Source organism: Chelativorans sp. J32 (assembly GCF_000518985.1).
Lineage (GTDB): Bacteria > Pseudomonadota > Alphaproteobacteria > Rhizobiales > Rhizobiaceae > Chelativorans.
Map to the genome: position 1 here is coordinate 1 of NZ_JAEQ01000023.1, position 56,504 is coordinate 56,504.

The 56,504-nt window shown below is 61.7% G+C and carries 52 protein-coding genes and 1 pseudogene (1 of these 53 running past the window's edge); 25 read left to right on the forward strand and 28 right to left on the reverse strand.

Features of this window, described 5'->3' with window-relative positions; genetic code table 11:
• From CHEJ32_RS0121200 to glyA, 4 genes are all read right to left on the reverse strand, one after another.
• On the reverse strand, positions 1-965 hold a 965-nt coding region (locus CHEJ32_RS0121200; RefSeq protein WP_028035367.1), incomplete at its 3' end, for a D-amino acid dehydrogenase.
• Positions 966-1,121: 156 nt separating this feature from the next.
• Positions 1,122-2,018, reverse strand: a complete 897-nt coding sequence (gene purU, locus CHEJ32_RS0121205; protein WP_028035574.1) for a formyltetrahydrofolate deformylase — start codon at positions 2,016-2,018, stop codon at positions 1,122-1,124.
• A gap of 25 nt (positions 2,019-2,043) precedes the next feature.
• Entirely contained in the window at positions 2,044-2,937 is an 894-nt protein-coding gene (folD, locus tag CHEJ32_RS0121210; protein ID WP_028035575.1) for a bifunctional methylenetetrahydrofolate dehydrogenase/methenyltetrahydrofolate cyclohydrolase FolD, read from the reverse strand.
• A gap of 132 nt (positions 2,938-3,069) precedes the next feature.
• On the reverse strand, positions 3,070-4,347 hold the full coding sequence (glyA, locus tag CHEJ32_RS0121215) for a serine hydroxymethyltransferase (RefSeq protein WP_028035576.1): 1,278 nt from the start codon (positions 4,345-4,347) through the stop codon (positions 3,070-3,072).
• 142 nt (positions 4,348-4,489) lie between these two features.
• On the opposite strand from glyA, the gene CHEJ32_RS25645 reads away from it, so the two are divergent.
• The 5 genes from CHEJ32_RS25645 (at position 4,490) to CHEJ32_RS0121240 (ending at position 9,949) form a co-directional block, all read left to right on the forward strand.
• Complete coding sequence (locus CHEJ32_RS25645; RefSeq protein ID WP_051469829.1) at positions 4,490-5,434, forward strand: LysR family transcriptional regulator; 945 nt, start codon at positions 4,490-4,492, stop codon at positions 5,432-5,434.
• 290 nt (positions 5,435-5,724) lie between these two features.
• Positions 5,725-6,756, forward strand: a complete 1,032-nt coding sequence (locus CHEJ32_RS0121225; RefSeq protein ID WP_028035577.1) for a transporter substrate-binding domain-containing protein — start codon at positions 5,725-5,727, stop codon at positions 6,754-6,756.
• 67 nt (positions 6,757-6,823) lie between these two features.
• Positions 6,824-8,035 (forward strand): ABC transporter permease subunit, encoded by a 1,212-nt coding sequence (locus CHEJ32_RS0121230; protein ID WP_028035578.1) that lies wholly within the window; start codon positions 6,824-6,826, stop codon positions 8,033-8,035.
• Positions 8,032-9,162 carry an amino acid ABC transporter permease gene (locus tag CHEJ32_RS0121235; RefSeq protein WP_028035579.1) on the forward strand — a complete coding sequence of 377 codons (1,131 nt, stop codon included), beginning with the start codon at positions 8,032-8,034 and terminating at the stop codon, positions 9,160-9,162. The genes CHEJ32_RS0121230 and CHEJ32_RS0121235 overlap by 4 nt, the downstream gene beginning before the upstream one ends.
• A 28-nt stretch (positions 9,163-9,190) precedes the next feature.
• On the forward strand, positions 9,191-9,949 hold the full coding sequence (locus tag CHEJ32_RS0121240) for an amino acid ABC transporter ATP-binding protein (RefSeq protein ID WP_028035580.1): 759 nt from the start codon (positions 9,191-9,193) through the stop codon (positions 9,947-9,949).
• A gap of 141 nt (positions 9,950-10,090) precedes the next feature.
• Here the strand turns inward: CHEJ32_RS0121240 and CHEJ32_RS0121245 are convergent, their stop codons facing one another.
• The 3 genes from CHEJ32_RS0121245 to CHEJ32_RS0121255 form a co-directional block, all read right to left on the reverse strand.
• Positions 10,091-12,394, reverse strand: coding sequence for a molybdopterin cofactor-binding domain-containing protein (locus tag CHEJ32_RS0121245; protein ID WP_051469830.1), 2,304 nt, complete (start codon positions 12,392-12,394; stop codon positions 10,091-10,093).
• The gene (locus CHEJ32_RS0121250) at positions 12,391-12,861 is read right to left on the reverse strand and encodes a (2Fe-2S)-binding protein (protein WP_028035582.1); all 471 of its coding nucleotides are present in this window, start codon (positions 12,859-12,861) and stop codon (positions 12,391-12,393) included. The genes CHEJ32_RS0121245 and CHEJ32_RS0121250 overlap by 4 nt, the downstream gene beginning before the upstream one ends.
• Before the next feature lie 286 nt (positions 12,862-13,147).
• Positions 13,148-15,349 carry an esterase-like activity of phytase family protein gene (locus CHEJ32_RS0121255; RefSeq protein WP_028035583.1) on the reverse strand — a complete coding sequence of 734 codons (2,202 nt, stop codon included), beginning with the start codon at positions 15,347-15,349 and terminating at the stop codon, positions 13,148-13,150.
• Between the two features lie 221 nt (positions 15,350-15,570).
• Here CHEJ32_RS0121255 and CHEJ32_RS0121260 point away from each other — a divergent pair, with 221 nt between their 5' ends.
• Complete coding sequence (locus CHEJ32_RS0121260; RefSeq protein ID WP_028035584.1) at positions 15,571-16,263, forward strand: DUF1013 domain-containing protein; 693 nt, start codon at positions 15,571-15,573, stop codon at positions 16,261-16,263.
• Positions 16,264-16,269: 6 nt separating this feature from the next.
• On the opposite strand, the gene CHEJ32_RS0121265 is transcribed toward CHEJ32_RS0121260, so the two are convergent.
• Both CHEJ32_RS0121265 and CHEJ32_RS25650 read right to left on the reverse strand, forming a co-directional pair.
• Positions 16,270-16,710, reverse strand: a complete 441-nt coding sequence (locus CHEJ32_RS0121265) for a thermonuclease family protein (RefSeq protein WP_034658907.1) — start codon at positions 16,708-16,710, stop codon at positions 16,270-16,272.
• A 67-nt stretch (positions 16,711-16,777) separates the two neighbouring features.
• Positions 16,778-16,996, reverse strand: coding sequence for a DUF1674 domain-containing protein (locus tag CHEJ32_RS25650; RefSeq protein WP_034658908.1), 219 nt, complete (start codon positions 16,994-16,996; stop codon positions 16,778-16,780).
• Between the two features lie 113 nt (positions 16,997-17,109).
• On the opposite strand from CHEJ32_RS25650, the gene htpX reads away from it, so the two are divergent.
• From htpX to purH, 4 genes are all read left to right on the forward strand, one after another.
• Complete coding sequence (gene htpX, locus CHEJ32_RS0121275) at positions 17,110-18,051, forward strand: zinc metalloprotease HtpX (protein WP_028035586.1); 942 nt, start codon at positions 17,110-17,112, stop codon at positions 18,049-18,051.
• Positions 18,042-19,427 carry an RsmB/NOP family class I SAM-dependent RNA methyltransferase gene (locus CHEJ32_RS0121280; RefSeq protein WP_028035587.1) on the forward strand — a complete coding sequence of 462 codons (1,386 nt, stop codon included), beginning with the start codon at positions 18,042-18,044 and terminating at the stop codon, positions 19,425-19,427. Before htpX ends, CHEJ32_RS0121280 begins: the two co-directional genes overlap by 10 nt.
• Positions 19,428-19,530: 103 nt before the next feature.
• On the forward strand, positions 19,531-21,237 hold the full coding sequence (locus CHEJ32_RS0121285; RefSeq protein ID WP_156936768.1) for a heparinase II/III family protein: 1,707 nt from the start codon (positions 19,531-19,533) through the stop codon (positions 21,235-21,237).
• Between the two features lie 157 nt (positions 21,238-21,394).
• A complete protein-coding gene (purH, locus tag CHEJ32_RS0121290; RefSeq protein WP_028035589.1) occupies positions 21,395-23,011 on the forward strand; it encodes a bifunctional phosphoribosylaminoimidazolecarboxamide formyltransferase/IMP cyclohydrolase in 1,617 nt (538 codons plus the stop codon).
• Here the strand turns inward: purH and CHEJ32_RS25655 are convergent.
• The 3 genes from CHEJ32_RS25655 to CHEJ32_RS0121305 all read right to left on the reverse strand — a co-directional run bounded on the left by CHEJ32_RS25655 (position 23,001) and on the right by CHEJ32_RS0121305 (position 29,779).
• Complete coding sequence (locus CHEJ32_RS25655; protein ID WP_084032902.1) at positions 23,001-24,326, reverse strand: MFS transporter; 1,326 nt, start codon at positions 24,324-24,326, stop codon at positions 23,001-23,003. The genes purH and CHEJ32_RS25655 overlap by 11 nt on opposite strands.
• Before the next feature lie 59 nt (positions 24,327-24,385).
• Entirely contained in the window at positions 24,386-29,149 is a 4,764-nt protein-coding gene (locus CHEJ32_RS0121300; protein ID WP_028035590.1) for an NAD-glutamate dehydrogenase, read from the reverse strand.
• 144 nt (positions 29,150-29,293) lie between these two features.
• Positions 29,294-29,779, reverse strand: a complete 486-nt coding sequence (locus CHEJ32_RS0121305) for a L,D-transpeptidase (protein ID WP_245261242.1) — start codon at positions 29,777-29,779, stop codon at positions 29,294-29,296.
• 213 nt (positions 29,780-29,992) lie between these two features.
• On the opposite strand from CHEJ32_RS0121305, the gene CHEJ32_RS0121310 reads away from it, so the two are divergent.
• Complete coding sequence (locus CHEJ32_RS0121310) at positions 29,993-30,676, forward strand: response regulator transcription factor (RefSeq protein WP_028035592.1); 684 nt, start codon at positions 29,993-29,995, stop codon at positions 30,674-30,676.
• A 54-nt stretch (positions 30,677-30,730) separates the two neighbouring features.
• On the forward strand, positions 30,731-31,186 hold the full coding sequence (locus CHEJ32_RS0121315; protein ID WP_028035593.1) for a cyclic nucleotide-binding domain-containing protein: 456 nt from the start codon (positions 30,731-30,733) through the stop codon (positions 31,184-31,186).
• A 53-nt stretch (positions 31,187-31,239) separates the two neighbouring features.
• Here CHEJ32_RS0121315 and rpmF read toward each other — a convergent pair whose 3' ends face one another.
• From rpmF to mtgA, 3 genes are all read right to left on the reverse strand, one after another.
• The gene (gene rpmF, locus CHEJ32_RS0121320; protein ID WP_028035594.1) at positions 31,240-31,422 is read right to left on the reverse strand and encodes a 50S ribosomal protein L32; all 183 of its coding nucleotides are present in this window, start codon (positions 31,420-31,422) and stop codon (positions 31,240-31,242) included.
• Positions 31,423-31,577: 155 nt separating this feature from the next.
• Positions 31,578-31,979: a hypothetical protein gene (locus tag CHEJ32_RS0121325; protein ID WP_028035595.1), complete on the reverse strand. Its 402-nt coding sequence runs from the start codon at positions 31,977-31,979 to the stop codon at positions 31,578-31,580.
• A gap of 4 nt (positions 31,980-31,983) precedes the next feature.
• Positions 31,984-32,754 (reverse strand): monofunctional biosynthetic peptidoglycan transglycosylase, encoded by a 771-nt coding sequence (gene mtgA, locus CHEJ32_RS0121330; RefSeq protein ID WP_084032899.1) that lies wholly within the window; start codon positions 32,752-32,754, stop codon positions 31,984-31,986.
• A 78-nt stretch (positions 32,755-32,832) separates the two neighbouring features.
• Between mtgA and CHEJ32_RS0121335 the strand changes: the two genes are divergently transcribed.
• Positions 32,833-33,750 (forward strand): polyprenyl synthetase family protein, encoded by a 918-nt coding sequence (locus CHEJ32_RS0121335; protein ID WP_028035597.1) that lies wholly within the window; start codon positions 32,833-32,835, stop codon positions 33,748-33,750.
• 118 nt (positions 33,751-33,868) lie between these two features.
• Entirely contained in the window at positions 33,869-34,234 is a 366-nt protein-coding gene (locus CHEJ32_RS26430; protein ID WP_051469832.1) for a hypothetical protein, read from the forward strand.
• 81 nt (positions 34,235-34,315) lie between these two features.
• Here the strand turns inward: CHEJ32_RS26430 and CHEJ32_RS0121345 are convergent, their stop codons facing one another.
• Positions 34,316-34,588, reverse strand: a complete 273-nt coding sequence (locus tag CHEJ32_RS0121345; RefSeq protein WP_028035598.1) for an usg protein — start codon at positions 34,586-34,588, stop codon at positions 34,316-34,318.
• A gap of 266 nt (positions 34,589-34,854) precedes the next feature.
• Between CHEJ32_RS0121345 and acs the strand changes: the two genes are divergently transcribed.
• Entirely contained in the window at positions 34,855-36,819 is a 1,965-nt protein-coding gene (gene acs, locus CHEJ32_RS0121350; RefSeq protein WP_028035599.1) for an acetate--CoA ligase, read from the forward strand.
• Positions 36,820-36,895: 76 nt separating this feature from the next.
• Here the strand turns inward: acs and CHEJ32_RS0121355 are convergent, their stop codons facing one another.
• The 5 genes and pseudogenes from CHEJ32_RS0121355 to CHEJ32_RS0121375 form a co-directional block, all read right to left on the reverse strand.
• Positions 36,896-37,282: a YkvA family protein gene (locus CHEJ32_RS0121355; protein WP_034658923.1), complete on the reverse strand. Its 387-nt coding sequence runs from the start codon at positions 37,280-37,282 to the stop codon at positions 36,896-36,898.
• A 449-nt stretch (positions 37,283-37,731) separates the two neighbouring features.
• Positions 37,732-38,436 carry a YafY family protein gene (locus CHEJ32_RS0121360; RefSeq protein WP_028035601.1) on the reverse strand — a complete coding sequence of 235 codons (705 nt, stop codon included), beginning with the start codon at positions 38,434-38,436 and terminating at the stop codon, positions 37,732-37,734.
• Positions 38,437-38,663: 227 nt separating this feature from the next.
• Positions 38,664-38,828, reverse strand: a complete 165-nt coding sequence (locus CHEJ32_RS27240; RefSeq protein ID WP_156936765.1) for a hypothetical protein — start codon at positions 38,826-38,828, stop codon at positions 38,664-38,666.
• Between the two features lie 81 nt (positions 38,829-38,909).
• Positions 38,910-39,702: pseudogene (locus CHEJ32_RS25665) on the reverse strand (SDR family NAD(P)-dependent oxidoreductase).
• A gap of 52 nt (positions 39,703-39,754) precedes the next feature.
• Complete coding sequence (locus tag CHEJ32_RS0121375) at positions 39,755-41,650, reverse strand: propionyl-CoA synthetase (RefSeq protein ID WP_028035602.1); 1,896 nt, start codon at positions 41,648-41,650, stop codon at positions 39,755-39,757.
• A gap of 148 nt (positions 41,651-41,798) precedes the next feature.
• Between CHEJ32_RS0121375 and CHEJ32_RS27490 the strand changes: the two genes are divergently transcribed.
• Positions 41,799-41,963, forward strand: coding sequence for a hypothetical protein (locus tag CHEJ32_RS27490; protein ID WP_198023900.1), 165 nt, complete (start codon positions 41,799-41,801; stop codon positions 41,961-41,963).
• A 35-nt stretch (positions 41,964-41,998) separates the two neighbouring features.
• Here CHEJ32_RS27490 and CHEJ32_RS0121385 read toward each other — a convergent pair whose 3' ends face one another.
• The 5 genes from CHEJ32_RS0121385 to tkt form a co-directional block, all read right to left on the reverse strand.
• Complete coding sequence (locus CHEJ32_RS0121385) at positions 41,999-43,024, reverse strand: class I fructose-bisphosphate aldolase (RefSeq protein ID WP_028035603.1); 1,026 nt, start codon at positions 43,022-43,024, stop codon at positions 41,999-42,001.
• A gap of 114 nt (positions 43,025-43,138) precedes the next feature.
• Positions 43,139-44,335: a phosphoglycerate kinase gene (gene pgk, locus CHEJ32_RS0121390; RefSeq protein WP_028035604.1), complete on the reverse strand. Its 1,197-nt coding sequence runs from the start codon at positions 44,333-44,335 to the stop codon at positions 43,139-43,141.
• Positions 44,336-44,400: 65 nt separating this feature from the next.
• The gene (locus CHEJ32_RS0121395) at positions 44,401-46,251 is read right to left on the reverse strand and encodes a potassium/proton antiporter (RefSeq protein WP_028035605.1); all 1,851 of its coding nucleotides are present in this window, start codon (positions 46,249-46,251) and stop codon (positions 44,401-44,403) included.
• Positions 46,252-46,376: 125 nt separating this feature from the next.
• Positions 46,377-47,390, reverse strand: a complete 1,014-nt coding sequence (gene gap, locus CHEJ32_RS0121400) for a type I glyceraldehyde-3-phosphate dehydrogenase (RefSeq protein ID WP_028035606.1) — start codon at positions 47,388-47,390, stop codon at positions 46,377-46,379.
• Between the two features lie 112 nt (positions 47,391-47,502).
• The gene (tkt, locus tag CHEJ32_RS0121405; protein ID WP_028035607.1) at positions 47,503-49,491 is read right to left on the reverse strand and encodes a transketolase; all 1,989 of its coding nucleotides are present in this window, start codon (positions 49,489-49,491) and stop codon (positions 47,503-47,505) included.
• 285 nt (positions 49,492-49,776) lie between these two features.
• Here tkt and CHEJ32_RS0121410 point away from each other — a divergent pair, with 285 nt between their 5' ends.
• The 9 genes from CHEJ32_RS0121410 (at position 49,777) to leuC (ending at position 55,631) form a co-directional block, all read left to right on the forward strand.
• Positions 49,777-50,049 carry a DUF4164 domain-containing protein gene (locus CHEJ32_RS0121410; RefSeq protein WP_028035608.1) on the forward strand — a complete coding sequence of 91 codons (273 nt, stop codon included), beginning with the start codon at positions 49,777-49,779 and terminating at the stop codon, positions 50,047-50,049.
• 4 nt (positions 50,050-50,053) lie between these two features.
• The gene (locus tag CHEJ32_RS0121415) at positions 50,054-50,413 is read left to right on the forward strand and encodes a cell division protein ZapA (protein WP_028035609.1); all 360 of its coding nucleotides are present in this window, start codon (positions 50,054-50,056) and stop codon (positions 50,411-50,413) included.
• 48 nt (positions 50,414-50,461) lie between these two features.
• On the forward strand, positions 50,462-51,094 hold the full coding sequence (gene rimM, locus CHEJ32_RS0121420; RefSeq protein WP_028035610.1) for a ribosome maturation factor RimM: 633 nt from the start codon (positions 50,462-50,464) through the stop codon (positions 51,092-51,094).
• Complete coding sequence (gene trmD, locus CHEJ32_RS0121425) at positions 51,091-51,798, forward strand: tRNA (guanosine(37)-N1)-methyltransferase TrmD (protein ID WP_028035611.1); 708 nt, start codon at positions 51,091-51,093, stop codon at positions 51,796-51,798. The genes rimM and trmD overlap by 4 nt, the downstream gene beginning before the upstream one ends.
• Complete coding sequence (locus tag CHEJ32_RS25670) at positions 51,795-52,193, forward strand: DUF4260 family protein (protein WP_245261243.1); 399 nt, start codon at positions 51,795-51,797, stop codon at positions 52,191-52,193. The genes trmD and CHEJ32_RS25670 overlap by 4 nt, the downstream gene beginning before the upstream one ends.
• Before the next feature lie 79 nt (positions 52,194-52,272).
• The gene (locus tag CHEJ32_RS26915; protein ID WP_034658911.1) at positions 52,273-52,617 is read left to right on the forward strand and encodes an RcnB family protein; all 345 of its coding nucleotides are present in this window, start codon (positions 52,273-52,275) and stop codon (positions 52,615-52,617) included.
• A gap of 244 nt (positions 52,618-52,861) precedes the next feature.
• A complete protein-coding gene (gene rplS / locus CHEJ32_RS0121440; RefSeq protein WP_028035613.1) occupies positions 52,862-53,362 on the forward strand; it encodes a 50S ribosomal protein L19 in 501 nt (166 codons plus the stop codon).
• 136 nt (positions 53,363-53,498) lie between these two features.
• Complete coding sequence (locus tag CHEJ32_RS0121445) at positions 53,499-54,005, forward strand: MgtC/SapB family protein (RefSeq protein WP_028035614.1); 507 nt, start codon at positions 53,499-53,501, stop codon at positions 54,003-54,005.
• Positions 54,006-54,221: 216 nt separating this feature from the next.
• A complete protein-coding gene (leuC, locus tag CHEJ32_RS0121455; RefSeq protein WP_028035615.1) occupies positions 54,222-55,631 on the forward strand; it encodes a 3-isopropylmalate dehydratase large subunit in 1,410 nt (469 codons plus the stop codon).
• Positions 55,632-55,803: 172 nt separating this feature from the next.
• On the opposite strand, the gene CHEJ32_RS0121460 is transcribed toward leuC, so the two are convergent.
• Both CHEJ32_RS0121460 and CHEJ32_RS0121465 read right to left on the reverse strand, forming a co-directional pair.
• On the reverse strand, positions 55,804-56,319 hold the full coding sequence (locus tag CHEJ32_RS0121460; protein WP_156936767.1) for an RNA pyrophosphohydrolase: 516 nt from the start codon (positions 56,317-56,319) through the stop codon (positions 55,804-55,806).
• Positions 56,316-56,504, reverse strand: the final stretch of a protein-coding gene (locus tag CHEJ32_RS0121465; RefSeq protein ID WP_028035617.1) for a divergent polysaccharide deacetylase family protein. 999 nt of this gene lie beyond the right edge of the window; 189 of the gene's 1,188 nt are visible here — the last part of the coding sequence; its start codon lies off the right edge, out of view; the stop codon is at positions 56,316-56,318. Before CHEJ32_RS0121465 ends, CHEJ32_RS0121460 begins: the two co-directional genes overlap by 4 nt.

The window sequence follows — 56,504 nt, forward strand, 5'->3', positions numbered from 1 at the left end:
TTGGTGTAGCCGGAAATCTCCGCCATGCCGCCGACGCGGATGCGGTCGCCGAGCCGGGTGATCGCGATCTTGTAGGTTTCGTCCATGACGGTCGATTCCGGCGCGCGCGCGGCATCGGTGATCGGGATCGTCAGCGAATAGCCCTTGACCGGATAGACGGGCAGGCGGATNCCGAACGGCCTGAGCAGGAGCGGCGAATAGCTGCCGAGCGCGACGACAACCGCATCGGCGGCAAGCCGTCCCCGCTCGGTCACGACGGCGCGAACCCGGCCGCCTTCCACATCCAGGCCCTTGATCTTCGTGCCATAGGCGAAGCTCACGCCGAGCGCTGCGGCTTTTTCGGCGAGCGCATTGGCGAATTTGAAGCAGTCGCCGGTCTCGTCCTTCGGCGTCAGAAGGCCGCCGACGATCCTGTCGCGCACATGGGCGAGCGCCGGCTCGACGCGGATGCAACCGTCCCGGTCGAGCACTTCATAGGGGATGCCGTCGGCGGCCAGTGCCTTCACATCCTTGGCCGAGGCGTCGAGCTGCTGCTGGGTGCGGAACAGCTGCAGCGTGCCCTGCATGCGCTCGTCATAGGATATGGCCGTTTCGGCGCGCAGCTCCGCCAGCGAGATGCGGCTGTAGTCGGCCAGGCGCAGCATGCGGCTCTTGTTGATCGCATAGCGGCTGGACGTGCAGTTGGCGAGCATCTGGACCAGCCATGACAGCATGGCCGCATCGACCTTGGGCCGCAGGATCAGCGGCGCGTGCTGCATGAACAGCCACTTCACTGCCTTGACCGGAATGCCCGGTGCGGCCCATGGCGAGCAATAGCCGAAGGACACCTCGCCGGCATTTGCAAAGCTGGTCTCCAGAGCCGGGCCAGCCTGCCGGTCGACCACGATGACCTCATGGCCCGCCTTCGCCAGCTGATAGGCCGACGTCACGCCGATTATACCGGCACCCAAAACAATGACTTTCATGAGTTTCTCGATGATCGATATGACGGGGGTCAATGCCCGCTGACGAGGCTTATTCGGTTATTGATTTCAACCGCCGCGACCCACCGCGAGCCAGCGACCATTGCTGAGGCGAGCAATAGATTTAAGGGCCGTGCCGCCTGAATTCACGTGCATGCCTCACCCCATGCGCTCCGACGCATAAGAGCCCGGCGATGGCGGGAAGACCACCGTCTTGTTTCCGTTCATGAACACGCGGCCATGTATATGGGCGTGGATCGCGCGTGCCAGGACCTGGCTTTCTACGTCGCGGCCGAGACTGATATAGTCATCGACGCTTTGCGCATGCGTCACGCGCACGATGTCCTGCTCGATGATCGGCCCCTCGTCCAGATCCGCCGTCACATAGTGGGACGTCGCACCAATCAGCTTCACGCCGCGCTCGAATGCCTGCCTATAGGGATTGGCGCCCTTGAAGGACGGCAGGAAGGAGTGGTGGATGTTGATGATCCGGCCGGACATCTTGCTGCACATCTCGTCCGAAAGGACCTGCATGTATCGCGCAAGAACGATCAGCTCGGCGCCGGTCTCCTCGATGATGCGCATCTGGGCGGCTTCGGCTTCGGGCTTGTTTTCCTTCGTCACCTTGATGCAGTGGAAAGGGATATCGTGGTTCACCACGAGCCGCTGGTAATCCATATGGTTCGAGATGACGCCGACGATGTCGATCGGCAACGCGCCGATGCGCCAACGGTAGAGCAGGTCGTTCAGACAATGGCCGAAGCGTGAAACCATCAGGATGACCTTGCGCTTGGCGGTCTCGTCGAAGAACTCGGCCTCTGCCTCGTATCTCCTCGCGATCTCGGTGAAGCCTTCACGCAAGTCGTCAAGCGTACGGCCTTCCTCCGACCGGAAGCTGACACGCATGAAGTAGCGGCTGGTATCGGCGTCGTCGAACTGGGCACTGTCTGAGATATTGCAGCCATTGCTGGAAAGGTAAGAGGCGATTGCCGCCGTTACGCCCCGGATGGACGGGCAGGCGACACGCAGAGCATAGCGGTTGGATGGGATGGTCATGGCGTGAAACCTTTTTGGATACCGTTCAATTGGCGCGGAGACCGTTCTGCCGGCAGAAGGCGGTCAGCGTGTTGGACAGCAGGCAGGCGATGGTCATGGGGCCGACGCCGCCAGGCACGGGCGTGATCGCGCCGGCGTGCGCCGCCTCCTCGAAGGCGACGTCACCGGTGATGCGCGACTTGCCCTCTTCCTGAATCCGGTTGATCCCGACATCGATCACGACGGCGCCCGGCTTGATCCAATCGCCGCGGACGAGCCCCGGCCGGCCAACGGCGACGACGAGGATGTCGGCGGTCCGGCACAGTTCCGGCGTGTTCCTCGTGCGGGAATGCGCGATGGTGACGGTGCAGTTCTCCTGGAGCAAGAGTTGCGCCATGGGCTTGCCGACGATGTTCGATTTTCCGACAACGACGGCGTTCTTGCCGGAAAGATCGCTGCCAAGGCGGTCCTTGATCAGCATGAGGCAGCCAAGCGGCGTGCAGGGGACAAGCGCATCCTGGCCGGTGGCCAGCCGCCCTGCATTCGAGATGTGAAAGCCATCGACATCCTTTTCGGGATTGATTTCCTGGATGACGGCATTCGCATCGAGATGCTTGGGGAGCGGGAGCTGAACCAGGATGCCGTGGACTTCGGGATCGACGTTCAACCGGTCGATCAGAGCCATCAGCTCCTCCTGCGTGGTCTCCGCGGGGAGCCGGTGAACGAAGGAGCGCATACCGGCCGCGATGCTTTGGCGGTGCTTTGAAGAGACGTAGACGGCGCTTGCCGGATCCTCGCCGACGAGAACCACGGCGAGGCCCGGGATGTTGCCGGTTCTCTCCTTGAGGTCTTCGATCCGGCCCTTGAGCTGCTCAAGCAGCCCGGCCGCGAACTGTTTTCCATCGATGATGGCGGGGCCCGAAATTCTATCCATTCCCATGCCAATCCCACTCGCTTTTCATGCGGGCCGACTCTCTGCGTGCCTGCGCTGGGAATCCTCGCATTCTTCATGCGAAGTGCCGTACCGGCCTTGGGCACGGCACTTCGGTCGGGTTTTGACGATGTTGGACCGTCAGTGTCCGTAGAGGGGGAAAGCCTTGGTCAGCTCGGCAACTTTCGCCTTTGCCGCTTCCACCACGGAGTCGGCATTGCCCGATGCCTCGGCCTCGATGAGATCGGCTATGACATTGCCGATCGTGCGGAACTCGTCTTCCTTCATGCCGCGCGTTGTCGCGGCGGCAACGCCGAGGCGAAGGCCGACCCACTCTGGCGGGCGCGGGCTGTCGTTCGGGACGGGGTTCTTGTTCGAGGTGATGTTGGCGCGCGCCAGCACCACTTCAGCCTGCTTGCCGATGAGGCCCTTGCTCGACAGGTCGAGCAGGACGATGTGCGTGTCCGTGCCGCCCGAAACGATGCGGACGCCCCGCTCCATCAGTGTTGCAGCCAGCACTTTGGCATTGGCCTTCACCTGAGCGGCATAGACCTTGAAGTCGTCCTGCAGCGCTTCACCAAGGCAAATTGCCTTTGCCGCGAGAACCTGGCTGTGGAGCGAGCCCTGCACGCCCGGGAACACGGCCGACTGGAGCTTCTTGAACCATTCCTCGTTGTTGGTGAGGATCAGGCCGCCCCGCGGGCCGCGCAGTGTTTTGGTGGTGGTGCAAGTCACGATATCGGCATGCGGGAACGGTGAGGGATGCACGCCGCCCGCGACCAGACCGGCGATATGCGCCATGTCCACCAGGAACCAGGCGCCGACCTTCTCCGCGATCCGTCCCATGCGCTCGAAGTCGAGCTCGCGCGGATAAGCAGAACCGCCGGTTATAAGAAGCTTCGGGCGTACTTCCTCGGCGATGCGCTCCATCTCGTCGTAATCGATGACTTCCGTTTCCGGATCGACATTGTAACTGTGCGCCTCGAACCAGCGGCCCGACAGGTTCCCTTTCATGCCGTGGGAGAGATGCCCACCCGCGGCGAGGTCGAGCGAAAGCACCTTGTCGCCCGGCTTGAGAAGCAGGAAAAAGACGGCGAGGTTCGCCTGAGTGCCAGAGTGGGGCTGGACATTCGCATAGGCGCAGTTGAACAGCTCCTTCGCGCGGTCGATTGCGGCCTGCTCGGCAATGTCGACGAATTCCCCGCCACCGTGAAAACGATTGCCGGGATAGCCTTCCAGCGTCTTGTTCGTCATCTCGTGGCCGAGCGCGTCGAGAACGGCGCGGCTGACGATGTTTTCGGAAGCGATGAGCTCGATCTGGTCCTGCTGGCGCTTGCGCTCATTGTCCAGCGCCTGAGCAATGAGAGGATCGCGCTCGTGAACCGAGGCGTTGAAAAAGGCTTTCGTCTGTTCGCTCATGGCCCTCACTCCAAAAAATTATTGTGCCATTTTCAGGTTGGGGCGAAAGGTAGCCACCTCCTTGATCCAGAAAAAGTTAATAATATTTGCGGGTACGTTCTGATCTGCTAATCATTGGCCCGACATCCCAAGGGAGTTCGCCATGGATCTTGCCCGCCTGCGTGCCCTGCGAGAATTATCGATCCGAAAGACGATGGCCGCAGTTGCGGAAGCGCTCTACGTGTCACCTTCTGCCGTCTCGCAGCAGATCGCGCTTCTCGAAGAGGAAGTGGGGATCGACCTGATCGAGCGCCGCGGCCGCGGGGTCGAACTCACGCTTGCCGGCAGACAGCTGGTCGATCGTGTCGAGCGCATCCTCGTGGAACTGGAGTCGGCCCGCGCCGACATCGCCGAGCTGAAGAAGGTCATTGCCGGAGAACTGCGCGTAGCGGCGTTTCCTTCCGTGGCAGCAGCTCTTGTAGCCGGGACAATCCACGATCTTCATAGGATGCATCCGCGGCTCACCGTGCAATTCGACGAGATGGAGCCCGCGGAGAGCCTTGCCGCGCTGCGCAGCTGGCAGACGGACGTTGCGATCATCGACGATCTGAACGTGCCGCCGGGCGCGCTTGATCCGAATATTGAAACCATCCCGCTGATGGAGGACGTCTTTAATGTAATGGTGTCCCCCAAGCATCATCTCGCCGGGCGGCCTACGGTGACCCTCCAGCAATTGCGTGATGAGCGCTGGGCACTCGACACGGCCTCCTCAACCTACACCAAGATGATTTCCGATGCTTGCCAGGCGGCCGGTTTCACGCCGAACATTGTGGCGCGTTGCAAGGGTTTTGAGGTCACGATCGCCTTGATCCGCGAGGGCTACGGAATATCCACCATTCCGGGCCTGAGAGTCAGCTATGACCTGGAAGACGTATGGGTCTGCAAGATCGTCCCCGAAATCAGGCGCAACATATCTCTGGCCTTCCGGAAGGGAGAGAAGCGCAGCCCCGCGGTCCAGGCATTCATAACGCAGGTCAACGAGCGCGTCGGGGCCCGACGCCGCCTGCCGACGATCGAAGAGGTAGTGTCCAAGCTCGAAGCTGGTTGACGCTTGTCCGGTGTATGTGCTTAAGCTCCAAACACTTTTAATTCGTAAATTTTGCTAAACTGTCAATAAAGCAGAATTAAGTAGACCTGCATGAACCGCATTCCTATCGTCTCGAATGCCGATTGGATTGGGCTCGTGCATCGGATTTTCCGAGGCGACCATAGGCCAACAACGGGAACATCAGCTTCAGAACGGCAAAAGCCGCTGTTGCCCCTATCGTCCACTCACAACGGCTAGAGAACAAGCGTCCTGCGCGTCCGCAGATTTGCGATAGAAACAGGGGGAATGCGATGAAACTTACCAAAATCCTCACCGCCGGCGTTTTTGCGGGGCTCGCCCTTGCCGCCACCCAGGCCTCGGCCTCCGTGCTCGACACCGTCAAGCAGCGCGGCACGCTGAACTGCGGGACAGACAACACGGCTCCCGGCTTCGGCTACCTCAATACTACCACCGGACAGATGGAAGGCCTCGACGTCGACTTCTGCAAGGCCGTCGCTGCCGCCGTGCTGGGGGATGCCTCGAAGGTCAAGTTCGTCACGGTGACCGACAAGAGCCGCTTCGATGCGGTTCTGACCAACCAGGTCGATGTCGTCTTCGCGCACACCACCATCAAGCCGGCTCGCGAATCCTCGATCGCCGTGGACTTCCTGCCGATCAATTTCTACGACGGCACCGGTATCATGGTGAAAGCCGATCTCGGCGTGAAGGAATTCGCCGAGCTCGACGGCGCAACATTCTGCACCACGCAAGGCTCGGTCACGGAAACCGTTCTCACCAGCGCCTTCAAGGCGCGCGGCTGGGCCAATTCCAAGGTCCTGACCTATGAGAACCTGGAAAAGCTCTTCGCCGCGCTGAATTCCGGCCGCTGCAACGCCATGAGCACCGACAAGTCGGCGCTGGCCGCCTGGGCCGGCAATTCACCCAATCCGGCCGACTATGTGATCCTCCCCGACACGCTCGACAAGTCGCCTTTCGCCGGCTTCGTCGCGGCCAATGATTCCAAGTGGCGCAACGCGCTGCGTTGGATCACCTACGGCCTTTTCCAGGCTGAGGAATCCGGCATCACCCAGGCCAATCTGGAAGAGAAGCTGAAGAGCGACGATCCGTTCGTCCAGAAATTCCTCGGCATCGGCGGCGGCTATGGCAAGGACTTCGGCCTTTCGGACGATTTTGTCGCCCAGGCAATCAAGGCCGTCGGAAACTACGGCGAGATCTACAACCGCAATCTTGGCCCCGACACCAAGATGTATCTGGAGCGCAAAGGCACGCCGAATGCTCTCTGGACAGAGGGCGGCGCAATCTACTCGCCCCTCTGGAACTGATCCTGTAGCTCGCTGGGGCGGGACATCCGCCCCAGCGTTCTTTTTGTAAAGCGCTCGGAACTTCGACATGACCATCGATCGAACGGATGCGCGTGCGTTTGCGTCCGAAAGCGACATGCTAGCCTCAAAGCGGCGGCGCAACCGGTTCAGGCATGATGCCATTCAGGTCGCGATCATCGCTGCGGCCGTCGCTCTGGTGGCCCTCTTCGCCTACGCGGTGAAGGAAGGACTTGCGCGGCACGGCATCCAATTCAGCTTCTCCTTCCTCTGGGATGCCGCCGGCTTCGACATCAGCGAAGGCAAGACGCTCGTTTTCGACAATGGCCTTTGGCCGAGCCTCACCAGCTTCACTGCGGACCGCACCATCGCCCAGGCCTTTGTCACGGGGATCGTGAACACGATAAAGGTCGCGGTTCTCGCCATCATATTGAGCACGGTGCTCGGCACTCTTCTCGGTGTCGGGAGGCTTTCAACCAACTGGGTCGTTCGCAACCTCTCCTTCTGGTGCGTCGAGTTCGTGCGCAACACGCCGCTGCTGATCCAGCTCGTTTTCTGGTACTTCGCGGTGGTCCTGCATTTCCCCCCGCTTGCGGCCGCCGCCAAGTTCTACGGCGTCGTGATCAGCCAGCAGGGTCTCTATTTCCCCTCGCCTGTGTGGCATGGCGGTAGCTCGCCATTCGCTGTCGCAATGGCGGTCGCCTGCTGCGCGGCCATACTCGGCCTGATCCTGAACGGGCGCGCGAAAATCCGCTGGATTTGCGCCGGCGCAGCCGTCGTGCTCCTCGGCGTGATGCTGGCGACCGGAACTTTGGGGCTGGATTATCCCGTCACCTCGAGATTCCAGGCGAGCGGCGGCACCAGCATGAGCCCCGAAATGGCTGCTCTGCTTCTCGCTATCGTCGTCAACAGTGCCTCCTATATCGCCGAGATCGTGCGTGGCTCGATTGACGCACTGCCCAAGGGGCAGTGGGAGGCAGCGGCCTCGCTCGGCCTCAGCCGCCGCAATACCGTCAACGATATCATCCTCCCGCAGGTCTTCCGTGTGGTCCTGCCTTCCTTTGGAAACCAGTATATCAGCCTGACGAAGAACACCGCCCTTGGCATCGCCATCGGCTATCCCGAGCTCTTCAATATCTACGGGACCATCGCCAACCAGACGGGCCACAGCCTCGAGGGCATCGTCATCGTGATGGTTTCCTATCTTGTCCTGAGCTGGGTCATCAGCGGCCTCGTCGCCTGGGCCGACCGTCGTCTCACCAAACGCGGAGCAGCACGATGATCGCTACCGCCCTGAAATGGTCCAGGCACAATCTGTTCGGCAAGCCCTTCGATGCGCTGCTGTCCATCATCGTTATCCCCGGCGTTCTCTGGCTCATCTACCAGTCCCTCGACTGGGCGCTGACAAAGGCACAATGGGATATCATCCCGCAGAGCCTGCGCGTTCTCATGATCGGCATCTTCCCTGCCGACCAGGCATGGCGCGCATGGACAGCCGTGATCATCATCGCAGCGCTGCTCGGCGCAGGGCTCGGATGCGTTTTCGCATTCAGGAGCCGTCACGCTGGATTCCTGGCGTTGGTCTGGGCAGCCGCGGCAGTGCTGACCGGCACCAGCGATCTCATCAACCTGCTCTTCATGGCGGCCGCGGTCGCGGTGTTTGCCGGTGGATGGGCAGTGACGTCGTACATCCCCGCCTCCCGCCGCGCGCTCATGGCGGCGAGCTTTATCGGCCTGATCGCGATTTTCGCAGTCATGTCGCCGCCTGGTGTCGGACTTTGGGGTGGCCTGCTGCTCAGCATCCTCCTCACGCTCGTCACTGCAATCGTGTCGCTTCCGATCGGCATTCTGCTGGCGTTTGGTCGCCGCAGCCGCTTTTCCAGCGTCCGCATCATCTGCACCGCCTACATCGAGGTGATGCGATCGGTGCCGCTGATCCTCGTCGTCTATTGGATCTGGATCCTGATGCCCGTCTTGGCGCCGCAATGGAACCTGGCGGATGTGGCGCGCGGCATGATCGGCTTCACCCTCTTTTATTCCGCCTATGTGGCCGAATATGTGCGCAGCGGCCTGCAGGCGGTACCGCGGGGGCAAACCGAAGCAGCGCGCTCGCTCGGCATGAGCGAGTTCGACATCAACCGCTCGATCGTCCTGCCGCAGGCGATCCGGGTGGTGGTTCCGCCGCTGGTCGGCAACGTGCTCGACATCTTCAATACGGCGCCGCTCGTCTTCATCATCGGACTGACGGACTTCCTGCGCGCCGGGCAGATGATCCTCGCCAATCCGCAATATGGCGATCGCACCTATGAAGTCTATTCGTTCCTGTTCCTCACCTACTTCCTTGTCGGCTCCCTGATCACATACGTGGCCCGCAAGCTAGAGGCTCACCTCGCTCGCGGCAGCAGATGACCGACATTCCTCATTCCGGAGCATCGCGATGAACACGATCGTCGAAATGAAAAGCCTCAACAAGTTCTACGGCAGCCACCATGTCCTGAAGGACATCGATCTGACCGTCGCGCGCGGAGAGGTCGTCGTCATCATCGGGGCAAGCGGGTCGGGAAAGTCCACCCTGATCCGCTGCGTCAACGGTCTTGAGATGTACCAGAAGGGCAGCCTCATGGTCGACGGTTTCCACATGCCGGTGGAGGCGGACCGTCTGCTTGGCGGCGAGCGGGAGCTGGCGGCCATCCGGAAGGGCGTCGGAATGGTCTTCCAGCAGTTCAATCTTTTTCCGCACAAGACGGTGCTGGAGAACATCACCATCGCGCCGATGCGGGTGCGAAAGAAGTCGAAATCGGAAGCCGAGGCGACTGCGCTGACCCTGCTCGACCGCGTCGGTCTCAAGGCGCATGCCCACAAATATCCCGGGCAATTGTCGGGTGGCCAGCAGCAGCGAGTCGCCATTGCGCGCTCGCTGGCGATGGGGCCGCATCTGATGCTTTTCGACGAGCCCACCTCGGCGCTCGATCCGGAAATGATCGGCGAGGTTCTTGACGTCATGCGCGAGCTTGCTGCCGATGGTATGACGATGATGATCGTTACCCACGAAATGGGCTTTGCGCGCGAGGTCGCTGACCGGATCGTCTATATCGATCAGGGCTCGATCATGGAAATCGGCAAGCCCGACGAGTTCTTCGAGAATCCGAAGAACGAGCGCGCACGTTCTTTCCTCGCACGCGTGCTGAAACACTGAGGACCCTGACGGCACTGCCCGCAGGTCACTTAACTTCTCGACGATTTTCTGAAAAATTTTGCGGCTGACAGCGGTAGCGCCGTTGTCAGCCGTTTGATCCGAAGAGCGAGCGCACTCACAACCGCTCGCCCGGCAAATGCCCTAGCCGGTCTGGCTCATCGCTGCCTTCACACGTTCCGGCCTGAAAGGCGTCTGCCGAAGCCGTACGCCAACGGCATCATAGACCGCATTGCTGATCACCGCCGCCGTTGGGCACGTCGATGGTTCGCCGCCCCCATAGGAAGGATATTCCGGCCGGTTGTTCACGAAGACCATGTCGATCTGATCCGGGATCTCCTCGAAGCGGAGGATCGGATAGCCTTCCCAATCGAGGCTGGTGACGCGCGAAGTGTCGAACGTCACCTCCTCGTGAAGCGTGCGGCTGATAGACTGGATTATGTTTCCTTCGATCTGATTGCGCAGGCCGTCGGGATTGACCACAAGACCGCAGTCATGCGCCACCACCACGCGCTTGACGCGGATTTCTCCGCTTTCGCGGTCGACGGTGACCTCTGCGATCGTGGCAACGCGGACGTCGTCGCGATTGACCCAGGCGATACCGCGGCCTGTGGCCATCTTGCCGTCCTGCTGAGGCGCCGGCGAGGGTCGGCTTTCCCAGCCATAAGCTTCCGCCGCCGCCCGCAACACGTCGATCGCGCGTTGATCGTTCAGATATTTGAGGCGGAAGGTGAGGGGGTCCTGCTTCGCCTCGGCGGCAAGCTCGTCGATGAACGCTTCCATGGCGTAGGTCGTCTCGAACTGGGCTGGTGATCGCAGCCATGCCGTCAGCAGACCCACACGCCCCATGCCGTGGCACGCGACATCGGCATTGTCGAAATTATACGCATAGGTGATCGAGGCGTTGCCGGTCCCTTCCCCACCGATTTCAGGGAGCCCGGCAAGTTCCACCGCCACAAGGCGCGTGTCGCCGGTCGTCGGCACCCACATGTGATGGCGCCAGGCGACGACATTGCCATTCTCATCCAGCGCCCCGGTGAGATCCTGGACGATTGGCGGCCCCTTCGGTTCCCAGCCATGCTCGTCCCACCGCATCCACTGCACACGCACCGGTCGCCCTACTGCCTGCGAAAGAAGCGCCGCATCCGGGATGACGTGCTCCAGTCCATTTCGGCCATAGGCACCCGACGCTTCATGCCAGATGACCTCGATCCGGTCTTCCGGCAGGCCCAACATCTTGGCCATATCCGCCCGCATCTGATGCGGCATTTGCGTGCCGGCCCAGAATGTAGCGCCGTCCGGACGCACATCGGCAATCGCGCAGGACGGACCGATGCTGCCATGCATCTGGAAAGGCGTCTGGTAGGTGGCCTGGATCGTCTTGGCCGCGAATGGCAGGGCCATGTCCACGGAGCCCTTGGCAGCCACGGATTCGTTGGTTCCGGTGGTCTTGCGCAGCGTATCCCAGATCTCGTCCTGCTGCGGCAGGCCCGTCCACTCGCCCCATTTCGCCTGGGCGCTCTGCGGCCCTTCCGGATGGAGTGTCGATCCCAACTTCTCGGCTGCCTGGATGGCAGCCCATTCCGTCTCGGCGACCACCCCGAGGAAATTGCCACGGCGGACCACCTGCACAAATCCGGGAATATCCTTCAGGCCGCTTTCGTCGACGCTGACAAGCTCCGCCCCCACCCCATATGGCCGCACGACCCGACCATGAATCATGCCGTCGATCTTGACGTCCTGGATATAGGTGAACTGCCCCGTTACCTTGCCGGGAATGTCCTTACGGCGGACGGACTGGCCGATCACCGCATAGGTGGAGGGATCCTTCACGGGCGCCTTGGGCGCGACCTGAAGACCAAACCCAGTGCCGGAAGCCTCGATGTCGATATCCAGCTGCTTGCCGGCGACGAGTTCGCCGAAACTGATGGTGTTTGCCGGCGCGCCTATGACGCTCACGGTTCCCTCGCGCGCAACGAGCTGCTGTGCCGGCAGCTTGAAGTGCTCTGCCGCCATGTCCAGCAGGGCCTGCCGGGCGGCGGCTGCGGCGTTGCGGATCTGCGGGCCGGCATAACGCACGCTCATGCTGCCGTATGTCGGCCCCTGATCAACGGTTTTGGAGGTGGTGCCCATCACGACCTCAAGCCGATCGACAGGAAACTCCAGCTCCTCGGCAGCGATCTGCGCCAGTGCGGTTTCCACGCCGGTCCCGGTCTCGACTTTGCCGGTGAAGAGCGTGGCCGTGTTGTCAGGGTTGATGGCAAGCCAAGCGGAAAGCTTGCTTGAGGCAGGTGAGGCGACCGAGACCCCGTCCCCACCCGCGGCGGCGAAGGCCATCCTCGGGTCGACTATCGTGAAGGCCACGACGAGGCCTGCCGAGCCCTTGAGGAAATTGCGCCGGCTAAGCGACGACTTGGACGCGTGCAGATCCTGCGGCTGTGTGTTCATCCCTGACCTCCCTTGGCAGCGCGCTCGACCGCGCGCACGATGCGCATATGCGTGCCGCAACGGCAAAGATTCTCGTTCAGCGCCTGCTTGATATCATCGCGGCTGGGATCGGGATTTTCGTTAAGGAACGCCTTGGCCGTCATGATCATCCCGTTGATGCAGTAACCGCACTGCGCCGCCTGTTCGTCGATAAAAGCCTGCTGCAAGGGATGCGGCGAATCGATTGTGCCGAGCCCCTCCAAGGTAACGATCTTGTTGCCCTGAACGGCGGAAACCGGCGTTACGCAGGACCGTGTCGCCGCACCATCGATGATCACCGTGCAGGCGCCGCACTGCCCAAGTCCGCAGCCGAATTTTGGACCGTGGAGGCCAAGGTCGTTCCGCAACGCATAAAGCAACATGCTGTCGGGGTCGGCCTGGACCGTGTGGTCCTGGCCGTTGACGTTGAGAGTAATCGAATCTGCCATGAAGTCCTCCTTGCCTCGAATCGCAGAAGGCCGCGATACTGGGTGTTCGTGCAACGCACGGAGAGGACGGAAAGGCTACTGCCCGTTGCGCGGCAGCGTCAACCTTACGGCTGATCAACGAAAAATGATTTGGCGAGCTCTGCCATGCCCACCACCGATTCCTTTCGGTGTTCGGCCAGGGTTGCAGGCCTTCTCAGACCGTGACACCCACGGGAAATACTCTTCCGAGAAAGACGGTTGAAAATAAGGGGGTGGCGAGAGAGATCACACCACCCCCGTCCCCCGCCTAATTCACTGCGTCCAGCCGGCCGAGACGGACGAAGATCGTCTCACCCGAGGAATCGTCCACACCGTCATTGTCCGTGACGAAGTAAGCTTCGCCGGCAGCGTCGATGGTGAAGCCTTCCACCTTGTCCACCACATAACCGTTGGTGGCGGACTGAATGTCATTGATCAGGTCTCGGACAAGCGTCTTTTCCACCACCGGAAGCTCCGCATCGAGAGCTGCGGGCCGGAAGGAGTCCAGAGCGACCTTGTAGAGCCGCTTGTTCTTAGCCGCCGTCCCGATCAGATTGTCACGTTCGATGATGTAGAGCGCATTGTCATGGAAGGTGATCTCGGAAAGCCCCACCCAGCCCTGTTCCGTGGGATCGAGCGGGTAACGTACGGCTGACCATTCCTCGCTCTCCGGTTTATAGGCGAGAAGCTTCACCTGACCTTTGGGATCGTCCTTCCACTCGCGCTGGACTGCCATGACCAGCATGCGGTCCTCACCCGCGCCGACAATGGTGATGCCCTCGAACCCGTAGCGCTGCTCGTTCGCCAGCAGCTCAGCAGGCAGGCCGATCTCCTCGTCGATCACGCCCTCGGCGTCCACATGGTAGAGGGCATGAGGGATCAGGTTGCGGCTATCGCCTTCGGAGGCGAGCCAGAAGCCGCCTTCCCCGTCAGCAACCAATCCCTCGATATCCAGCTTCTGAGCTGGTGCATCGCCCCGTTTGACGACGATCTTGCGCGTGATCTCGGCGGGTGTCTTGGCTGCATCGATCGCGAAGATCGCCGGCTCGGCCTCATAGAACGAATCGGACGCGGCGAAGAGATGGCCTGCCTGCGCAGGGTCGGCCGCGAGTGCGGAGAGAGCGCCCCAGCCGATGGGCTTGCCCTCCTGCATGACCGACCTGATCATCGGATAGGCAGGCGCGCCTTCGCCGAGCTCATAGACCATGACATGCGAGCGAGCGCCGCCATCTTCCACCAGATCCGTCTCATTGGCGGTCACCAGGAGATTGCGCTGGGGAATGGCGAGGACACCTTCCGGACCGATGCCGGACGGCAGGACCTGCACGAATTCGGGTTCAGCACCGGTATCGCGGTAGACGGCGACCAGCGAGGAGCGCTCCTCGGCCACGAAGAAATAGCGCTGGTCGCCATAAGCGGCGGCTTCCATGCCTTCGGGCTCCACGCCCTTGGAATCGGAGCGGCCATCCGGATAATGGCCGACGAGAGCTGCCTGACGATCGAGATCGGCGCCGGAATCGTATAGCACCTCGCCCGTCTTGGAGAAGATGGTGAAGCTGCGCGAGCCGCCCTCGTAATCACCCTCATTGGCGACAACCAGGCGATCATTGTCGAGCCACTTCACAGCATCGGGCTCGCGAAGCAGGTTTTCCGCCTTCTGGTCGAAGCGGAGCGCGCCATCATCGAGCGTATCGATGTTCTCGATGCTCACGCTGCCGGCGGAGAAATGGCCGGTCACCTCGCCGCTCTCGGCGGAGACGATGGCGATATGGTTGTTCTCCTGCAGCGTGACGGCGATCTCACCCGCATCGTTGAAGGCCACGAATTCAGGCTCCGGATCCTCCGGGGCCACTTCGGCGAGACCTGTCAGCGCCACTGTCTTGGCGCTGCCGCAATCCGGCGCGCCGTCCACGAGCGAGAAGATCTGCAGCGCGCCCGCAGGCATCTGCGGGATGACGCCGTCGTTCACATCCTCATCGCGCTCGTTCTCAATGGCGACTGCGAGGAAACGCTTGTCCTTGCTGATGGCGACGGAATCCGGCTGGCCGGCGAGATCGCAGGAGGCTTCCGCAGTTTTCTGCGCGATATCGACCAGAAGCAGGTTGCCGGACGGATTCGCCTTGCTTTCGGAGGTGTTCACCCCGGCAATGGCCTTGCCGCCAACCACCGTGACGGATGTGGGCTCGCCCTCCACCTTGATGATGCCGCCGGCCTTTGGCGCCTTCGGATCGGTGATATCCACGAACCCGATCGCACCCAGCGGGCTGTCGGAATAGATGAGCGTGTTGCCATCCTCGCTCGCCGTGATGATCTCGGACGATGTGGTGCTTGCCGGATCGGCATCAGCCGGCAGGTTCTCGGCCACCGCGAACGTGGCGACCCGGTTGAAAGCCTGTTCCGCGAAGGCAGGCATTGCGGTTGAAAGCGAAAGTGTTGCGGCAAGCGTGTAAAGCAGTGAAGGACGGCCCATCCCCATCTCCCTCAATCAATTGGAAACAGCGCTTATTGGAAGAGGAGGATTGCAGGCTCGTGACGGGACAATGACAGTCCGATGACGCTCTCGGACCAATTCGGATGAATAGTTTTCTTGCCTCGGCTAGTGAATGCAACTATATAAACGGCATTCCCATACATTGGTGGTAGTAGCCACCGCCCGCTCTAGGGAAGCGGGCGAACACAGGATATTTTGCGATGGTCAACACGCTTCTCATGCCGAAGGCAACTGCCGTCTGGCTGGTGGACAACACGGCGCTTTCCTTCGACCAGATCGCCGAGTTCTGCAAACTCCACCCGCTGGAGGTAAGCGCGATTGCGGATGGCGACGCGGCGCAGGGCATCAAGGGCATGGACCCGGTGATCACCGGTCAGCTCACGCGCGAGGAAATCGCCCGCGGCGAAGCCGACCCCAATTATCGCCTCAAGCTTTCGGAGCCCAAAGTTCGCGTGCCCGAAACCAAGCGCAAGGGCCCGCGCTACACCCCGCTCTCCAAGCGGCAGGATCGGCCGAATGCCATCCTCTGGCTGGTGCGCAACCATCCGGAGCTGAAGGACGCACAGATTTCGAGGCTGGTTGGCACCACCAAGTCGACCATCGAGCAGATCCGCAATCGGACGCACTGGAATTCGGCCAATCTCGTGCCGATGGATCCGGTGACGCTGGGACTATGCTCCCAGATCGATCTCGACATGGAGGTTAGCCGCGCGGCCCGTCACGCACCTCCGCCGTCGCCTGCCGGCGACACGCTCCTTCCTGCGACCGAAACGGAGAAGATGGCGGTCGACGACGCTCAACGGGAAGAGCCGGAAGAGAAGGAACTCGACGCGGATGCCGTTTTCGCCAAGCTTTCCTCCCTTCGCTCGCGACGCGACGAGGACGAGGAATAACCGCGTTCAGCCGCAATAGCTGATGCGCTGGCCGCCGTCATAGGCTCTGGCCAGCGCCTGCTCCAGCAAGCTTTCCGCCACCGGCAAGCCCTGCTCGGTGGCGACGTCCGCAAGCACCCGGCCGAAATATTTATCGCCGCTGACATTGCGGATTTGGACCACCGTTCCGCCGATCAGCGCTTCCAGCTTATCGCGCGCGTTTCGCGCCGCAGCTTTCTCCACGCCGCATCTGCTCCTCATTTCCGGCGCATCCACGCCTTGGATCCGCACGCTTACTGTAATTTTCTGCCCTGGCCACACATGGGCATCCGCCACGAAAGTATCGCCGTCGATGACACGTACGACCTCCGCCGCGACTGGGCCAAGAATCGTTTCCCCGGCGAGAAGCGGCGCCGTGTAGAGGCCAAGGACGGCAGGAATGACAACGGATAGGGAGCGGGTCGGCATGAATAGGATATTATTCCTATAGCCGGCAGGACACAAGACCGGAGCGGGTTCCTCCACATCCCCCGCCTCAAAAGTCGCTGGCGATGCCTTTCACTTCCCAATCGCCGTAGCGCGCAGGATCCGGCCCCTTGCGGCCGCCGATCTCGCGTGGTGCTTTCGCCTGCTCCTCCTCATAGCGTTTCCGCCGTTCCTCGGCCTCCTGTAAAGCCCGCTGCGCGGCGGGTGGCAGGCTGGCGGGATCACGGGCAGGCGCGACTTCCTGCTTCGCCTCTTCTGGCACGGTCATGTCCTTTCTCGGGCTGCGGCCGTTTTGTTGAATATGCAAGGTTTCGTTCCCATCATATAGGCAACGGGCCGCTCGATCAGTAGCGGCGATTCGCGGAGTTACGGAGTCCTCGGATGAACATGATTCGCACGGCGATGCTTCTGGCGTTCATGACGGCGCTGTTCATGGCCGTCGGTTATCTCATCGGCGGCAGCGGCGGCATGATGATCGCGTTCTTCATTGCCGCGGCCATGAACCTGTTCAGTTACTGGAATGCCGACAAGATGGTGCTGAGAATGCACCACGCGGTGGAAGTGGACGAAAGAACCGCACCGGAATACTACCGCATTGTGCGGGATCTCGCGCAGAGAGCGGGGCTGCCATTGCCGCGCGTCTACATTATCGACAACCCGCAGCCGAACGCGTTTGCCACGGGACGCAATCCGCAGAATGCGGCCGTTGCCGCCACGACTGGCCTGCTTCACAGCCTGACGCCACAAGAAGTGGCCGGCGTGATGGCGCATGAATTGGCCCATGTGCAAAACCGCGACACGCTGACCATGACCATCACGGCCACGCTCGCGGGTGCCATCTCCATGCTGGGCAATTTCGCCTTTTTCTTCGGCGGTAACCGCGACAACAACAATCCGCTCGGCTTTATCGGGGTCCTCATCGCGATGATCGTAGCCCCGCTTGCGGCGATGATCGTGCAGATGGCGATCAGCCGCACGCGCGAATACGCCGCCGATCGCCGGGGTGCCGAAATCTGCGGACAGCCGCTCTGGCTCGCCTCGGCCCTTGCCAAGATCTCCCGCGCAGCCCACAGGATCGTCAATACCGATGCGGAACGCAACCCGGCGACCGCTCCTCTCTTCATCATCAATCCATTATCAGGGCAGCGCATGGACAATCTCTTTTCAACGCACCCGAATACCGAGAACCGCATCGAGGCGCTCCAAGCCATGGCGCACGAGTTCGGCGGCCAGGCTCCTGCTTCGTTTCAGGAGGAGGATCCCGGTGCGGACGGACCCTGGGGCCGTGCGGCGGATCGTCGGGGCCGAGGCCCATGGTCGTGAGCGAGGGCGAAACCGGACAGGGCTCTCGGCCCAAGCGCAAAACGCCTGCAACCATCGAGGTGGAAGGCAAACCAGGCCTTGAGGCCCGCAGGACGGCTGCGAGGCTGTTGGGCGCAGTGATCGACGCACACACACCGCTCGACGCCCTCACCGACAATGAGCACGGGCATCCGCAATATCTTGCCCTGGAGCCGCGCGACAGGGCGCTGGTGCGGGCAATCCTGGCCAGTGCGCTGCGTCACCGCTGCACGATTGAAAAACTGATCGGCCGAAGGCTGGACCGGCCGCTGCCGCCGAACGCCCACTCGCTTTCACACATCCTGCACGTGGGTGCGGCACAGATCCTGTTTCTGGACGTCCCGGACAGCGCGGCGGTCGACCTTGCAGTCACGCAGGCCAAGACTGATCCTCGCGCGGCGCGTTTTTCCAACTTGGTCAACGCCGTCTTGCGCAATATCGCTCGCCGCAAGCATGAACTGGCGAAGGCTCTGGAGACGACGCAAGATGCGCCGGCGTGGTTTGCCGGGCGGCTGAAGGAGATCTACGGACGGGAAGAGACGGACACCATCCTGAAGGCACATCGGGTTGAGGCTCCGATCGATTTTACGGTGAAATCAGACCCCGCTCTCTGGGCCGAGAGGCTTGGCGGTCGGGTACTGCCGAACGGATCGGTGCGGCTCGATCGGCTGTCAGCCTCCGTCCCGGACTTGCCGGGCTTTTCCGAAGGCGCTTGGTGGGTGCAGGACGCGGCTGCGACCCTGCCTGCTCGACTTCTGGGAGATATCGAGGGCCTGTGGGTCGCCGATCTCTGTGCCGCACCCGGCGGCAAGACGGCACAGCTGGCGCTCGAAGGCGCGAAGGTCACCGCCGTCGACCTTTCCGCAAGCCGCCTGAAAAGGCTCAAGTCCAACCTCGACCGGCTCAGCCTTTCTGCCGAAATCGTGCGGGCCGATGTGCTGAAGTGGGAGCCCGAGCGCAAGTTCGATGCGGTCCTGCTCGATGCGCCCTGCTCCTCGACTGGAACCGTGCGCAGGCACCCGGACGTACCCTGGACGAAGACCCCAGAAGATGTCGCCAAGCTCGCCGACCTGCAAAGGCGCCTCCTGGCACACGCCCTTACGCTTATCCATCCAAGCGGAATGGTCGTGTTCTCGAATTGCTCGCTCGATCCTTCGGAGGGCGAGGAATTGGTTCAGGAACTTCTTGCAAAACGCAGCGACGTCGCTGTCGACCCGATTCTTCCGGAGGAGCTGCCGGGCGCAGAACACTTCGTCACGGCCGAAGGCTTCCTGCGCACCACGCCGGCGCTCACAGGCGCGGAAGGCCAGCTCGACAATATCGACGGTTTCTTTGCCGCGCGGCTAAGGCTCCGATGAGGGAATTTGTCCTTCGCACAAGGCTTTGAATCATTTAGAGTCTTACTGGGCGCCTCCTGCACGGGAGGAATTGGAGGGCAACAATCGAGGTATTGCTTTGAAGATGGCCAGCGGCTTCAGCCCGCTCCTATGGGATCTTGCGGCACGTCAGGCGTGGAGACGTCTGCGCCGCAGATTGCGCGCGGGTCCGGCCTATCGTTGGCGCTATACCGGACGAACGCCCGAGCGGCTTCTTATCGCGCCGCCGGACCTTCGAATTGCCGATCCCGAAGTCGCACGCGAGATCTATCACGGCCGCTTTCTCTTCGCTGGCCAGCTTGTCGAGACCGGTGGAGAGTCCCCCTTCCATATGGATGTGGCGAATCCGACATGGCTTGAGGAATTGCATGGCTTCCGGTGGCTTCGCCACCTCCACGCCGCGCAGACGGAGCTCGCAGCCGCCAATGCTCGGGCGCTCGTCGCCGACTGGATTGCCCTGCACGGGCGCCGAATATCCGGAATCGCGTGGCAACCTGCGGTCACCGCCCGCCGGGTGATCGCCTGGCTGCAGCATTCGGCCGTTGTGCTTCAAGGCGCGGATCTTGCCGCCTATCGACAATACCTGAAGCTGCTCGCGATCCAGGTGCGCTACCTGCGCTCGGTCACACCCGAGATGCCGGATGGAGAGGAGAAGCTGCGCGCCCGCATCGCGCTTGCCTTCGCTGCTCTCTCGCTTCCGACGTCAGTGACAACGCTGCGTACGGCGACGCGCAATCTGAGTGTTGAACTCGATCGGCAGATCCTCCCGGATGGCGGACATATATCAAGGAATCCACGGGCGATCATCGAGCTCCTGGCCGATCTCCTACCGCTGCGGCAAACCTATGGGATCCAGGCCGAGCCGCCGCCTCAGGCACTGGTTGGCGCCGTTGAAAGGATGCTTCCGGCGCTGCGCTTTTTCCGCCATCAGGATGGCAGTCTTGCCCGCTTCAACGGCATGGGCTTTACGATCCACGATCGGGTCACCGCCATCTTGCGCCACGACGATACGCTCGGCGCGCCGCTCTCGCACGCGCCGCATTCGGGATACGAGCGCCTTGCTATGAGTGGCACGACGGTGATTGCCGACACCGCTGCTCCTCCGCCGGTGGAGGTTTCCAATTCCGCCCATGCAGGCTGCCTTTCCTTCGAACTCTCGTCTGGGAAGCATCAGTTCATCGTCAACTCCGGGATCGACAGCTTCGGAGTGGAGGCCTTCCGGCCGCTTGCTCGCGCAACCGCCGCGCATTCCACCGCCACGCTCAACGATACGTCCCAGGCTCGCTTCGCTCTTCCGGCGGGGTGGGACGATTGGGTGGGAACTCCTCTCGTTGGAGGGCCTCGCAAGGTAAACTGCCGCCGGATCGATACGGACCGGATGCTGGGCTTCGTGGCCAGCCACGACGGCTATGTTTCCCGCTTCGGCGTTATCCACGAACGCGAGCTGGCGCTTATGCATGAGGGAACCGTGGTGCGCGGGACCGATCGGTTCTTTCGCCCGGACGGTGCACCGCCTGACAGGGCTGTCGCAGTCGCGGTGCGTTTCCATCTCCACCCGGACATAGAGCTCTACCGGGATGACAACGGACTCCTGATTTTGGCGGGCGACGCGACCGATACCTGGGTCTTCTCCTGCAAGGGCGTGGAGCCGGTGGTGGAGGAATCGATTTTCTTTGCCGCCATAGCGGGGGCATGCCGCAGCCGGCAAATAGTTCTGCATTTCAAGGCAAACGAGGTGTCGGAGATCCACTGGCAACTTGTGCGCACGCACAGCATCCTCTCGCGGACCTGATAATCGGCTTCGGTTCAGGACGCACAAAAGCAACCCCAAATTGTTGGAATCGCCGGATCGTGCGCTTTCGAAAACCGATTCCGGTTCCGGCCGATGCGCTAGACGCTTGATTTGAGGCTGACGTGTGATAGGCCAGCGGCCTGCCATGAGGATTGCCATGACCGTTTCCGCGAAAAACATCCCAGCGCCGGACCTCGTCCCCGTTCGCCGCGCGCTGATCTCCGTCTCCGACAAGACCGGCATCGTTGATTTCGCGCGTGCCCTTGCCGACCGCGAAGTGGCGCTCGCATCGACGGGCGGTACTGCCGCGCTGCTTGCGCAAAACGGAATCGGTGTGACGGACGTCTCGCTGCTCACGGGATTTCCGGAGATCATGGACGGGCGTGTGAAGACGCTCCATCCCATTGTGCATGGCGGACTTCTCGCCATCCGGGACGACCCGGAGCATCGTTCCGCGATGGAAGAGCTTGCCATCAAGCCGATCGACCTCGTCGTCATCAATCTCTATCCGTTCGAGGAGGTGCGCTTCGGCGGCGGCAATTATGCATCTACTGTAGAGAATATCGACATCGGCGGTCCGGCCATGCTGCGGGCTGCGGCCAAGAACCATGCCTATGTGGCAGTGGTGACCGATCCGGCGGATTATGCTCGGGTGCTGGCGGCGCTGGAAGAAAACGATGGAGCATTGCCCTACCGGTTGAGGCAGGAACTGGCAGCCAACGCTTATGCGCGGACTGCCGCCTACGACGCAGCGATCTCACAGTGGTTCGCGGAGAGCCTTTCACTTGGGGAGCCGGAATGGCGGGCCTTCGGCGGAAAGCTTTCCCAAGTGATGCGCTATGGCGAGAACCCGCATCAGCAGGCAGGCTTCTATGTTACCGGCGACAAGCGGCCGGGTGTCGCAACGGCACGCCAGGTGCAGGGCAAGCAGCTTTCCTATAACAACATCAACGATACGGATGCCGCATTCGAACTCGTCTCGGAATTCGATCCGGGAAAGAGTGCAGCGGTCGCCATCATCAAGCACGCCAATCCCTGCGGTGTGGCCGAAGCCAGCTCCTTGGCCGACGCCTATCGCAAGGCGCTTGCCTGCGATCCCGTATCCGCCTTCGGTGGCATTGTCGCGCTCAACCGCGCGCTCGATGCGGAAGCTGCCGAGGAGATCGCGAAAATCTTCACCGAAGTGATCATCGCGCCCGACGCGACGGAGGAGGCCCAGGCGATCATCGCAGCCAAGAAGAATCTTCGCCTGCTACTGACGGGCGGCGTGGCCGACCCGCGTGCACCCGGGCTTTCCGCCAAGACCGTCGCTGGCGGCCTGCTTGTGCAGACGCGCGACAATGGCCTGATCGACGATCTAGACCTCAGGGTCGTGACCAAACGTTCGCCCACTGAGAAAGAGCTTGCGGACCTGAAATTCGCCTTCCGCGTCGCCAAGCATGTAAAGTCCAACGCCATCGTTTATGCCAAGGATCTGGCCACCGTCGGGATCGGTGCAGGCCAGATGAGCCGGGTCGATTCCGCGCGGATTGCAGCGCGCAAGGCCGAGGACGCAGCTGCGGCAGCCGGGCTTGGCGAGCCGCTGACAAGAGGTTCGGTGGTCGCGTCGGATGCCTTCTTCCCCTTTGCGGACGGGCTACTTTCGGCCGTCGAAGCGGGTGCAACGGCGGTAATTCAGCCGGGTGGATCGATGCGGGACGACGAGGTGATCAAGGCGGCCGACGAAAACGGCATCGCAATGGTTCTCACCGGCATGCGCCATTTCAGGCATTGACGGGCAGTTTCGCCGCTTTCACCATCGGCAGAAGAGCAAGCCCCAGAACGAACAGCACGAGGATCGGCGTAACGCCCAGGCGCTGCGCGTCCTCCGGCGAAAACGCGGCAGCGGAGAACCAGGCGGTTGCCGCCGCCACCGCCAACGGCCCTATGAACGTGGTTGCCTTTCCGGAAAGGGCATAGAGGCCGAATGCCTCCGTGACGTGCCCATGCGGCACCTGGTCCACCAGCAGCGTGCGCGAAGCAGCCTGGATGGACCCGCCCGCAGCGCCGATGAGCGCGCCCGCCGCGAAGAAAAGAATGTCGGGCAGGGATGAGCCCGCACCGACAGCGAAAAACAAGACTTGCTCGCGCGTCGTCGAGATCACCATCAGGCAGCTGGCGCAAAGAATCAGGATGGACCCGCTGACGACCGTCTTCGGCCCCCGGGCCTGATCCACCCGCCCACCGAGCCACGCACCTATTGCGCCCGTTACATTGGCCAGGATGCCGAAGATGCCGATTTGGACGATTGTCCATCCGAGCACGCCGGCGGCGTAGATCCCGCCGAAAGCATAAAGCGCATTCAGCGCATCACGGTAGAACATGGAGGAGAGGAGAAAACCGAAATAGCTGCGCTCGGACGGCAGACGCCGGAGCGTCGTTCCGAGGCGCTTTAGCCCCTCCCGTACGGCACCAACCACGCGCTGCCGCGGCTGGTCCGGCGTGAAGAGGAACATGGGCAGCACAAAAACCGCGTACCAGAGGGCGGTGAGCGGCCCCGAGGCGCGGTCACCCTCACGGGTCGCGGCGTCCAGGCCGAGGATCGGCTCACTGCCTATGAGCGTGCGCCCGGTTTCGGGAGAGGCCGCCATGAAGCCCAGCACAAGCACGAGCGAAACGAGGCCCCCCACATAGCCAAGCCCCCAGGCAGAACCGGAGAGCCGGCCGAGTTCCGAGCGGGGCACCAGATCCGGCATCATGGCATTGTTGAAGACGGCGGCGAACTCCATCCCGAATACGGCAAGCGCGATCGCAATGAGCACCGGCCACAGGTTCTCCATCCCGGGCACGGCGAACCAAAGAGCACAGCAACCAAGGACGCCGATCACCGAAAAGAACAAGATCCAAGGCTTCCTTCGGCCCGAAGCGTCGGCAATCGCACCGAGAACCGGCGAGGTGAGAGCGATCAACAGGCCGCCGGTGCCGGTCGCCAGCCCCCACAGCTCCTGGCCGCGCGCCGCGTCCGGCGCGACGGCGGAGGCGAAATAGGGGGCAAACACGAAGGTAATGACAAGCGTATGGAAGGGCTGCTGCGCCCAATCGAAGAGCATCCAGCCCCAAATGCCGCGGCGGGACGCTCTTTGGTTCGGAACCTCGCCCGTTGCTTCCGTCAAGCGCTCAGATCCGCCATCAGGCCAGCGGCAACCGAAAGACGGGAGACGGTAAGGTCGCCGCTTTCCGTCAGCGACTGCAGCCGCTCGCGCACATGCGCAACGCGCTGCCCACCCCCTTCGATCCACCGGATGGCAGCGTCATCCCCGCCCCCGAAGGCCGAGAGTGCCGCTATCGTGATTCCCCGGCGAGCGGCGTCGATCATGTCCATCGCGCGGGCCAGTGCCAGGCCGTCATAGTAATCGGTTGGCGAAAGGGATGCAGCGGCAGACTCGATGCGGCTCAAACGGAAAGCTTCGCTGATGGCGAAGAACGCGCTTGCCGCCTTTGGCAGGTCCGCATTTGCCTTGTCGGCCGCAAGGACGATATCCGGCAGGAGCGCAGATATCTCCAGGAAGGACAGCCTTTCGGCCAAGGCATCCGGCACTCCCTCGGTCTTGTATTGGGCCGTGGCGGCGCGAATTCCTTCCGCGAGAAAATGCGGCAGCAGAGAACTCAGCACCGGTTCAAGCTTCGACCGCGCTTCGATCAGATGACGAATACGCTCGCCGATAGAGCCCTGACCGGCGCCGTTCTTGAGCTGCCATGCGGTCGCCGTGAGGATGAGCCTTGCAACGCGCTCGTAAAGCCCGAGCTGCACCTGCCCATCGAGTTTGTTGTCCAAGGCATCGATGGTCGAAAAGATCGACTGAAGATCGAAACCGTCACGTATGACGGCATAGGCCGTGACGATCTCATGTGCCGGCCTGCCTGTCATATCCTGCAGCCGTGTCACGAAGCTCGGACCCCCGCGGTTGATGATGTCGTTGGCGAGCTCGGTGGCTATGATCTCGCGCCGCAACCGGTGGCTGCGAATTTCTGCCGCGTATTTCTCCCGCATCTGCGCCGGGAAATAGGCGAAGAGATCGGCCTCGAAAAGCGGATCATCGGGCAATGGGCTCGCAACCAGTTCGTCGAAGAGCACGATCTTCGCGTAAGCAAGCAGAACGCCGATTTCGGCTCGGGTGAGGGGCTCGCCCCGGCTCTGGCGCTCCGCTAGCGCTTCCGGTCCGGGCAGGCGCTCCACAGCCCGGTCCAGATGGCCCTGACTTTCGAACAGGCTCATCATCCGCGCCTGATGGGGGAGTTCGGAGAGTCCGCGCCGCTCCACAAGCGAGATTGCAAGCGTCTGCTGGTAATTGTTCCGCAGCACCAGGTGAGCGACCTCGTCGGTCATTGCGGCGAGAAGCTCGTTCCGTTCGGGACGGGCGAGGGAGCCCCTCCGCATGGCCGCGGCGAGTGCGATCTTGATGTTCACCTCAACGTCCGAGGAGTTTACCCCGGCCGAGTTGTCGACCGCATCGGAATTGCAACGCCCGCCCTTCAGATTGAATTCGACGCGCGCACGTTGGGTCATGCCGAGATTTGCGCCCTCGCCGATCACCTTGGCGCGGACCTCTTTCGCCGCCACGCGAATCGCATCGTTGGCGCGGTCGCCTACTTCCTGGTTCGATTCATCGGAGGCCCGTACATAGGTCCCAATTCCGCCGAACCAGAGGAGATCGACCTGCGCCTTGAGGATCGCGCTCATGATTTCCGCCGGCGAACCGGTCCTTCCGGACATGCCGATGGCCTGGGCCGCCTCGGGGCTGAGCGTGACCTGCTTCTGCGAGCGCGAGATGATCATGCCGCCTTTGGAAAGCTTTGACTGGTCATAGTCCTGCCAGCTCGAGCGCGGCAGTTCGAAAAGCCGCCGGCGCTCTGCAAGGGAAACGGCCGGATCGGGATCGGGATCGATGAAGATATCGCGATGATCGAAGGCGGCCACCAGCCTGGTTAGGGGTGAAAGCAGCATTCCATTCCCGAAGACATCGCCGGACATGTCGCCGACACCGACAGCGGTGAAGGGCTCCGTCTGGATATCCCGGTTCATCTCCCGGAAGTGCCGCTTTACCGCCTCCCAGGCGCCACGAGCAGTGATTCCCATCTTCTTATGGTCATAACCCGCCGACCCGCCCGAAGCGAACGCATCGTCAAGCCAGAAATCATGGCTCTGGCTGATCTCATTGGCCGTATCCGAAAAGGTCGCCGTGCCCTTGTCGGCTGCGACCACGAAATAGGGATCGTTACCGTCATGGCGAATGACGTCCACCGGCGCCACGACCTCATCGCCGTGAAGATTGTCGGTGACAGAGAGCATGGTCGAGATGAAATTGACATAGGCTTGACGGCCTGCCTCGAAGACCTGCTGACGGTCGCCGCCCGTTGGAAGACGACGCGGATAGAAGCCGCCCTTCGCGCCGACCGGCACGATGACGCTGTTCTTCACCTGCTGTGCCTTGACGAGGCCGAGCACCTCCGTGCGGTAGTCCTGAGCACGATCGGACCAGCGCAGGCCGCCGCGCGCGATCGGCCCGAAGCGCAAATGCACGCCCTCCACTTCCGGACCATAGACGAAGATCTCACGCCAGGGGCGCGGCTGTGGCAGCCCTTCGACCGAACGGCAGTCGAACTTGAAGGCGAGCGAGCGACGCCCGCTTTCGGCGAAATAATTGGTGCGCAGCGTTACCTTTATCAGATTCAGGAAGCGGCGGATGATCGTGTCGTCGTCGAGACTTGGCACCGTCTCCAACGCGTCCTGGATTTCCCTCTCGATGTCCTGCGTGTTCGCTTCAGCCGCGTCGCCAAGCGCACGTTTTGGATCGAACCTCTCCAGGAAAAACGTGAGGAGCTTTCTCGCTATTGCCGGATAGCGCGTCAACGTAGCGGCGATGAACCCCTGGCTCTGCGGAATGCCGACCTGGTGCAGATAGCGGCTATAGGCCCGCAGCACTGCGATCTCTTGCGCCCCGAGCCGCGCGCGTTGGGCGAGCGCGTTCAAGCCGTCATTGTCCTGCTCGCCGCGCCAGACCGCGAGGAAAACATCGTCGAAAAGGGCTCCTCCGTCCGAGAGATCGACGGCTTCGCCGAAAGCGTTTTCAAGCTCCATGTCGTGAAGGAAGATCTGTTTTCCTCCCACATTGCCAAGCTCGAAGGTACGCTCGCTTATGACGCGGAACCCCATATGCTCCAGCAGCGGCACGCGCTGGCTGAGCGCCACCGGCGAACCCCAATGATAGATTTTCAGCGCCGCCTGTTTTTCATCCTGCTCCGGATGCCGGTAGAAATCGATCGCGATCCGGTTTTCATCCGATAACTCGGCTATACGGGCTGCGTCGGCGAGCGCCGTGCTCGGCGTGAAACTGTTGCGGTAATCGTCCGGAAAGCGGGCTGCAATGCTTGCAATTCCGTCGTTGGCACCTGCCTCTTCCACTGCCTCACGCAAGGCATCATCCCAGGTCCGCACGATCTCGCGTACGGCCGCGTCCAGCTCCTTCGCCGGAATGCGTGGCGTCTTGCCGCCGGACCGACCGATGATGAAGTGGACTCTTGCGAGCGCGCCCTCGGGGAAGGCGGGGTAGTAGGCGGAAAGCCGCCCGTCGAAGGCGGTCTTCAGATAATCGCCAATGCGCTCGCGGACATAGGAATCGTATCGATCGCGCGGGACGAAGACGAGCGCAGAAACGAATCGGTCGAACTGATCGATCCTGTAGAGCACGCGTACCCGCGGCCGCTCGCCGAGCGCCAGGATCGCCTCCACATGCTCACGCAGGCGCGGGATGCCGATCTGGAACAGCTCGTCCCGCGGAAAGGATTCGAGCACATTGACGAGCGCCTTGCCTGAATGATCGGTGAGTTCAAACCCGGAGCGGGAGATGATGGCCCGCGCCTTGGAGCGCAGATAGGGTATCTTCAGGACGGAACTCGTATAAGCGGTCGATGCGAAGAGACCGACAATTCGCAGTTCTCCCGAAAGCCTTCCGTCACTTCCGAAGGTCTTCACGCCGATATAGTCGAGATAGGCTCGCCGGTGCACGATGGACTTGGCGTTCGCCTTCGTGACGATCAGCGGTTCCGGCCCATGAAGAAACGCGCGGATTTCCGGCGTGGTGGCGGTGATCGCATCGTCTCCGCGCCTCAAGACGCGGACCTCGGGATCGGCGAGAATGCCGAGACCCTTTTTGTCGGCGCGCTCGAGGATTCCCTCCTGCTTGCCACCGCTATAGGTGAATTCGCGCATGCCCAGGAAGAGGAAATTGTCGTTCCGGAGCCATTCCAGGAATGCGACAGCCTCATCCACCTCGCTCTTGTCGAGGGGGACAGAAGCGTGTCTAAGCCGCGCCACCTCCTGGTCGAGACGCGCAAGCATCGCCTTCCAGTGGGCGACGGCGGCCCGAACCTGCGCAAGAGCGCGGCCAAGCCGCTCCCTCAATCCATCGCACTCCTCCGCGGATAAACGCGGCAGGTGGACGTGGATGAGACTCACCTTGCTGGCCCCGGATGGAGACTCCTGCACCGTGTCTGCGAGGATCTCTTCCACACCGTTCTCTTCATGGCGGACGAAGAGAACCGGATGAGTAACGAATGTGGGTTCCGGCGCCGATTCGGTGATTTCGCCCATGATCGAATCGAAGAGGAAAGGCATGTTGTCGTTCACCACGGTCACCGTGGAGATCGGACGGCCTTCCCGCTCTATCCCGGAGTTGGCTTCGATGGCGATCACGCTTTCCCCGGGGCGGTGCACCCTCAGCGCGGCGAGCGCAAGCGCGGCCGCCCGGTCGAGATCGGGAGCCTTGTAGGAGGCAACGTCCTCTTCCGACGCGCGGGCGGTCAGGATTTCCCGCAAACGCTCCACCTCGCGGGCCTGATATGTGGGCTTAGCCGCGTTCGCCTGGACGCTCATGGGGGAAACTCCTTAGTGAAAATCTGCCTTTGACATATAGGGACCTCAAAGAGGTCACGGCCGCAACAGCCGCATTGATTCGGTCTTGCTCAATAAAAATGTATTAATCGTGACTAAGTCGCTGCCGCCCGACGAAATGCCGGTTCAGGAAAGCACGCGGATGCGTGTTCTGGATGAGAGGGCCGGAAGAAGTCGCGTCATCGTGCGCGGTGTGACGGCAATGCACCCTTCCGTTGGCTTCATGCCAGGACGCGCCAGATGCAGAAAAATGGCACTTCCTGCACCGCGCTTGCGCGGAGTGATGTTCCAGTCCAGCACCACGCAGACATCATAAAGCCCGTCGTCCCGCTTCATCTTCTCGTGGCTTGCGTCGCACGGCAATTTTACCGGACGGTTGTAGTTCGCATTTCGCGCCGCATCGCACCATCCCAGATCGGGCCGGATCGGCCGAGTGGGCAGGCGGACGGGTCCGATGCCGCCCGGCCGGCGGTCGCGACGGAAATAAATGCTGAGGGGCCGCATGGCCGATCGCGGCGTTGCTCCATCGCCTTCGCGCTTCACACTGCTGACCCCGGACCGCCCGAGGGCACAGGGGAAGACGAGTCCGCCGATCGAAAGAAGACCCTGCATCGGATTTCCCGGCCGCGGGCGAACTGTCAAAATAGATGCTTTGGAAAGCTTGCCTGACCTGTGCGTGCCTTGACGCCGTTTCTGGCCTATAATTGATTTGCTGAACAAAGAATCATGACAGGCTTTCATAGTAGGCTTATTGCGCATAAACGGAACGTTCTGCCAAGCGGGGGCTGGTCAACGCCATCTGGCGAATAGAGTGACGGATCGAACATGACGCCACGCACCATCCTGATAGTCGATGACGACGACGACCTGCGTTCCACGCTGGTTGAGCAGCTTGCCCTTTACGAGGAATTCGATCTTCTGTCGGAGCCCACCGCCAGCAAGGGAATCCAGGCGACCCGCAATTCCATGGTGGATCTGACCATCATGGATGTAGGCCTGCCGGATATGGACGGGCGCGAGGCCGTGAAACTGTTGCGCAAGGGCGGTTACCGCGCTCCCATCATCATGCTGACGGCCCAGGACACCGATTCGGATACAATCCTAGGGCTCGAAGCCGGCGCCAACGACTATGTCACCAAGCCCTTTCGCTTTGCGGTTCTGCTCGCGCGCATCCGCGCGCAGATGCGCCAGCACGAGCAAAGCGAAGACGCCAATTTCACCGTCGGACCCTACACCTTCAAACCGAGCCAGAAGCTTCTGATCGACCAGCGCGGCAGCAAGATCCGCCTAACGGAGAAGGAGGCTGCGATCATCAAATATCTCTACCGGGCCGAGCAGAAGGTGGTGACACGGGACGTTCTTCTGGAAGAGGTTTGGGGCTACAATTCGGGAGTGACGACCCACACCCTGGAAACGCACGTCTACCGCTTGCGGCAAAAGATTGAGCGCGATCCTTCCAAAGCTGAGATACTTGTGACAGAAAGCGGTGGATACAAGCTCGTTCCCTGAGACGGCGGGTGGAGAAAATCAGAACAAGGGAACGGGCGCGGGGACGGATCCGCCATGGCGCTGGACGATGACATCCGCGTGTTGTCCGGCGTGAGACTTTTCGAGGTCTTCACGCAGGAGCAATTACGCCTACTGGCCTTCGGAGCCGAGACGATATCGCTCGGCGCCGGGCGGAAGCTATATTCGGAAGGCGCGCCGGCCGACTGTGCTTTCATCATCTCGTCAGGAGAAGTCGCCCTCTATCATCAGGAGGGGGACCGCCGTGATCTGATTTCCACCCACGGACCGGGTACGATCCTCGGAGAGTTTGCACTCATTGCGGAAACGGAGCGGCTCACCAGCGCGGTGGCGCAGACCGATATCAGGGTTATTCGCCTAAGCCGCTCCACCTTTCGCCGCATCCTGGAGGAGTTTCCGGAAGTGGCCGGATCGCTCCACAGCCGCATTGCGGCTGATCTGGAAGCGATGCTGAAGCGCATCGAGGCCGTTGCATCGAAGCTGGCGAAATAGAAAAGACCGGCCGAAGCCGGTCCTTTCCACTAGCGTTGCCTGAGATGCGAAGATTACGCTTCCTTGGGCTCCAGCACCTGCCGGCCGCGATACATCCCGGTTTTCAGGTCGATGTGGTGCGGGCGGCGGAGCTCGCCGGAATTCTTGTCTTCCACATAGGTGGGCGCCTTCAGCGCATCAGCCGAACGGCGCATGCCGCGCTTGGACGGCGAAGTTTTTCTTTTAGGAACAGCCATTGTACTCTCCGGTCTTGGTCAAAGGCCAATGCGGCTCCGCAGAAGAGCCTCGCCAACCGGCCTCAAATCTCGCGATTGGGGCCCGCCTATACACGGGAATATACGTCTTGGCCAGTGGGGCGCGGCGATTTTTCGCGCCCGTCGGAACGAAGCGATCATTCGTCCTCGGCGCTGATTCCATAGAAATCGACCAGCCCGCGATCGAGAAGCTTGGCATGAAGCATGAGGAGGATCAGTTCTGCATCCTGCCCGGCACCCGTTTCCAGCGCTGCCTCCAGACGTGCGACGGCACTATCGAGCCTGGCTTGGCCATTGTGGGCGGCAAAATTCTCCCGGCCAAGCATGCACAGGGCGATCAGCTCGCCAACAGGAGGATAGGCAATCGCGGGAGGTTCGGAGGCATGCTCGGCCATCAAAGTCACGGCCGCAAGCTTTACGCCCTCCGGTACGCTTCCGGGGTGAACGCCTGCTCTCCGCAGCGCATCGTCCAATCTTCGCATATCTTCGGACCGGCCGAAGATGCCGAAAAATCCGATGGAGGCGCCGCGTTTTACCATCGTCTCAACCCAGGCAATTGACATAACCGCCTGCACGCCGGGCGCGGCTCTCGATGAGGCCGGCGAGCCTGCGCAGGCCGGCCGAGGGCTTGGCAGGATTGCGCGCATGCGGATTGGGCAGCGTCACGGCGAGCAGTGCCGCCTGCTGGCGCGAGAGCTCCCGCGCCGAGCGCCCGAAATAATGCTGTGCCGCCGCCTCGACGCCGTAAACTCCCGGCCCCCATTCGGCGATGTTCAGGTAGATCTCCATGATCCGCCGTTTCGACATCACCGCATCGAGATAGAGCGCAAGTGGAGCCTCGACAGCTTTGCGCAGGAAAGATCTGCTCGGCCAGAGGTAGAGATTTTTCACCGTCTGCATGGGAATGGTGGAAGCTCCGCGCGTTCTTTCTCCCGAAAGAGCTTCGTTGAGAGCCGCCTCGAGCTCACCCAGATCGATGCCGCCGTGGCTGCAGAACTGCCCGTCTTCGGACATCATCACGGCATGAACCACGTTGTCGCCCATATCCTCCAGCGGCGTCCACTGACGTTCGTAGCCGCGCAACGTGGCCAGATCCGCGATCATGAGGGTCGAGACGGGGTGCACCCCGGGGATGCAGTAGAGGAGCGTAAGGGCAAGCGGGAGAACGGCTATGATGGCCGCCACGCAGACGAGCCGGCGCATCACGCGCCGCGCCATTCCCCGTCGGCGGCGCCGGCTGGCTCCGCTGGCGCGCCTTTCCGCTTCCACTGACGGTGCCTCCACGCCGCACTCCTGTATTTCCTCTCTGGGCATACCGGCAGCCCACCCGGCTGGCAACCATAAACCGGCAGAGTCTTGACCCGGACGCGGAATGCGGTCATCGCTCCCGGTATGGACGAAACGACCCTGCCCCCCTTTGAAAGCCTGTTGGCCTTGAGCGCGCAAACCGTGGAAGACCTGCTGCGCCGTCTTCTCGATGAGCGCTTGCGCGATGGCGAGATCCTGAGGCCAAGCCACCTGCTGGCGGCGATGCGCCATGGGGTTCTGAACGGGGGCAAGAGGCTGCGGCCCTTCCTCGTCTTGGAAAGTGCGGCGCTTTTCGATGCACAGGGCATGGCGGCACTGCGGGTGGCAGCGGCGCTCGAATGCGTGCACTGCTACTCGCTGATCCATGACGATCTCCCCGCCATGGACAATGATGATCTTCGCCGCGGCCAGCCCACCGTGCACCGCGCATTCGACGAGGCCACCGCGATCCTTGCCGGCGATGGTCTGCTCACTTACGCGTTCGACATCATCGCTGACGAGGACACCGAGCTTGCACCCGCAATAAGGGCTGAGCTTGTGCTCAAACTGGCGAGGGCTGCCGGGATCGGGGGCATGGCCGGAGGTCAGGCGCTGGATCTGCTGGCGGAAAGAAAACGCCCGGACGAAGCCGGCATCGTACAGCTCCAGGCGATGAAGACCGGAGCGTTGATCCGCTTCGCCTGCGAGGCAGGGGCGATCATCGGCAATGCTGGTGCTGCAGACCGGGAGAGGCTGTCTTCCTTCGGGGTCGCCATCGGACTGGCCTTCCAACTCGCCGATGATTTGCTCGACCTTACCGCAAGCGCCGATACCTTGGGGAAAGCCACTGGGAAGGATGCAGCGGCCGGCAAGGCGACCCTCGCCGCCCTCCATGGAGCGGACTGGACGCGCAAGCAGCTCGCCGGCCTAGTCGCTCAAGCCGAGGACCTGCTGGAGCCCTATGGCGAGAAGGGTGCCGTCTTGCGCCAGGCCGCCCGCTTCGTTGCCGAGCGTGATCACTGACGTCCCTCCAGCCTGAATCTCGGAACAAAAAAAGGACGCCTTTTCCTATTCCTACTTGGCTGCCGGCAGCCAGTGGGCGCCGGGCCTTTTTATTTGTTTTTTAGCCCAGGAGGCAAATATGCAATTTCACAAGCCGTTGCTGATGATCCTTCTTGTTTGCGCCAGCGCGAGCGCCGCCTTCGCAGAAGTTCCGCCGAAGCACTCGGCCAATTTCAAAGGAAACTACGCGGAGATGATGAAGCGGACGACCTCGCCCCAACTCGCCGAATGCGTCGCCACCGGGCACGACCTCGTTGCCAGAAGCAAGCTCTTTGATCGATTGGGCATGACTGATGTTGAAATCGGCGAAGCCACGATCAGCCCGACGCGCATCGATGTCCCGGCCAGTGTGCGCAGACAAAAGTCGGGCGACTGGCGCGACATCGTGCTCAGCTGCAACTTCCGAGGCGGGAAGTTGGTCAACATCGACATCATGAATCCCTAAAGCAGCCGCTCAGACCTTCTTCTGGCTTAGTGCCGGGATTCGGAAAGGCGCACGTGGGCAGGGCCCTGCCCACGTGGTGAACTACTGCAGGACCAGTTCCCCGGTCACGTTACGCCATTCCGTCGGAGAGATAAGTTGCCGGTGCGTGTATGTAACCGAATGCAGCGGCCCGTCCAGCCTTTCGCGCCAGAAGGCGATGAACTCATGCAGCGCCGGGAATTTGGGCGCAATGTCGTAGTGCTGCCAGACGAAAGTCTGGAGAAGATGCGGGTGATCAGGAAGATGATACAGAAACTGCGCGGTGGTCAGGCCGTAGCCTTCCAGCATCAATTGGGTTTCGCGTGTGTTCCGCATTGTTTTCCTTTCAATGCTATTGCCGTTCCAATGTGTACCGGGAGCGGTTGACCGTCCAGCTGAAAAATGCTTGATGCAGATAAATGTTCCTGAAAATTCAATATGTTAGCATCATAGAGAGGTGAGTGCTGCCAAGCCGCCGCCTCGCCACATAAACCTTTCCATCGTCTAATATTGCCGTATCACGCAGAATGGTAATAATGCCGCCGAAGCGAAGCGCGCCTGTTGGGGCGGCGTTGCGGTTAGAAGCTGATCCGGAGGAAACGATGTCCGAAGTGCATGTTCACCGTGTGAAGGCAGCGTGGAAGAAGCGCGCGCTGATCGACGCGGAGACTTACAGGAAGTGGTACAAGGACAGCATCAGCAATCCGGACAAGTTCTGGGGCAAGCACGGCAAGCGCATCGACTGGTTCAAACCTTACACCAAGGTCAAGAACGCTTCCTTCAAGGGCAAGGTGTCGATCAAGTGGTTCGAGGACGGCGTCACCAATGTCGCCCATAACTGCATTGACCGGCATTTGAAGAAGCGCGGAGACCAGATCGCCATCATCTGGGAGGGCGACAATCCCTATGATGACAGGAAGATCACTTATCGCGAGCTTTACGAGCATGTCTGCCGCTTCGCGAATGTCTTGAAGGCACGCGGCGTCAAGAAAGGCGACCGCGTCACCATCTATATGCCGATGATCCCCGAAGCGGCCTATGCAATGCTTGCATGCGCGCGCATCGGCGCCATCCATTCGGTCGTATTCGGCGGCTTCTCGCCCGATTCGCTCGCCGGCCGCATCGTGGACGGGAAGTCGGACTTCGTGATCACCGCAGACCAGGGGCTGCGTGGCGGCAGGACGATCCCGCTCAAGGAGAATACGGACAAGGCCATCGCCATCGCCGAGAAGGCGGGCGCGAAGGTGCGCCACGTCGTGGTGGTGCGCCGCACCGGCGGCAAGATCGATTGGGTGGCAGGCCGTGACCTCTGGTATCACGACGAGGTGCGTAACGCGAAGCCGGACTGCAAGCCGGAACCGATGAAGGCGGAGGACCCGCTCTTCATCCTTTACACCTCAGGCTCGACCGGCAAGCCCAAAGGAGTGCTGCACACGACGGGCGGCTATCTGGTCTATGTCGCGATGACACACCAGTACGTCTTTGACTATCAGGACGGCGACATCTACTGGTGCACGGCGGATGTGGGCTGGGTGACGGGCCACAGCTATATCGTCTACGGACCGCTCGCCAACGGCGCGACCACACTGATGTTCGAAGGCGTTCCGAATTATCCGGATGCATCCCGCCTCTGGGAAGTGGTGGACAAGCACCAGGTCAATATCTTCTACACGGCCCCGACCGCCATTCGCGCGCTGATGGGGGCAGGCAACGACTTTGTCACCAAAGCATCCCGCAAGTCTCTGCGTGTCCTCGGCTCGGTCGGCGAGCCGATCAACCCGGAAGCGTGGGAGTGGTACTACAATGTGGTGGGCGAAAAGCGCTGCCCGGTGGTCGACACCTGGTGGCAGACGGAGACCGGCGGCATCTTGATCAGCCCGCTCCCGGGGGCCATCGACCTCAAGGCGGGCTCCGCAACGCTGCCGTTTTTTGGCATTCAGCCGGAACTGGTGGATGGTGACGGCAAGGTGATCGAAGGTGCCGGTTCCGGCAATCTCTGCATTGCGGATTCCTGGCCCGGACAGATGCGCTCGGTCTATGGCGACCACGAGCGCTTCGTCCAGACCTATTTCTCCACCTACAAGGGAAAATACTTTACAGGCGACGGCTGCCGCCGTGACGAGGACGGTTACTACTGGATAACCGGCCGCGTGGACGATGTGCTGAATGTCTCGGGTCACCGGCTCGGTACGGCCGAAGTGGAATCGGCTCTCGTCTCGCATCCGAAAGTATCGGAAGCTGCGGTCGTCGGCTATCCGCACGACATCAAGGGTCAGGGCATCTACTGCTACGTGACGCTGATGGCCGGCGAGAAGGGTTCCGAGGCGCTCAAAAAGGAACTCGTCGAACACGTGCGCAAGGAGATCGGGCCGATCGCCACGCCGGACAAGATCCAGTTCTCGCCAGGGCTCCCGAAGACGCGCTCGGGCAAGATCATGCGCCGCATCCTGCGCAAGATCGCCGAGGATGACTTTGCAGCACTCGGAGACACCTCCACCCTGGCCGACCCCGCCGTCGTGGAGGACCTGGTCGAAAACCGTCAGAACAAGCGGACGGTCGCAGCCTAGCCGGCCTGCGTGTCCTCGGGCGCGCGCAGATCTACGCCCCGCGGTCCCGAAGACCATTGCGATCTTCGGGAGTAGGCTAGCCGAGGCTGTCGTATAGCCACCAACTGGCAGCTACGAGTGCAATGAGCCAAAGGAGCGCGATGACGGCCGCTCCTGCAAGGCTGCGCGGCCTGCCCTCCCGCCGCGCTGCTTCTCTTCTGTACTCGGCCATCAAATCCTTTGGGACGAGGCGGATGGCGAGTGCAATGCCGAGCGGCACGATGACAAGATCATCCAGATAGCCCAGCACCGGCACGAAATCCGGAATCAGGTCGATAGGGCTCAGCGCGTAGGCCGCCACGGCGGCTGCGGCAATCTTTGCGTGCCATGGCGTCCGGGGATCGCGCGCAGCGATCCATAGAGCTACGATATCCCGCTTGAGCTCCTTCGCCCAGACCTTCAAGCGCGCCAGAATATTTTCCATCACACCAGCATCGCACGATGCAATGCTCGCGACAATGGAACGAGACTTGCGTGACGGCAGCCGCCTGGCCGCGGCACAAAAAGCCGCATGCCCCTTGCACATCACGCGTCCGCATTCCACATTGGGCACAACCGAAACAAACGAAAGGAGGTGATCCAATGTCGAGTGATTTCAATTCCAGCGTGGCCTCGGCGGATTGCCTTACCCGGGAGCAGCCTCTCGGTTGAAGCGCATGACGCGCGGTGCGGCATGAATGCTCAGCCGCTGGCCGCGTCAGGAATGGAATGCACGGGGGTCGTCTCAGGACGGCCCCTTTTCCTTTGGTCGATCCTTCCGGCTACAGCATCGGCCAGAAAACCGGAATCGGTTTTCGGAAACGATGCGTCGATCCAGGGACTTACGGCATCTTTTGTGCGTCCGAATGGACGCACGGCGCTATAAAGCAGCCCCTATGCGTGACCGTTGCCGCCGCTTTCATGCAACTCCATCCGGCGATAGAAGTCGGCAAGCTGCTTGCCCCGCTCGGGCTTGAAGGGGCGGCCGGCATCTTGCATGACGACGATCCGATCAATACGGAACGTGCGGAAATCGTCGCGCAGCTCGCACCAGGCGACAAGCGTCCACACCTTTCCCCAGAACCAGAGGCCCAGAGGGCGGACATCGCGCTGAGTTACCCGGCCGACTTCATCCCGATAATCGAGGGAGAGCGTGCGGCGCTGCTCAATCGCCCGCTCCATCACATCGATTGCCTGCCGTTCGGCCTCGCTTATCCCCCAATTCGGAGTGTGGATTTCAGTGCGGGAAATGCGGTCGCGCTCGCTTTGCGGTAGAACGGTGCCGATCTTGATCAGCGCTTCCTCTGCCGCCCGCGCCATCGCTGCGCCGCCAAAGGCGCGCACCATGCGGGCGCCCGCGACGAGAGCCACGATTTCATCACGGGTGAACATCAGCGGCGGCAGCTCGAATCCTTCGCGCATCAGATATCCGACGCCCGCCTCTCCATCGATCGGCACTCCGGTCGACTGAAGGTCTGCAATGTCGCGATAGATTGTCCTTTCGGACACTTCGAGCCGTTCCGAAAGCATGCGGGCGGTCACCAGCCTGCCACCGCGCAAATGCTGGACGATCTGAAAGAGACGGTCGGCACGCCGCATTTAGGCCGCTCCTCACACAAACAGCCCGAAATCGTTGCTGCCCCCGTCCGGACGATACACGAACTGACGTCCAGCGCCAAAATTTGGCGGGCACGTTACTACTGCAATACAAGAGCGCATGATGCTGCAGGCGTGAAGACATAGTGACATGATTGGCCCCTCATTCTCTTTCACCCCTCGCACACCCCTCCTGACAACATTGCGTCAGGAGGGTGGCAGGAGTCGAATCAGCGGCCGCGTGCCGGCCCTCCCGGCACCCAGCCAATATCCCGCTGCAGGTTGTGCGGCAGCTCGTTCATGATCCGTTCGCCAATTTTGCGGCGCCTGCGTAACCGATAGGCCTCCGTCCAGCGCCCTAGCGCCCGCGTGATCGGATTTCTCACAGTCACCATGACTCATCCTCCATAATGGCACCGGAGGATTATCTCACGCCCGTGGTGACAACGTTTTGTCAGGAGGCTGAAGGCCCAGGATCACTCTTCTCGCTGCACGGGAACCGTGTAGTTGAGCGGGAGCCGACCACCGTCGGCGTAAATGGTCTGGCCGGTAATATAGCTCGCATCGTCGGATGCAAGAAACGCGGCAATGGCCGCAATTTCCTGCGGATCGCCGATACGGCCGAGCGGCGTTCGGGACAGGATGCGGTCCCGCCCTTCAGGATCACCATTCACCGCGGTCAGCATGTCCGTCATGATCGAGCCGGGCCCGATGGCGTTTACCCGGATGCCATAAGGCGCAAGCGCAAGCGCCATCACCCTGGTCAGCTGATTCACACCGCCTTTCGAGACGGAATAGGGCACTTCATTCGCGATGGCAAAAACCGCATTGACCGACGACATGTTGACGATCGCTCCTGGCGCCCCCCCCGTTCTCGACCTTCTCCACCATGAAACGCGCAGCCGCTTGGCCGACCAGGAAAGCCCCCTTGAGATTCACCCGCAGCACGCGATCGAAATCGTCTTCCTTCAATTCCAGGAAAGTGGCGCTGTGGCTGATGCCGGCATTGTTCACGAGGATATCGATGTCCCCGAGCGTGTCGATCGTGAAGGCCGTCAGATTGTGCACATCGAGGCTCTTGCCGACATCGGCTTTGACAAACCACGCTTCTCCGAGCTTCTCCAAGTCCTTGAGCGCGCGGGCACCCTTCTCTCCATCGATATCAGCGATCACGACGCGCGCGCCTTCCCGCAGAAAGCGTTCGGCTATAGCGTAGCCGATCCCGCCCGCACCCCCTGTCACCACCGCTGTTTTCCCGTCCAGGGCCATTGCCGATGCTCCCTCTCTCAACGGAGAAAACTGGTCTGCCGCAATGGCGCGGTCAAGCCGGTGCTCGCTTTTCGAATGCAGCTGAAATCTCGTCCAGAACGGCAGGATCGTCGATCGTGGCCGGCATGTTCCAGGTTTCGCCGTCAGCGATCTTCTGCATGGTGGCCCGCAGGATCTTCCCGGACCGGGTCTTGGGCAGGCGCTTGACCGCTACAATGCGTTTGAAGGCCGCCACCGGCCCGATCCGTTCCCGCACCATCGCAACGAGCTCTGCCTCGATCTCATCCAGCGGACGCAAAGAGCTGCTCCTCATGACGATGAAACCGCAGGGCACTTGCCCCTTCAGCCCGTCATGCACGCCAATCACCGCACATTCAGCCACGTCCGGGTGTTCGGCAACGATCTCCTCCATCGCGCCGGTCGAAAGCCGGTGGCCGGCGACGTTGATGATGTCGTCGGTACGCGACATGATGAAGATATAGCCGTCTTCGTCGATGAAACCGGCATCGGCGGTTTTGTAATAGCCCGGAAAATCCGTGAGATAAGCCTCCCGAAAGCGGCGATCCGCGTTCCAGAGCGTCGGCAGCGATCCGGGAGGGAGAGGTAGCTTTATGACGACATTGCCGAGGGCATTGGGCGCCGCCGGAAAGCCGTTTTCATCGAGCACCTGGACGTCGAAGCCGGGCATCGCAACACCGGGAGAACCATATTTCACAGGCAGCATGCCGAGTCCGACCGGATTCTGGCTGATCGGCGCGCCGGTCTCCGTTTGCCACCAGTGATCGATCACCGGCCTGCGCAGGCATCGCTCCGCCCATTTCACGGTGTCGGGATCCGCCCGCTCGCCGGCGAGGAACAATGTTCGGAACCGCGAGAGATCATGCCTGCCGATGAATTCGCCCTCCGGATCCGCAGTGCGGATGGCGCGGAAGGCTGTGGGAGCGGTGAAGAGCGCGGCGACTCCGTGTTCCGCGATCACCCGCCAATAGGCGCCGGCGTCGGGCGTACCCACCGGCTTTCCTTCGAAAAGGACGGTCGTACATCCATGCAGCAACGGAGCATAGACAATGTATGAATGCCCGACGACCCACCCCACATCCGATGCGGCCCAGAACACCTCGCCCGGCTCTATGCCGAATTCGTTCTGCATGCTCCATTTCAGCATGACCATATGGCCGCCATTGTCGCGCACGACGCCCTTAGGCCGGCCCGTCGTACCCGAGGTATAGAGGATATAAAGCGGGTCGGTCGCCGCCACTGGTACGCATGGGACGTCGGTGTTGCGCTCCGCCGCGACCGCTTCCGCATACTCCACGTCGCGGCCCGGAACGAGCTCACACGTCTGTTCGGGACGCTGCAAGATGATGCATCGTAGCGGCACCTGAGCCATGTCGATCGCTCTGTCGAGCAGCGGCTTATAGGAAACGACACGGCCGGGCTCGATCCCGCAGGAGGCGGAGATCACGAGCTTCGGTTTTGCATCATCGATGCGGGTTGCCAGTTCCGGCGCCGCAAAGCCGCCGAATACGACCGAGTGAACGGCGCCTATTCGGGCGCAGGCCAGCATCGCAAAGACGGCTTCAGGCACCATGGGCATATAGATGATGACCCGGTCACCCTTGCCGACACCCTGCCTCAGAAGAACGGCGGCCAGCGCCTCCACCTCCGATTTCAGTTCCCGATAGGTGAAGCTCTTCTTCCGGCCTGTGAGCGGGCTGTCATGAACAAGGGCGGCCTGTTCGCCGCGTCCGCGTTCGATATGCCGGTCGACCGCATTGTAGCAGGTGTTGCAGAGCCCTCCGGTGAACCAGCGGCCATACACCCCTTGGTCGGGGTCAAAAACCCGGTCAAAGGGCTTGAACCAGTCGACGGCGCTTGCCGCCTCGGCCCAGAAAGCTTCAGGGCTTTCCTTCCATCGGCCATAAACGTCGTGATAACGCGAGACCATGCAGCCTTCCTCCCTTCGGCTGAGCATGATTCAAATCTATAGGGGAGGAACGGTCCGCGTAAACTCGACTTGCGGCGGAGAAGCGCTCTTTGACAACACACCTGAAATAGGATCAAACCGGGCGGGACTTTACCAGCCGGCCTGCCACATGACCAAAATCCTGTCACTGCTGATCGTGGCCGCCATGATCCTGCACCTCATCCGGCCGCTGGGCCTGCCTGGCCTGCGACAGCGGCGGGATTTCTGGAAGCTTGCCGTTATCGCGCTGCTGGCGATAGCGGCGACTGTCGGGCTGAGTCATTTGAGAGGCTGAAAGGCGGCCAGTCGGCCGCCTGCCTCCCATAGCCGCTAAGCGGCAGCTTCCAGATCCTGCTTCCAATCACCACGCGCGGCAAGCCCGTTCATGCGCGCCCGATGCGCGAAGGCGCGCTGGCCGGCCGCCACATTCTCGCTCTTGCCGCCCCAGGCCTTCAGCGCAGCTGCCTGCAGCGCCCGGCCATAGGAGAAGGTGAGCTTCCACGGCATGGAATATGAAGCGTTCATGATCGAGAGATGAGCGGTTGCCTCCTCATCGGACTGACCGCCGGAAAGGAAAGCGATGCCCGGCACCGCAGCTGGTACCGTCGCCTTGAGGCAGCGTACCGTCTTCTCTGCTACCTCCTCGCGCGAGGCCTTACGTGCATTCTTGCCGTCGATCACCATGTTCGGCTTAAGCACCATGCCTTCGAGCGAGACACGGGCATCGTAAAGCTCGGCGAAGACCGTCTTCAGCACGCACTCGGTGACCTCATAGCAGCGGCCGATGGAGTGGTCCCCCGGTGCGCCATCCATCAGGACTTCGGGCTCCACGATCGGCACAATACCGGCCTCCTGGCACAGGGCAGCATAGCGGGCGAGTGCCTGCGCGTTCTGCTTTACGGCGCCCCAGCTGGGAAGGTCCTCGGAGATGGCGATGACGCCGCGCCACTTAGCGAAACGGGCACCCAGCTCATGATATTCCTTGAGACGCTCGCGCAAGCCATCCAGACCTTCCGTGATGGTTTCGCCCGGAAAGCCTGCCAGCGGCTTGGCGCCTGCATCGACCTTGATGCCGGGCACCGCGCCGGAACGGCTGATGATCTCCACGAGCGGCGTGCCGTCCCGGGCTTGCTGGCGCAACGTCTCGTCATAGAGAATGACGCCTGAGATGTAGTTCCGCATGGCCTCATCGGCGCTGAACAGCATCTCGCGATAATCGCGGCGGTTGTCGGCGGTCGATTCGAGGCCGATCGTATCGAAGCGCTTCTTGATCGTGCCGCTGCTTTCGTCCGCCGCCAAAATCCCCTTGCCGTCGGCTACCATCTTGGCCGCGATATCTTCCAGCCTCTCGCTCATCCTACGTCTCCTGTCTCAACACATGCCGAATACCAGAAGCGGGGTAAAAACGGAATGGCAGCTAAAGTTCCCTAATCGATTGAAATGTAACGAATTATTTCTCGAAGAGGGGAGTCACCCCTGCAAGGCTGCCACGCCCGGAAGTTCCTTGCCTTCCATCCATTCGAGGAACGCGCCGCCGGCGGTGGAGACATAGGTGAAATCGTCAGCCACATCGGCGTGGTTGAGCGCCGCCACCGTATCGCCCCCGCCCGCAACCGAGATCAGAAAGCCATCTTTCGTGCGCTCTGCGGCGTATTGTGCCACCTCGACGGTTGCCCGATCGAAGGGCTCGATTTCGAATGCTCCGAGCGGGCCGTTCCATACCAGCGTGTGGGCACGATCCAGCCACTCCTTGACCTTCTCGATCGATTTCGGCCCCACGTCCAGGATCATGGCATCCTGTGGGATGGCGGAAATATCGACCGTCTCGTTTTCGGCTCCTGCTTCGAACTTCCGGGCCACCACGGCATCGACAGGCAGGATGATCGCGCAACCCGCAGAGGCCGCATCGATCATGATCTGCTTTGCGGTAGCTGCAAGATCGTGCTCGCAAAGCGATTTGCCGACCGCCGTGCCGCGAGCGGCAAGGAACGTATTCGCCATGCCGCCGCCGATGACGAGAGCATCGACCTTCTTCACCAGATTCGTGAGCAGGTCGATCTTGGTGGAGACCTTGGCGCCGCCGACGATCGCCACGACCGGCCGTTCCGGCTTCCCCAGGCCCTTCTCCAGCGCTTCGAGCTCGGCCTGCATGGTGCGACCGGCATAGGCGGGCAGGAGACGCGCCAGCCCTTCCGTGGAGGCGTGCGCGCGATGAGCGGCGGAGAAGGCGTCGTTCACATAGATGTCGCCGTTTTGGGCGAGCGCCTTCGTGAATTCCGGATCGTTCTTCTCCTCTCCCGCATGAAACCGGGTGTTTTCGAGAAGCAGGATATCCCCGTCGGCCATGTCGTCTACAGCCTTCGCGGCTGCTTCGCCGATGCAATCCGCCGCGAAATGGACGCGCCGGTCGAGGACGGCCTCCACTGCGTGCGCAATCGGTCTAAGTGAAGATTCAGGATCGGGCTTGCCTTTGGGCCTGCCGAAATGGGCAAGGAGGATGACCTTGGCGCCCTTGTCGGAGAGTTCCGTGATGGTCGGCGCAACGCGCTCGATGCGAGTGGTATCCGTCACCTCCCCATCCTTCACCGGCACGTTCAAGTCAACGCGCAGGAGCACACGTTTCCCCGTAATGTCCTTCAGGTCGTCCAACGTCTTGAAACCGGCCATGACTCTCTCCTCGAATGGCAATTCGCGGGGAACATACAGTCCGCCCTGCGTCAGGCAAGGCAGATTTACTCCTTCGCGCCCTCGCCCGCTTCTCCCACGGGGGCATTCCGACGGCCGCGCCAGCGTTGAATCATATCCCAAAGACGGCTGAGCGCCTCTCCGACGCTGATGAAAACCGGGACCTGTGGCGGGTGCGCAGGCGGCTCGACGGAGAGCCCGATCGACGTTATCTGCCCATCCTCATCCACATCGCGCACGATGAGCTCGATGCTTCCCAACGGAACCCGGTCACCATATTCCGCACGCCCGCCCAGCTTCATCCGCACGAAATCGGCAATGGTGAGGGCTTGATCTTCCTCACTCAGCCCCAGAGCATAGGCCGCCTCGATATCAGACATGGGGCGCTTCGGGTCCACCGCGAAGGCGCCGAAAAATTCCGCATCCTCCGGATCCACCTCGGTCGGACTTGCGAAGAGCCGGTCAAGGAGGCGCGGATAGCGACCCGGCACGAAGATGTAGACGCGATCGCCGGCCATCAGGCGCCCGGCATACTGGTAGGCCATGGACCGCCCGTCGCGCACCACGAGAGAAGGTCGAGCCCAACGCGGAATGCGCTCGCCGCGCTCCACCGGGCTCCCGGCCACCACACGGTAGGCAAGGAGCTCGTGATGTGCCGAGCCCGGTAGCTCCAGCTCTACCTTGTCCACCGGGCCGATGCGCGGCGGCACGACCATGCCGAGCCGGCGCGCTACCGGGCGGATGCTCCAGCCCTGAAGCACGAGCGAGATGAGCACGACGATGAAGACAATGTTGAAGATGGCCCGGCCGCCCTCCACTCCATCCATGATCGGCAGGAGAGCGAGCAGTATCGAAACCGCGCCGCGCAGGCCGACCCAGGAGATGAATGCGGTCTCGGCCTTGGTGAAGCGAAATGGAGCGAGGCAGATCGTGACCGCGATCGGGCGGGCCACGAAAATGAGAAAAAGGCCGATGAAGAGCGCGGGTAAAAGGATATCGCCGAATTGCGACGGCGTGGCGAAAAGGCCGAGCACCAGGAACATGATGATCTGCGCCAGCCAGGTCACCCCGTCCTGAAAGCGCTTCAGCATGCCGGTCGAGCGCATGCGGGCGTTACCGGCCACCATGCCGGCGACGTAGACGGCCAGAAAGCCAGACCCGCCGATGGCACCGCTGAGGGCAAACACGAGAAGCGAAAGCGCCAGGACGAAGATTGGCAGAAGCCCTTGTTCCAGGCTAAGCCGCATGACAAGGCGGACGATCATGTACCCGCCGATGAAACCGACGGCGAGGCCGAGCACCATCTGCTGCAGGAACCCCAGCGCGACCTCACCGGCAAGCGCGCCCGGCTCCAGCACCCTGCCGGAATCGATGAGGCTCACGAGCGAGAGCGTGAGAAAGATCGCCATGGGATCGTTCGAGCCCGATTCCACCTCGAGCGTGGAGCGCACCCGGTCACGCACGGAAATATTGCCTACGCGCAGGAGGAAGAAGACGGCCGCCGCATCCGTCGACGCAACCGCTGAACCGAGCAGGAAGGACTCGAGCCAATCGAAACCCGCCGCATAATGGGTGGCGAGGCCGAGGACCCCTGTCGTTATCACCACACCCAAGGTTGCAAGCACGATGGCCGGGGCAGACGCGGAACGAAAGCTCGCAAACGACGTACCGAAACCGGAATCGAAGAGGATCACGGCCAGCGCCAGGGACCCTACGAAGAACGCCAGCGAGGCATTGTCGAAATCGAGACCCAGCCCGTCGGTGCCGGCAGCAAGCCCGATGCCGAGAAAGATAAGAAGCAGCGGCGCGCCAAAGCGGAACGCGACCAGGCTGGAAAACGCGGCGAACAGCACGAGTGCTGTCCCGATAAGGGTGATAAGATAAATAGCCTGATCCATAGGCTCTCTAGAATGAGGGCGATGCGGCTAAAGTGGGGTAAAAATATCGGCCTGCGCAAGGCAGCTCTGAAAGAAAAAGGGCCTGGCGAATGGCCAGGCCCTTTCTATGAAAATCTTCGTGATCCTCAGGCGAGGGTCTTGGCGATCACAGCCGTCACGTCCGCCATACGGTTGGAGAAGCCCCACTCGTTGTCGTACCAGGACATCACGCGCACGAGCCCCCCATCGATCACTTTCGTCTGATCGAGTGCGAAGGTGGATGAGGCAGGATTGTGGTTCAAGTCGATCGAGACCAGCTTGTCCTCGGTGTAGGCGAGGACGCCCTTCAACGGGCCTTCGCTTGCCGCAGCCACCAGCGCCTGATTGACTTCCTCGGCGGTCACGCTCCGCCTGGGAACGAATTTGAAATCGATAACCGAGACATTGGGCACCGGCACGCGGATGGAGACGCCGTCGAGCTTGCCCTTCAGCTCCGGCAGGACCAGGCCGACGGCCTTTGCTGCGCCGGTCGAGGTCGGGATCATCGACATGGCTGCCGCGCGGGCGCGGTAAAGATCCTTGTGCATCGTGTCCAGCGTCGGCTGATCGCCGGTATAGGCATGCACCGTTGTCATGAAGCCGCGTTCGATACCGAAGGATTCATGAAGCACCTTGGCCACTGGGGCCAAGCAGTTCGTGGTGCAGGATGCGTTGGAGATGACCAGGTGGTCCTTGGTGATCTTGTCGTGGTTCACGCCATAGACGACCGTGAGGTCGGCACCGTCAGCAGGAGCGGAGACAAGCACGCGCTTTGCGCCGGCGGCAAGATGCGCCGAGGCCTTGTCCTTTGAGGTGAATATGCCCGTGCATTCGAGCACGATATCGACGCCCAGATCCTTCCACGGAAGATTTGACGGATCGCGCTCGGAGAGAACCTTGAAGGAATCGGAACCGATCTGGATGTTGTCGCCTTCGACCTTCACCTCGCCCGGAAAGCGGCCATGCACGCTGTCGTAACGCAGCAGATGCGCATTGCTCTCCACAGGCCCGAGATCGTTGATGGCGACCACATCGATGTCCTTGCGCCCCGATTCATAGATGGCACGCACGACATTGCGGCCGATGCGGCCAAATCCGTTAATGGCTATTTTGATGGTCATGAACTACCTCCGGCGAGCTTGAACGCCATGCTCCCTGGCATGGCGGGACGCCGATTTCATGGCGCCCTGTTGAAGAAACCGTGCGCCGGGCTGGACAGCCCGGCTGCAAACCTCAACCGCGCAGGCGCGCCTCGGCAGCTTCGACTGCGGCTTCGGCAGTGATGCCGAAATGCTTGTAGAGCTCCGGCGCGGGTCCGCTGGCGCCAAAACCATGCATGCCGATGAAGATACCGTCGACCCCGATGAAGCGGTCCCAGCCTTGCCGCACTCCGGCTTCAATGGCGATGCGCACCGGCGCATTGCCGAGAATGGCCTGCTGATAATCGTTCGGCTGCAGTTCGAAAAGCTCGAAACAAGGCACCGACACCACGCGCGTGGGGTATCCGCGTTCTTCCAGCATGGCTCGCGCCTCCATGGCTATCTCCACCTCCGAGCCGCTGGCAAAGATCGTCACCTTCGCATCGTCGCTGGCCGGCGAAAGCTCATAAGCTCCGCGCGCGCACAGGTTCTCCTCCTCGAAATCGAGGCGAACCGGCTGAAGCTTCTGGCGCGTCAAGGCAAGCGTGGAGGGCGTCTTTTTCGATTCCAGCGCGAGCTGCCAGCATTCCGCCGTTTCTGTGGCGTCGGCCGGGCGGAAGACATTGTGGTTCGGGATCGCCCGCAATGCGGCTAGATGCTCCACCGGCTGGTGCGTCGGGCCGTCCTCGCCGAGCCCGATCGAATCATGCGTCATAACGAAGATGGAGCGGATATGCATGAGCGAGGCCAGACGCATGGCCGGTCGCGCGTAATCCGAGAATGTCAGGAATGTGCCGCCATAGGGGATCAGGCCGCCATGCAAGGCGATCCCGTTCATGGCGGCGGCCATGGCATGTTCCCGGATGCCGTAATGGATATAGCGGCCCGAAAAATCCGTGGGCGTGATCGGCTTGGTCTGGGTCGTCTTGGTATTGTTCGAACCCGTCAGGTCCGCAGATCCGCCGACCGTTTCGGGAACACACTCATTGATGACCTCGAGGGCCATTTCGGACGCGTTGCGGGTCGCGACAGCCGGGTTATCCTGGGTGAGCTTCTTCTTATAATCCACAATCACACTTGGGAACGCTTCGGGGAGGTCGCCGCGCATGCGCCGATCGAATTGCACCCGGGTTTCCGTATCCGCGGCGGCGAGCCGCTTCTCCCATGCACCCCGCTCCTTGGCCGAGCGCAGACCGGCAAGCCGCCAGTCGTCGAGAATGTCGGATGGGACGACAAAGGGCGGCGAGTCCCAGCCCAGGGCAGCGCGCGTCTTGGCGATCTCGTCCGCTCCGAGCGGAGAGCCGTGCACCTTGTTGGTGCCGGCCTTGGTCGGTGCACCGTAGCCGATGGTCGTGCGGAATGCGATCAGCGTCGGCCGATCGGATTGGCGCGCGCTCTCGATGGCTGCCGCGATGGCGTCCGGGTCATGCCCGTCGGCCCGCAGCGTGTTCCAGCCCGAAGCGGCGAAGCGCGCACGCTGATCGGTCGAATCGGCGAGCGAAACGGGACCGTCGATGGAAATATGGTTGTCGTCGAAGAGGACGATGAGCTTGTTGAGCCGGAGATGTCCGGCCAGCGTCAAGGCCTCCTGGCTGATGCCCTCCATCAGGCAGCCGTCGCCCACCAGCGCATAGGTGTAATGGTTGACGAGGTCGTTTCCGAACTGCGCATTGAGCATGCGCTCGGCAATCGCCATTCCTACCGCATTGGCAAAGCCCTGGCCGAGCGGCCCTGTGGTGGTCTCGATGCCGGCCGCAAAGCCATATTCGGGATGGCCAGCCGTGCGAGAGCCGAGCTGGCGGAAGTTCTTGATCTCATCGATCGTGATGTCTTCGTAGCCCAGCAGATAGAGAAGCGAATAAAGGAGCATGGAGCCGTGGCCGGCGGACAGTACGAAGCGGTCGCGATCCGGCCAATGGGGGGTCTTCGGATCGTGCTTCATAAACCGCGTGAAGAGCACGGTCGCGATATCTGCCGTGCCCATGGGAAGGCCCGGATGTCCGGACTTCGCCTTCTCGACGGCATCCATGGAAAGGAAACGGATCGCATTTGCCATCCGGTCGTGTTTTTCGCGTGAGATCATGTCCGCTCGCTGGTCGGCTGCCGGTCTATCGGGCATTGTCGGGCTCGCGCCCGCAAAAGCAGGCGACACATAGCAGTTGCGCTGCCCAAGTCAATAAACCGCGGTGGGCACAGATGGTTCGCCCCTTCTCCTCCGAAAGGGTTGCCGCCATGAGTTTTCGCGAGCAAACCGGGGGATTGCCTGCCCAACGTGTTGACTGGCGATTCAACCGGCGCGTAATCTTTTGCGGATAAAATCTTCTGATTGCGCGCTATTCGCGGGCGGGGGCGGCCGGGGATGTTTGCGATGAGTGGGGAAACCACGCTGAGAGAAGTTCTCATACGCCTCGGGAAGGCCATCGACAGCCTGGAAGCTGCAGCCGAGGCCAGGCTTGAGCGGGAGCGCGACTTTTCCGAAGCCGAGGCGGAAGTACAGCGCATGGGCGCCGACCGCGCCCGGCTTGCGCAGGAAATCGACAAATCGGAAGCGCGCGCTGAGCGCCTTGCGGAGGTGAATCGCGAGGTATCGCGCAGGCTGGTGACGGCGATGGAAACCATCCGCGCCGTTCTGGATCGGTAGGACTATGGCCCAGGTAACGGTTACCATTGACGGCAAAGCGTATCGGATGGCCTGCGAGGAAGGGCAGGAAGAGCACCTCATCGAGCTCGCACAACGATTCGACCAGTATGTCGCACATCTGAAGGACTCGTTCGGCGAGATCGGCGACCAGCGCATCACCGTCATGGCCGGCATCATGGTGATGGACGAGCTTTCCGAAATGCAGAAGCGCATGCGTGGCCTGGAGAGCGAGATCGCCACTTTGCGCAAGACGCGTGACGATGCCCTTCTTAAGGCGGACCAGAACGATGCCGCGCTGACGGGCGCGCTCACCCAGATCGCCGAGCGCATAGAATCGGTTGCCGCAAAACTGGCGGGCTCGTAAGAAGGCCGCCAGCAACTGACGGACGCGCCACTGGCGCGATGGAAACCGATGGCGAAGCCAAGAACCCCCGCAGGGATCGAGAATCCGGTGCAACTTGCCGTGATCGGCGCTGCTCACGGCATCAAAGGAGAGGTCCGGGTGAAGACCTTCACCGAGGATCCGATGGCGCTCGGCACCTATGGTCCACTCTATGCGGTAGACGGACGCACCTTCACGGTGGCGGCCATCCGCCCGGCGAAGGAGGTGGTCATCGTTCGCTTCAAGGGCATAGATGACCGGAATGCGGCCGAAGCCCTGAACGGGGAAGCCCTTTACGTCGACCGCTCGGCGTTGCCGGAGAAGCTGGAGGAAGAAGAGTTCTATCACGCCGACCTGGTCGGCCTAACTGTCTTGGACGAGACCGGGGAAAGTCTCGGCCGCGTTATCGCCGTTCACAATTTCGGTGCCGGTGATCTCCTCGAATTCAGGGAACACTCCGGGTCGACCGTGATGATTCCGTTCACGCGCGACGCCGTGCCCGAAATCGACCTGTCCGAGGGCGTGGTGCGGATCGACAGCGTTGCCGCCGGGCTTGAAGAAGCAGAAGCAGAGGCCGCAAGCGGTAAGGAGAGTGCGGACCTGCACCGGTTCGACGGCGGTTCTCGTCCTCGCGGCCCAAAGGACGCTGGAGGCAACCGTTGACCTTCCGCGCTACGGTGCTGACGCTCTATCCCGAGATGTTTCCCGGGCCGCTGGACGTTTCGCTGGCCGGCCGCGCCCGGGCCGCTGGCACCTGGTCCCTCGAGGCCGTGCAGATCCGGGATTTTGCACTCGACAAGCATAGAAGCGTCGACGACACACCGGCAGGCGGCGGCGCCGGGATGGTCATGCGTGCGGATGTCCTCGCCCGCGCCATTGATTACGCCTCGCCCGAGGGCGACTCGCGTCCGCGGTTGCTCATGAGTCCGCGAGGCACACCGCTAACTCAGGCTTTCGTACGCGAACTCGCTCAGGGTCCTGGTGCAGTGATTCTGTGCGGGCGCTTCGAAGGGATCGATCAGCGCTTGATAGAGGCGCGTTCTCTGCAAGAGGTCTCCGTCGGGGACTACATCCTTTCAGGCGGCGAACCAGCTGCAATCGTCCTGCTTGACGCGGTGGTGCGGCTTCTGCCCGGGGTGATGGGGAACGAGACCTCCGGAATGGAAGAAAGCTTCGAGAGCGGACTTCTCGAACATCCCCAGTATACGCGCCCGCAAATCTTCGAAGAGCGTGAGATCCCGGACGTTCTCACCTCGGGGAATCACCGCAGAATTGCAGAATGGCGGCTCGCCGAAGCCGAGCGGCTCACCAGGGAACGGCGGCCGGATCTCTGGCATGTTTATGAACGGGCAAGGGACAGGAAATGAAACTCCTGCTCCGAGCCGAAAATGCAGTGCTGCTGCTTGCGGCGCTCGCAGCCTATCATCTTACCGATGGCAGCTGGTGGGTTTTCCTCCTGCTTATCCTCGCTCCCGATCTTTCCATGCTGGGCTATCTTGTCGGTCCACGCATGGGCGCCTGGAGCTACAATGCCCTGCACAGCTGGATAGCAGCCGTCTTGCTGTGCTTCGCAGGCCTTGCAACTGGATCGCTCTTCACCGTTCATCTCGCGATCATCCTCGCGGCTCATATCGCCGCCGACCGGATGTTGGGATATGGCCTGAAGCATAAGAGCGGTTTTTTCAGGACACGCATCTTGGCCGGATCGGTAACTGACCCACCACGCCGTCTTGTTAACCTTCGTAAATCCCTGATTTCATGACAGAAGTGTAATTTTGGGTTCATCTGCCGTTCATCCGCCCGCACCTATGTTCGCGCCATCGAGAACAAGGAACCCCGTCATGAAGATTTTCTCCCGCACGCTGCTCGCCGCCGTCGCATTCTCTCTCGCCGCCGGAACCGCGGCTCAGGCCCAGCCACGCGGCCATGACTGGGGACGCGATCACCACTATAGCCGCCCGGCCAAGCCCAACTTTCATGCGCCTAACCGTCATCGTCCGCCGATGCAGCATTGGAAGAAGGGGCAGCGGGTTTCCGACTGGAAGCGCCGGACTGTGGTCCGCGACTGGCACCGTCACGGCCTGAAGCGGCCTGCAAGGGGGCAGGAATGGGTGAAGGTGGATAATGACTACCTTCTGATCAGTGTGGCGACCGGCATCATCGCAGGAATCATCGCAGGCCGCTGAGTCTCTCCGACCATAAGCGAGCCAGAGTGCCGGCGGGTTGCGGAGAGCCGCTGCCTGCCGGCAGTTGATTCCCCTGTCGATGTGGTGTATGTGCCCCACGGCTGGCATGGAAGGTCCATGGCCGGCGCTTAACCAATGAACGTGAATTCGCTCTTGCGCCGCCTGCGGCGCACTCTTCAGGCGGTGAGTTACTGCCGGCGGGACGAGCGCTCTGACGCTTCGAGAAGAACAAGAGGATATGACGATGGACCTTATCCGTCAGCTCGAGGCCGAGCAGGCCCAGAAGATTGCAGCCAAGCGTACGCTTCCTGAATTTTCGCCCGGCGACACGCTGCGCGTCCAGGTGCGCGTGACTGAAGGCAACCGCACCCGCGTCCAGGCGTTCGAGGGCGTCTGCATCGCCCGCTCCGGCTCCGGCCTGCATGAGAATTTCACCGTACGCAAGATTTCCTACGGCGAAGGCGTGGAGCGCGTTTTCCCGGTCTACTCTCCGCTCGTGGAGGCCGTCGAGGTGGTGCGTCGCGGTAAGGTCCGCCGCGCAAAGCTTTATTACCTGCGTGATCGCCGCGGCAAGTCTGCCCGTATCGGCGAGAACACCGGTGCCCGTGCCCGCAAGCTGAACGACGCCGAGCGCGAAGCCGCTGCCGCCGAGCGCGCCCGGATCGAGGCAGAGAAAGTTGCCGCTGCCGAGGCACTCGCAGCAGAGAAGGCAGCAGCCGAGGCCGCAGAGGCCAAGAGCGAATAAGAAGCTCACATCAGAGTTCGACAAGGGGAGCGTCTTGGACGCTCCCCTTTTTGTATGCATCGGGCCATCGAAAGCCCGACGCGGGCGGAGCGCCAACACGGCGGAACCCGAACCGCCGGGCCGCGTTGCAGGCGACATGGATGTCCTCTTCCAAGAGTTTTCCTTTCGCACGACCTTGCCTTGGCAAGTGATCTCGGTGCGGCTGGTCGCGGCCGTCATCCTGGGTGGCATTCTAGGCTTCGAGCGGGAACTTACCGATCGGCCGGCAGGGCTCCGAACCCATATGCTTGTCTGCCTGGCTTCCGCGACCTTTGCGATCATATCGATCGAAATTGTCTCGATGCACGTGTTCGGGCAAGATCAGGTGCGGGCCGACCCGATCCGTCTGGTGGAAGCGATCACCTCGGGGGTCGCCTTTCTTGCCGCGGGTTTCATCATTTTCAAGCGCGGTCAGGTGCACGGGCTCACGACCGGTGCCGGGATGTGGCTTGCCGCCGCCACCGGGCTTTCTGCTGGGCTGGGCCTTTGGACGATCGCGCTCTTGTCCTGCGTCCTGGGTACGGTTGTTCTCGCCGTGCTTCGCCAGCTCGAGGTGAGACTGGCTCTAAAGCAGCGTCCTGCCAAGGCAGACCAGGCAGACTGACCGCTCCGATTGCCGAGTGAACAAAAGGCTGGTATGAACCGGCCATGGAAGAACTTTTCGGACATCCGGCCTATAAGCGGTTTGTGCTGCAGGACGTAAAGCGCCTGCCGGGCCGTTTTTTCGCGCGCATTTCGGGCGCGCTCCTCTGCCGACTTCCTTAAGCGGATACCAATGCCCGAATGGGCTCTCTTCCCGCTTTCTCAAGGACAACCAGATATGACTGCACCCCGCACGCTTTACGACAAGATTTTTGACGACCACGTGGTCGACCGCCAGGATGACGGCACCTGCCTGCTCTATATCGATCGGCACCTGGTGCACGAGGTCACGAGCCCGCAGGCCTTCGAGGGGCTGCGCATGGCCGGCCGCCAAGTGCGACATCCGGAAAAGACGCTCGCCGTGGTGGACCACAATGTGCCCACTTCGCCCGACCGCAAATTCGGCATCAAGAACGAGGAGAGCCGGATCCAGGTCGAGGCATTGGCCAAGAACGCTGCCGATTTCGGCATCGAATACTACAACGAGGCTGACAGCCGGCAGGGAATCGTTCACATAGTGGGGCCCGAGCAGGGCTTCACCCTGCCCGGCATGACCATTGTCTGCGGCGACAGCCACACATCCACCCATGGCGCTTTCGGTGCGCTGGCGCACGGCATCGGCACCTCAGAGGTGGAGCATGTGCTCGCCACCCAGACGCTGATCCAGCGCAAGGCCAAGAACATGCTTGTCCAGGTGGACGGCCACCTCCCCGAGGGCGTGACCGCCAAGGACATCATCCTTGCCATCATTGGTGAGATCGGCACGGCCGGAGGAACCGGTCATGTGATCGAGTATGCCGGCGAGGCGATCCGGGCGCTGTCCATGGAAGGACGCATGACCATCTGCAACATGTCCATCGAAGGCGGTGCGCGGGCTGGCATGATTGCTCCCGACGAGACCACCTACGCCTATATCAAGGACCGGCCGCGTGCGCCCAAGGGAACCGCTTGGGACATGGCACGCGCCTATTGGGAAACGTTGCACACGGACGAAGGCGCTCATTTCGACCGTGTGGTCAAGCTCGATGCGGCAAACCTGCCGCCTATCGTCACCTGGGGCTCCTCACCGGAAGACGTGGTTGCGGTGACCGGCGTCGTTCCGGATCCGGATCAAATTCCCGACGAGACAAAACGCATGTCCAAGAAGCGTGCGCTCGAATATATGGGCCTGACGCCGGGGACCAAGATCACGGACATCGCGCTCGACCGCGTCTTCATCGGTTCGTGCACCAATGGCCGTATCGAGGATCTGCGCGCCGTAGCGAAGGTCGCCCAGGGCCGCAAGGTGCATGAGCGGGTCAATGCAATGATCGTGCCGGGCTCCGGCCTTGTAAAGGCCCAGGCGGAGGCAGAGGGGCTGGACAAGATCCTCATCGAAGCCGGCTTCGATTGGCGTGAACCCGGCTGCTCCATGTGTCTCGCGATGAACGATGACCGGCTCAAGCCCGGCGAGCGCTGCGCTTCCACCTCGAACCGCAACTTCGAGGGGCGCCAGGGCTTCAAAGGCCGTACGCACCTCGTTTCGCCGGCAATGGCCGCCGCCGCAGCGATCGCAGGACATTTCGTCGATATCCGCGAGTGGAGATAAGCTCTTCCATCGCGGACCGATGAAGGGGCGCCTTGATGAGGCGCCTCTTTCGTTTGTCCGGCATCGCCGCGAATATACAGCGCAACCATCCGGTCAGGCGCAAAGGAACTCTGTAGATTTGCCGAGAGGGTCGTGCAAATCAAGTCGGTTTTCGGCCGGAAGGGAATCTGGCTTACGCGGCCAGATGCCGAAAGGCCGCAACAACTTCTTCGTAGACCTGTCGCTTGAACGGAACGATCAGTTCGGGCAGCTCTTGCATCGGCTTCCAGGCCCAAGCATCGAATTCGGGTTTATGGCCTCCCGGGGGAGGATTGATGGCGATCTCACTGTCCTCGCCTTCGAACCTGAAGGCGAACCATTTCTGCTTCTGCCCGCGATAGCGGCCCTTCAGGGCCTTTCCAACCAAATGTTCCGGCAGATCGTAGGTGATCCAATCGGGCGCTTCGGCCAGAAATGAGATGCTGCGGATCCCGGTTTCCTCGTAAAGTTCGCGACGGGCCGCCTCGAGCGGGTCCTCGCCCTCATCGATCCCGCCCTGCGGCATCTGCCACAACATCGTGGTGCCATCCAGTTCCGTGGCTGTTTCCCGGATCCGCCTGCCCGCCCATACCTCGCCTGCCCGATTCAGCACCATTACGCCGACGCACGGCCTGTAAGGTAGATCTTCCGCCTTCGCTTTCCGCATCATCCGCCCTCACCTCTTTCCGGATCGTTCGCTACTGCGGAGATCGGAACAAGTTCAATCCCTCTCTTGCGAATTTCCGCTGCCCATATGGAAACAGCTTCAACCGTCGCGTCCAAAGCGATGCCGCTTCCCACTGCGAAGCCTTTCGCGCGTGCGATGCGCTCCAGCTCGTCGAGCTTTTTCAGGAT

Coding starts and splice junctions, on each gene's coding strand:
- purU (WP_028035574.1), bottom strand. CDS start 2,018: ATGACCATCCCATCCAACCGCTATGCTCTGCGTGTCGCCTGCCCGTCC.
- folD (WP_028035575.1), bottom strand. CDS start 2,937: ATGGGAATGGATAGAATTTCGGGCCCCGCCATCATCGATGGAAAACAG.
- glyA (WP_028035576.1), bottom strand. CDS start 4,347: ATGAGCGAACAGACGAAAGCCTTTTTCAACGCCTCGGTTCACGAGCGC.
- CHEJ32_RS25645 (WP_051469829.1), top strand. CDS start 4,490: ATGGATCTTGCCCGCCTGCGTGCCCTGCGAGAATTATCGATCCGAAAG.
- CHEJ32_RS0121225 (WP_028035577.1), top strand. CDS start 5,725: ATGAAACTTACCAAAATCCTCACCGCCGGCGTTTTTGCGGGGCTCGCC.
- CHEJ32_RS0121230 (WP_028035578.1), top strand. CDS start 6,824: ATGACCATCGATCGAACGGATGCGCGTGCGTTTGCGTCCGAAAGCGAC.
- CHEJ32_RS0121235 (WP_028035579.1), top strand. CDS start 8,032: ATGATCGCTACCGCCCTGAAATGGTCCAGGCACAATCTGTTCGGCAAG.
- CHEJ32_RS0121240 (WP_028035580.1), top strand. CDS start 9,191: ATGAACACGATCGTCGAAATGAAAAGCCTCAACAAGTTCTACGGCAGC.
- CHEJ32_RS0121245 (WP_051469830.1), bottom strand. CDS start 12,394: ATGAACACACAGCCGCAGGATCTGCACGCGTCCAAGTCGTCGCTTAGC.
- CHEJ32_RS0121250 (WP_028035582.1), bottom strand. CDS start 12,861: ATGGCAGATTCGATTACTCTCAACGTCAACGGCCAGGACCACACGGTC.
- CHEJ32_RS0121255 (WP_028035583.1), bottom strand. CDS start 15,349: ATGGGCCGTCCTTCACTGCTTTACACGCTTGCCGCAACACTTTCGCTT.
- CHEJ32_RS0121260 (WP_028035584.1), top strand. CDS start 15,571: ATGGTCAACACGCTTCTCATGCCGAAGGCAACTGCCGTCTGGCTGGTG.
- CHEJ32_RS0121265 (WP_034658907.1), bottom strand. CDS start 16,710: ATGCCGACCCGCTCCCTATCCGTTGTCATTCCTGCCGTCCTTGGCCTC.
- CHEJ32_RS25650 (WP_034658908.1), bottom strand. CDS start 16,996: ATGACCGTGCCAGAAGAGGCGAAGCAGGAAGTCGCGCCTGCCCGTGAT.
- htpX (WP_028035586.1), top strand. CDS start 17,110: ATGAACATGATTCGCACGGCGATGCTTCTGGCGTTCATGACGGCGCTG.
- CHEJ32_RS0121280 (WP_028035587.1), top strand. CDS start 18,042: ATGGTCGTGAGCGAGGGCGAAACCGGACAGGGCTCTCGGCCCAAGCGC.
- CHEJ32_RS0121285 (WP_156936768.1), top strand. CDS start 19,531: ATGGCCAGCGGCTTCAGCCCGCTCCTATGGGATCTTGCGGCACGTCAG.
- purH (WP_028035589.1), top strand. CDS start 21,395: ATGACCGTTTCCGCGAAAAACATCCCAGCGCCGGACCTCGTCCCCGTT.
- CHEJ32_RS25655 (WP_084032902.1), bottom strand. CDS start 24,326: ATGCTCTTCGATTGGGCGCAGCAGCCCTTCCATACGCTTGTCATTACC.
- CHEJ32_RS0121300 (WP_028035590.1), bottom strand. CDS start 29,149: ATGAGCGTCCAGGCGAACGCGGCTAAGCCCACATATCAGGCCCGCGAG.
- CHEJ32_RS0121305 (WP_245261242.1), bottom strand. CDS start 29,779: ATGCAGGGTCTTCTTTCGATCGGCGGACTCGTCTTCCCCTGTGCCCTC.
- CHEJ32_RS0121310 (WP_028035592.1), top strand. CDS start 29,993: ATGACGCCACGCACCATCCTGATAGTCGATGACGACGACGACCTGCGT.
- CHEJ32_RS0121315 (WP_028035593.1), top strand. CDS start 30,731: ATGGCGCTGGACGATGACATCCGCGTGTTGTCCGGCGTGAGACTTTTC.
- rpmF (WP_028035594.1), bottom strand. CDS start 31,422: ATGGCTGTTCCTAAAAGAAAAACTTCGCCGTCCAAGCGCGGCATGCGC.
- CHEJ32_RS0121325 (WP_028035595.1), bottom strand. CDS start 31,979: ATGGTAAAACGCGGCGCCTCCATCGGATTTTTCGGCATCTTCGGCCGG.
- mtgA (WP_084032899.1), bottom strand. CDS start 32,754: ATGCCCAGAGAGGAAATACAGGAGTGCGGCGTGGAGGCACCGTCAGTG.
- CHEJ32_RS0121335 (WP_028035597.1), top strand. CDS start 32,833: ATGGACGAAACGACCCTGCCCCCCTTTGAAAGCCTGTTGGCCTTGAGC.
- CHEJ32_RS26430 (WP_051469832.1), top strand. CDS start 33,869: ATGCAATTTCACAAGCCGTTGCTGATGATCCTTCTTGTTTGCGCCAGC.
- CHEJ32_RS0121345 (WP_028035598.1), bottom strand. CDS start 34,588: ATGCGGAACACACGCGAAACCCAATTGATGCTGGAAGGCTACGGCCTG.
- acs (WP_028035599.1), top strand. CDS start 34,855: ATGTCCGAAGTGCATGTTCACCGTGTGAAGGCAGCGTGGAAGAAGCGC.
- CHEJ32_RS0121355 (WP_034658923.1), bottom strand. CDS start 37,282: ATGGAAAATATTCTGGCGCGCTTGAAGGTCTGGGCGAAGGAGCTCAAG.
- CHEJ32_RS0121360 (WP_028035601.1), bottom strand. CDS start 38,436: ATGCGGCGTGCCGACCGTCTCTTTCAGATCGTCCAGCATTTGCGCGGT.
- CHEJ32_RS27240 (WP_156936765.1), bottom strand. CDS start 38,828: ATGGTGACTGTGAGAAATCCGATCACGCGGGCGCTAGGGCGCTGGACG.
- CHEJ32_RS0121375 (WP_028035602.1), bottom strand. CDS start 41,650: ATGGTCTCGCGTTATCACGACGTTTATGGCCGATGGAAGGAAAGCCCT.
- CHEJ32_RS27490 (WP_198023900.1), top strand. CDS start 41,799: ATGACCAAAATCCTGTCACTGCTGATCGTGGCCGCCATGATCCTGCAC.
- CHEJ32_RS0121385 (WP_028035603.1), bottom strand. CDS start 43,024: ATGAGCGAGAGGCTGGAAGATATCGCGGCCAAGATGGTAGCCGACGGC.
- pgk (WP_028035604.1), bottom strand. CDS start 44,335: ATGGCCGGTTTCAAGACGTTGGACGACCTGAAGGACATTACGGGGAAA.
- CHEJ32_RS0121395 (WP_028035605.1), bottom strand. CDS start 46,251: ATGGATCAGGCTATTTATCTTATCACCCTTATCGGGACAGCACTCGTG.
- gap (WP_028035606.1), bottom strand. CDS start 47,390: ATGACCATCAAAATAGCCATTAACGGATTTGGCCGCATCGGCCGCAAT.
- tkt (WP_028035607.1), bottom strand. CDS start 49,491: ATGATCTCACGCGAAAAACACGACCGGATGGCAAATGCGATCCGTTTC.
- CHEJ32_RS0121410 (WP_028035608.1), top strand. CDS start 49,777: ATGAGTGGGGAAACCACGCTGAGAGAAGTTCTCATACGCCTCGGGAAG.
- CHEJ32_RS0121415 (WP_028035609.1), top strand. CDS start 50,054: ATGGCCCAGGTAACGGTTACCATTGACGGCAAAGCGTATCGGATGGCC.
- rimM (WP_028035610.1), top strand. CDS start 50,462: ATGGCGAAGCCAAGAACCCCCGCAGGGATCGAGAATCCGGTGCAACTT.
- CHEJ32_RS25670 (WP_245261243.1), top strand. CDS start 51,795: ATGAAACTCCTGCTCCGAGCCGAAAATGCAGTGCTGCTGCTTGCGGCG.
- CHEJ32_RS26915 (WP_034658911.1), top strand. CDS start 52,273: ATGAAGATTTTCTCCCGCACGCTGCTCGCCGCCGTCGCATTCTCTCTC.
- rplS (WP_028035613.1), top strand. CDS start 52,862: ATGGACCTTATCCGTCAGCTCGAGGCCGAGCAGGCCCAGAAGATTGCA.
- CHEJ32_RS0121445 (WP_028035614.1), top strand. CDS start 53,499: ATGGATGTCCTCTTCCAAGAGTTTTCCTTTCGCACGACCTTGCCTTGG.
- leuC (WP_028035615.1), top strand. CDS start 54,222: ATGACTGCACCCCGCACGCTTTACGACAAGATTTTTGACGACCACGTG.
- CHEJ32_RS0121460 (WP_156936767.1), bottom strand. CDS start 56,319: ATGATGCGGAAAGCGAAGGCGGAAGATCTACCTTACAGGCCGTGCGTC.